General features: G+C 63.6%; 57 protein-coding genes and 3 tRNA genes (1 of these 60 cut by a window edge). 41 read left to right on the top strand and 19 right to left on the bottom strand.

Features of this window, described 5'->3' with window-relative positions; all coding sequences use genetic code 11:
- From NMG10_RS05225 to recX, 14 genes are all read left to right on the top strand, one after another.
- Positions 1-403: the end of a phage tail sheath family protein gene (locus NMG10_RS05225; RefSeq protein WP_232856823.1), read on the top strand. It extends 764 nt beyond the left edge of the window; only the last 403 of its 1,167 coding nucleotides appear in the window; its start codon lies off the left edge, out of view; its stop codon occupies positions 401-403.
- A 13-nt stretch (positions 404-416) separates the two neighbouring features.
- Entirely contained in the window at positions 417-926 is a 510-nt protein-coding gene (locus NMG10_RS05220; protein ID WP_232856824.1) for a phage major tail tube protein, read from the top strand.
- Positions 927-938: 12 nt separating this feature from the next.
- The gene (locus tag NMG10_RS05215) at positions 939-1,241 is read left to right on the top strand and encodes a phage tail assembly protein (RefSeq protein ID WP_232856826.1); all 303 of its coding nucleotides are present in this window, start codon (positions 939-941) and stop codon (positions 1,239-1,241) included.
- Positions 1,242-1,577: 336 nt separating this feature from the next.
- Positions 1,578-3,242, top strand: coding sequence for a hypothetical protein (locus NMG10_RS05210; RefSeq protein WP_232856828.1), 1,665 nt, complete (start codon positions 1,578-1,580; stop codon positions 3,240-3,242).
- An 11-nt stretch (positions 3,243-3,253) separates the two neighbouring features.
- Complete coding sequence (locus tag NMG10_RS05205) at positions 3,254-4,099, top strand: phage tail protein (protein ID WP_232856830.1); 846 nt, start codon at positions 3,254-3,256, stop codon at positions 4,097-4,099.
- Entirely contained in the window at positions 4,074-4,280 is a 207-nt protein-coding gene (locus NMG10_RS05200; protein ID WP_203651200.1) for a tail protein X, read from the top strand. The genes NMG10_RS05205 and NMG10_RS05200 overlap by 26 nt, the downstream gene beginning before the upstream one ends.
- A 218-nt stretch (positions 4,281-4,498) precedes the next feature.
- A complete protein-coding gene (locus NMG10_RS05195; protein WP_254463913.1) occupies positions 4,499-5,533 on the top strand; it encodes a phage late control D family protein in 1,035 nt (344 codons plus the stop codon).
- 217 nt (positions 5,534-5,750) lie between these two features.
- Positions 5,751-6,302: a glycoside hydrolase family 19 protein gene (locus tag NMG10_RS05190; RefSeq protein ID WP_254463912.1), complete on the top strand. Its 552-nt coding sequence runs from the start codon at positions 5,751-5,753 to the stop codon at positions 6,300-6,302.
- A 32-nt stretch (positions 6,303-6,334) separates the two neighbouring features.
- Positions 6,335-6,796 (top strand): lysis system i-spanin subunit Rz, encoded by a 462-nt coding sequence (locus NMG10_RS05185; protein WP_254463944.1) that lies wholly within the window; start codon positions 6,335-6,337, stop codon positions 6,794-6,796.
- 86 nt (positions 6,797-6,882) lie between these two features.
- Complete coding sequence (locus NMG10_RS05180) at positions 6,883-8,148, top strand: colicin-like pore-forming protein (RefSeq protein WP_232856836.1); 1,266 nt, start codon at positions 6,883-6,885, stop codon at positions 8,146-8,148.
- 212 nt (positions 8,149-8,360) lie between these two features.
- Positions 8,361-8,921, top strand: coding sequence for a hypothetical protein (locus NMG10_RS05175; protein ID WP_203651205.1), 561 nt, complete (start codon positions 8,361-8,363; stop codon positions 8,919-8,921).
- A gap of 46 nt (positions 8,922-8,967) precedes the next feature.
- Positions 8,968-9,450 carry a CinA family protein gene (locus NMG10_RS05170; protein ID WP_028690617.1) on the top strand — a complete coding sequence of 161 codons (483 nt, stop codon included), beginning with the start codon at positions 8,968-8,970 and terminating at the stop codon, positions 9,448-9,450.
- 104 nt (positions 9,451-9,554) lie between these two features.
- Positions 9,555-10,631, top strand: a complete 1,077-nt coding sequence (recA, locus tag NMG10_RS05165; RefSeq protein WP_028690616.1) for a recombinase RecA — start codon at positions 9,555-9,557, stop codon at positions 10,629-10,631.
- A gap of 8 nt (positions 10,632-10,639) precedes the next feature.
- The gene (gene recX / locus NMG10_RS05160) at positions 10,640-11,110 is read left to right on the top strand and encodes a recombination regulator RecX (protein WP_028690615.1); all 471 of its coding nucleotides are present in this window, start codon (positions 10,640-10,642) and stop codon (positions 11,108-11,110) included.
- Between the two features lie 52 nt (positions 11,111-11,162).
- Here the strand turns inward: recX and NMG10_RS05155 are convergent, their stop codons facing one another.
- Complete coding sequence (locus NMG10_RS05155; protein WP_232856838.1) at positions 11,163-12,281, bottom strand: LOG family protein; 1,119 nt, start codon at positions 12,279-12,281, stop codon at positions 11,163-11,165.
- 303 nt (positions 12,282-12,584) lie between these two features.
- Between NMG10_RS05155 and NMG10_RS05150 the strand changes: the two genes are divergently transcribed.
- Entirely contained in the window at positions 12,585-12,791 is a 207-nt protein-coding gene (locus NMG10_RS05150; RefSeq protein ID WP_203651207.1) for a hypothetical protein, read from the top strand.
- Position 12,792: 1 nt separating this feature from the next.
- Here NMG10_RS05150 and NMG10_RS05145 read toward each other — a convergent pair whose 3' ends face one another.
- Positions 12,793-13,212 (bottom strand): quorum-sensing-regulated virulence factor family protein, encoded by a 420-nt coding sequence (locus NMG10_RS05145; RefSeq protein WP_254463911.1) that lies wholly within the window; start codon positions 13,210-13,212, stop codon positions 12,793-12,795.
- 214 nt (positions 13,213-13,426) lie between these two features.
- On the opposite strand from NMG10_RS05145, the gene NMG10_RS05140 reads away from it, so the two are divergent.
- The 3 genes from NMG10_RS05140 to NMG10_RS05130 all read left to right on the top strand — a co-directional run bounded on the left by NMG10_RS05140 (position 13,427) and on the right by NMG10_RS05130 (position 15,651).
- Complete coding sequence (locus NMG10_RS05140; RefSeq protein ID WP_254463910.1) at positions 13,427-14,137, top strand: tRNA-uridine aminocarboxypropyltransferase; 711 nt, start codon at positions 13,427-13,429, stop codon at positions 14,135-14,137.
- Positions 14,138-14,394: 257 nt separating this feature from the next.
- Positions 14,395-15,045, top strand: coding sequence for a response regulator transcription factor ErdR (erdR, locus tag NMG10_RS05135; protein ID WP_254463909.1), 651 nt, complete (start codon positions 14,395-14,397; stop codon positions 15,043-15,045).
- Between the two features lie 240 nt (positions 15,046-15,285).
- On the top strand, positions 15,286-15,651 hold the full coding sequence (locus NMG10_RS05130; RefSeq protein WP_254463908.1) for a diacylglycerol kinase: 366 nt from the start codon (positions 15,286-15,288) through the stop codon (positions 15,649-15,651).
- Between the two features lie 4 nt (positions 15,652-15,655).
- Here the strand turns inward: NMG10_RS05130 and finR are convergent, their stop codons facing one another.
- A complete protein-coding gene (gene finR / locus NMG10_RS05125; protein WP_110738445.1) occupies positions 15,656-16,582 on the bottom strand; it encodes a LysR family transcriptional regulator FinR in 927 nt (308 codons plus the stop codon).
- Between the two features lie 120 nt (positions 16,583-16,702).
- Here finR and fpr point away from each other — a divergent pair, with 120 nt between their 5' ends.
- Positions 16,703-17,482 (top strand): ferredoxin-NADP reductase, encoded by a 780-nt coding sequence (gene fpr, locus NMG10_RS05120; protein WP_046856781.1) that lies wholly within the window; start codon positions 16,703-16,705, stop codon positions 17,480-17,482.
- A gap of 171 nt (positions 17,483-17,653) precedes the next feature.
- Here fpr and tsaA read toward each other — a convergent pair whose 3' ends face one another.
- The 5 genes from tsaA to rimO all read right to left on the bottom strand — a co-directional run bounded on the left by tsaA (position 17,654) and on the right by rimO (position 21,903).
- Positions 17,654-18,349 carry a tRNA (N6-threonylcarbamoyladenosine(37)-N6)-methyltransferase TrmO gene (gene tsaA, locus NMG10_RS05115; protein ID WP_110738447.1) on the bottom strand — a complete coding sequence of 232 codons (696 nt, stop codon included), beginning with the start codon at positions 18,347-18,349 and terminating at the stop codon, positions 17,654-17,656.
- A 6-nt stretch (positions 18,350-18,355) separates the two neighbouring features.
- On the bottom strand, positions 18,356-18,817 hold the full coding sequence (locus NMG10_RS05110; RefSeq protein WP_203651209.1) for a DUF1456 family protein: 462 nt from the start codon (positions 18,815-18,817) through the stop codon (positions 18,356-18,358).
- A gap of 192 nt (positions 18,818-19,009) precedes the next feature.
- Entirely contained in the window at positions 19,010-19,720 is a 711-nt protein-coding gene (locus NMG10_RS05105; RefSeq protein WP_232856843.1) for an rRNA pseudouridine synthase, read from the bottom strand.
- Positions 19,721-19,841: 121 nt separating this feature from the next.
- Positions 19,842-20,300, bottom strand: a complete 459-nt coding sequence (locus NMG10_RS05100; RefSeq protein ID WP_232856845.1) for a GNAT family N-acetyltransferase — start codon at positions 20,298-20,300, stop codon at positions 19,842-19,844.
- 271 nt (positions 20,301-20,571) lie between these two features.
- Entirely contained in the window at positions 20,572-21,903 is a 1,332-nt protein-coding gene (gene rimO, locus NMG10_RS05095; RefSeq protein WP_254463907.1) for a 30S ribosomal protein S12 methylthiotransferase RimO, read from the bottom strand.
- 236 nt (positions 21,904-22,139) lie between these two features.
- On the opposite strand from rimO, the gene NMG10_RS05090 reads away from it, so the two are divergent.
- Positions 22,140-24,038 (top strand): potassium transporter Kup, encoded by a 1,899-nt coding sequence (locus tag NMG10_RS05090; protein ID WP_232856849.1) that lies wholly within the window; start codon positions 22,140-22,142, stop codon positions 24,036-24,038.
- 151 nt (positions 24,039-24,189) lie between these two features.
- Here the strand turns inward: NMG10_RS05090 and NMG10_RS05085 are convergent, their stop codons facing one another.
- From NMG10_RS05085 to NMG10_RS05070, 4 genes are all read right to left on the bottom strand, one after another.
- Positions 24,190-25,482 (bottom strand): virulence factor family protein, encoded by a 1,293-nt coding sequence (locus tag NMG10_RS05085; protein WP_254463906.1) that lies wholly within the window; start codon positions 25,480-25,482, stop codon positions 24,190-24,192.
- Complete coding sequence (gene mprF / locus NMG10_RS05080) at positions 25,482-28,124, bottom strand: bifunctional lysylphosphatidylglycerol flippase/synthetase MprF (protein ID WP_254463905.1); 2,643 nt, start codon at positions 28,122-28,124, stop codon at positions 25,482-25,484. Before mprF ends, NMG10_RS05085 begins: the two co-directional genes overlap by 1 nt.
- 255 nt (positions 28,125-28,379) lie before the next feature.
- Positions 28,380-28,456, bottom strand: a tRNA-Met gene (locus NMG10_RS05075).
- Between the two features lie 135 nt (positions 28,457-28,591).
- Positions 28,592-28,668, bottom strand: a tRNA-Met gene (locus tag NMG10_RS05070).
- 210 nt (positions 28,669-28,878) lie between these two features.
- Here NMG10_RS05070 and dinB point away from each other — a divergent pair.
- Positions 28,879-29,937: a DNA polymerase IV gene (dinB, locus tag NMG10_RS05065; protein WP_254463943.1), complete on the top strand. Its 1,059-nt coding sequence runs from the start codon at positions 28,879-28,881 to the stop codon at positions 29,935-29,937.
- Between the two features lie 114 nt (positions 29,938-30,051).
- Here dinB and NMG10_RS05060 read toward each other — a convergent pair whose 3' ends face one another.
- The 3 genes from NMG10_RS05060 to NMG10_RS05050 all read right to left on the bottom strand — a co-directional run bounded on the left by NMG10_RS05060 (position 30,052) and on the right by NMG10_RS05050 (position 34,195).
- On the bottom strand, positions 30,052-31,005 hold the full coding sequence (locus NMG10_RS05060) for a hypothetical protein (RefSeq protein ID WP_203651239.1): 954 nt from the start codon (positions 31,003-31,005) through the stop codon (positions 30,052-30,054).
- 21 nt (positions 31,006-31,026) lie between these two features.
- Positions 31,027-32,742 (bottom strand): proline--tRNA ligase, encoded by a 1,716-nt coding sequence (locus tag NMG10_RS05055; protein WP_203651240.1) that lies wholly within the window; start codon positions 32,740-32,742, stop codon positions 31,027-31,029.
- A 157-nt stretch (positions 32,743-32,899) separates the two neighbouring features.
- Positions 32,900-34,195, bottom strand: a complete 1,296-nt coding sequence (locus NMG10_RS05050) for an OprD family porin (RefSeq protein ID WP_232857158.1) — start codon at positions 34,193-34,195, stop codon at positions 32,900-32,902.
- A 762-nt stretch (positions 34,196-34,957) separates the two neighbouring features.
- On the opposite strand from NMG10_RS05050, the gene NMG10_RS05045 reads away from it, so the two are divergent.
- Both NMG10_RS05045 and NMG10_RS05040 read left to right on the top strand, forming a co-directional pair.
- Positions 34,958-35,377 (top strand): HIT domain-containing protein, encoded by a 420-nt coding sequence (locus NMG10_RS05045; protein ID WP_232857159.1) that lies wholly within the window; start codon positions 34,958-34,960, stop codon positions 35,375-35,377.
- Between the two features lie 2 nt (positions 35,378-35,379).
- Positions 35,380-35,592 (top strand): SlyX family protein, encoded by a 213-nt coding sequence (locus tag NMG10_RS05040; RefSeq protein WP_232857160.1) that lies wholly within the window; start codon positions 35,380-35,382, stop codon positions 35,590-35,592.
- A 19-nt stretch (positions 35,593-35,611) separates the two neighbouring features.
- Here the strand turns inward: NMG10_RS05040 and NMG10_RS25955 are convergent, their stop codons facing one another.
- Positions 35,612-36,205, bottom strand: a complete 594-nt coding sequence (locus NMG10_RS25955; protein WP_269806812.1) for a cold shock domain-containing protein — start codon at positions 36,203-36,205, stop codon at positions 35,612-35,614.
- A gap of 268 nt (positions 36,206-36,473) precedes the next feature.
- On the opposite strand from NMG10_RS25955, the gene NMG10_RS05030 reads away from it, so the two are divergent.
- From NMG10_RS05030 to NMG10_RS04945, 18 genes are all read left to right on the top strand, one after another.
- Entirely contained in the window at positions 36,474-36,947 is a 474-nt protein-coding gene (locus NMG10_RS05030; RefSeq protein ID WP_084854477.1) for a Dps family protein, read from the top strand.
- A 182-nt stretch (positions 36,948-37,129) separates the two neighbouring features.
- Entirely contained in the window at positions 37,130-37,462 is a 333-nt protein-coding gene (locus tag NMG10_RS05025) for a ribbon-helix-helix domain-containing protein (RefSeq protein ID WP_203651244.1), read from the top strand.
- An 89-nt stretch (positions 37,463-37,551) separates the two neighbouring features.
- Positions 37,552-37,773 (top strand): FmdB family zinc ribbon protein, encoded by a 222-nt coding sequence (locus NMG10_RS05020; RefSeq protein ID WP_050704473.1) that lies wholly within the window; start codon positions 37,552-37,554, stop codon positions 37,771-37,773.
- A 94-nt stretch (positions 37,774-37,867) separates the two neighbouring features.
- Positions 37,868-39,643 carry an aspartate--tRNA ligase gene (aspS, locus tag NMG10_RS05015; RefSeq protein WP_203651246.1) on the top strand — a complete coding sequence of 592 codons (1,776 nt, stop codon included), beginning with the start codon at positions 37,868-37,870 and terminating at the stop codon, positions 39,641-39,643.
- 110 nt (positions 39,644-39,753) lie between these two features.
- A complete protein-coding gene (locus NMG10_RS05010; RefSeq protein WP_050704475.1) occupies positions 39,754-40,506 on the top strand; it encodes a YebC/PmpR family DNA-binding transcriptional regulator in 753 nt (250 codons plus the stop codon).
- Between the two features lie 185 nt (positions 40,507-40,691).
- Positions 40,692-41,216 (top strand): crossover junction endodeoxyribonuclease RuvC, encoded by a 525-nt coding sequence (ruvC, locus tag NMG10_RS05005; RefSeq protein ID WP_050704476.1) that lies wholly within the window; start codon positions 40,692-40,694, stop codon positions 41,214-41,216.
- Positions 41,217-41,324: 108 nt separating this feature from the next.
- Positions 41,325-41,942 (top strand): Holliday junction branch migration protein RuvA, encoded by a 618-nt coding sequence (ruvA, locus tag NMG10_RS05000; protein WP_232857161.1) that lies wholly within the window; start codon positions 41,325-41,327, stop codon positions 41,940-41,942.
- Entirely contained in the window at positions 41,939-42,985 is a 1,047-nt protein-coding gene (gene ruvB, locus NMG10_RS04995; RefSeq protein WP_011535158.1) for a Holliday junction branch migration DNA helicase RuvB, read from the top strand. Before ruvA ends, ruvB begins: the two co-directional genes overlap by 4 nt.
- A 125-nt stretch (positions 42,986-43,110) precedes the next feature.
- Complete coding sequence (ybgC, locus tag NMG10_RS04990; protein WP_186733987.1) at positions 43,111-43,563, top strand: tol-pal system-associated acyl-CoA thioesterase; 453 nt, start codon at positions 43,111-43,113, stop codon at positions 43,561-43,563.
- 2 nt (positions 43,564-43,565) lie between these two features.
- Complete coding sequence (gene tolQ, locus NMG10_RS04985; protein ID WP_023628695.1) at positions 43,566-44,261, top strand: protein TolQ; 696 nt, start codon at positions 43,566-43,568, stop codon at positions 44,259-44,261.
- Positions 44,262-44,275: 14 nt separating this feature from the next.
- Entirely contained in the window at positions 44,276-44,728 is a 453-nt protein-coding gene (tolR, locus tag NMG10_RS04980) for a protein TolR (protein ID WP_011535155.1), read from the top strand.
- Positions 44,728-45,792: a cell envelope integrity protein TolA gene (gene tolA / locus NMG10_RS04975; protein WP_203651263.1), complete on the top strand. Its 1,065-nt coding sequence runs from the start codon at positions 44,728-44,730 to the stop codon at positions 45,790-45,792. The genes tolR and tolA overlap by 1 nt, the downstream gene beginning before the upstream one ends.
- 47 nt (positions 45,793-45,839) lie before the next feature.
- Positions 45,840-47,090 (top strand): Tol-Pal system beta propeller repeat protein TolB, encoded by a 1,251-nt coding sequence (gene tolB / locus NMG10_RS04970; RefSeq protein WP_050704479.1) that lies wholly within the window; start codon positions 45,840-45,842, stop codon positions 47,088-47,090.
- A 54-nt stretch (positions 47,091-47,144) separates the two neighbouring features.
- A complete protein-coding gene (gene pal, locus NMG10_RS04965) occupies positions 47,145-47,642 on the top strand; it encodes a peptidoglycan-associated lipoprotein Pal (protein WP_011535152.1) in 498 nt (165 codons plus the stop codon).
- 6 nt (positions 47,643-47,648) lie between these two features.
- Positions 47,649-48,458, top strand: a complete 810-nt coding sequence (gene ybgF / locus NMG10_RS04960) for a tol-pal system protein YbgF (protein WP_050704480.1) — start codon at positions 47,649-47,651, stop codon at positions 48,456-48,458.
- 160 nt (positions 48,459-48,618) lie between these two features.
- Complete coding sequence (queE, locus tag NMG10_RS04955) at positions 48,619-49,266, top strand: 7-carboxy-7-deazaguanine synthase QueE (protein ID WP_254463904.1); 648 nt, start codon at positions 48,619-48,621, stop codon at positions 49,264-49,266.
- Between the two features lie 13 nt (positions 49,267-49,279).
- Positions 49,280-49,954 carry a 7-cyano-7-deazaguanine synthase QueC gene (gene queC, locus NMG10_RS04950; protein ID WP_203651270.1) on the top strand — a complete coding sequence of 225 codons (675 nt, stop codon included), beginning with the start codon at positions 49,280-49,282 and terminating at the stop codon, positions 49,952-49,954.
- Positions 49,955-50,014: 60 nt separating this feature from the next.
- Positions 50,015-50,090, top strand: a tRNA-Lys gene (locus NMG10_RS04945).
- Between the two features lie 71 nt (positions 50,091-50,161).
- Here the strand turns inward: NMG10_RS04945 and NMG10_RS04940 are convergent.
- The 3 genes from NMG10_RS04940 to NMG10_RS04930 all read right to left on the bottom strand — a co-directional run bounded on the left by NMG10_RS04940 (position 50,162) and on the right by NMG10_RS04930 (position 55,312).
- Positions 50,162-51,448: an FAD-binding oxidoreductase gene (locus NMG10_RS04940; protein WP_254463903.1), complete on the bottom strand. Its 1,287-nt coding sequence runs from the start codon at positions 51,446-51,448 to the stop codon at positions 50,162-50,164.
- A 53-nt stretch (positions 51,449-51,501) separates the two neighbouring features.
- Positions 51,502-53,055, bottom strand: a complete 1,554-nt coding sequence (locus NMG10_RS04935; protein ID WP_203651272.1) for an amino acid permease — start codon at positions 53,053-53,055, stop codon at positions 51,502-51,504.
- Positions 53,056-53,542: 487 nt separating this feature from the next.
- Positions 53,543-55,312, bottom strand: coding sequence for a phosphoethanolamine transferase CptA (locus NMG10_RS04930; protein ID WP_254463902.1), 1,770 nt, complete (start codon positions 55,310-55,312; stop codon positions 53,543-53,545).
- Positions 55,313-55,492: the final 180 nt, after the last annotated feature.

The raw sequence follows: 55,492 nt of genomic DNA, 5'->3' as shown, positions 1-55,492 counted from the left end.
CATCGCCACCATCATCCGCGACGACGGCTTCCGCCTGTGGGGCAACCGCACCCTGTCGAGCGACCCGAAATGGGCCTTCGTCACCCGCGTGCGGACCATGGACATCGTCATGGACGCGATCCTCTACGGCCACAAGTGGGCCGTCGACCGCTCCATCACCGCCACCTATGTCAAGGACGTCACCGAGGGCCTGCAGGCCTTCATGCGCGACCTGAAGAACCAGGGCGCGATCATCAACTTCGAAGTCTTCGCCGACCCGGAGCTGAACACCGCCAGCCACCTCGAGCAGGGCAAGGTGTACTGGAACATCCGCTTCACCGACGTCCCGCCTGCCGAAAACCCCAATTTCCGCGTCGAAGTCACCAACCAGTGGCTGACCGAAGTCCTCGATTCCGTCGCTTAAGGAGCGCATCTACATGGCAATGATTCCCGAAACCCTGGCCAACCTGAACCTGTTCGTCGATGGCGTCAGCTTCCAGGGCGATGTACCCAACCTGACCCTGCCCAAGCTCACGCTGAAGATGGAAGAGCACCGCCCCGGCGGCATGGACATGCCGGTCGAGATGGACCAGGGCATGGAAAAACAGGAAGCCGCCTTCACCACCACCGGCGTACGCCGCGAGTCGCTGAAGTTCTTCGGTCTGGCCGACGGCACCGCTTTCAACGGCACCTTCCGCGGCGCCTTCAAGGGCCTGAAGGGCAAGATCAACCCAGTCATCGTCACCCTGCGCGGTTCGCTGAAAGAGATCGACATGGGTGACTGGAAGTCCGGCGACAAGGCCGAGATCAAGCACAGCATCGCCGTCACCTACTACAAGCTCGAAGTCGATGGCCGCCTGGTCTACGAAATCGACGCCCTGGGCATGAAACGGGTGATCGACGGTGTCGACCAACTGGCCGCGCAGCGCGCCGCACTGGGTCTTTAAGGAGAACGCTCGATGGCTCAAACGAAGAAACTGCCGCAATGGCTGACCGTCGACGCCGAGCGCGTGAACGTGCGCCTGTCGCGCCCCAGCGAGGCGAACGGCGTGCAGGTCGACAGCCTGTCGCTTCGCGCACCGACCGTGCGTGACATTCGCAACGCACAGGCCGGTGGCGTGGCTGACGACGAGCAGCGCGAACTGAACTTGTTCGCCTCACTCGCCGAGGTTGGCGTCAAGGACCTCGAGGGCCTGGCCCTGAAGGACTACAGCCGCCTGCAGACGGGCTACTTTCGCCTGGTGCAGGACGACGAGGTTTGACCCTGCCCGGCAGAAGGCCGCCGCCAGGCGGCTGGCCAAGGAGCTGAACTTTTCTGCCAGCGAGATCATGGCCATGTCGTTCAGCGATATGGTCTGGTGGCTGGCGGACTGAAGGGGGAGACACGGATGGCGAACAGATCAACGACAGCGCTGGGCGCAGTCGGTGCCACCGTTCCGGAACTTGCGGGGCCGTTGGAGGGGCTGCGTGGCCGCACGGTACCCATGGGGGCGCTGGGGGGGACCCAGCGGCCTGCCGATGTCGGCGGCGGGGGAAATACTGCCCCGTCCCCGCAAGGGGCGATGGCACTACGGGACAAGGATACGCAGGCCGAGTCCTTGAAAGTACAGCAACAGCAGGTCGGGCTGCTTCAGCAGCACAAGGTACTCCTGGAGCGCTCCCTGGGCGGCAGGCCGGCCCAGTCGGGGCCTGAGTTGCTGCCTCAGGTCGGCCAGGCAGCGCGCGATGTCGCTTCGTCGCTCCTGATCGCGGGCGGTGGTTACCTGGCGGCGAAGGGAATCGCCCAGGGTAGCGCTCCTGGCCGTCCGGGTACCCTGTACCTACCGGCCTTGGTCATTGGCAGCACCGATGGCGCGCCAGGCAGCGAGGATTACCCGCTTGGCGCGGATGCGATGCCGGCCCCGCTGCCTCGCAGCGATGGGCCAGGGCGTTGGGCGCAGGCGCTGCAGGCCGGGAAGTCGGCTACCGGCATGGCCGGGCTGGATGCATTGACGAAGCTTGTCTTTACGGCAACCACGGCTTCCACTGCGCAGCAGAGGGGAGAGGGGGTGGGTGCCGCCGCCGGTGGTTTCTTGGGGGCCGTATCGGGGGCCATGTTGGGCGCAGGCCTCAAACTGGGCGCCCCAGCGGCCTCGATGATGCTCGGCTTTGCCGGCGACAAGGTCGGTGGAGTGCTAGGCAAGGGGCTGATGGCCAGGTCCGACAGTGCTTCTGTGGCGGGCGTTGGCAACGGGCAATCGACGCCGTCAGCAGACGCTGCCCCGCCATCGGCATCGAGTACATTATGGGGCACCTTGGCCAGCGCCCTGGGAATAGGCGCGGGGGCTGCCGCCTACAAGCATCGTGGCCGTTTACGCCGTGCCGGACGTGGGGTTGGGCTGGACGAACCTTATCCGCTAGGGGCGGATGCCGGACCGTCACCCTCCGGCCTCAATCCTTCACCTGGGCGTTGGGCCAGACTGACGGAGGCTTTCAAGGCGGCTGGCAAACTGCCTTGGCTCGAGGCCGGGGTAAAGGGGGCTTACACCTATGCCACGGCCAAGACGCCCGAGGAGAAGGGGGCGGGTTATGGTGGTGCGATTGGCGGAGCAGTGGGCACAGTGCTGGGAGGGATGTTTCTCAGTGGTGTTGTTGGTCCGCCAGTTGCGATGCTGATCGGCAACATGGTTGGCGACAAGGTCGGTGGCGTGATCGGGGGATGGGCTGGAAAAACATTCTTTAGCGCCTCTGACGAGCCTCCCAAGAGTCCCCGTCCAGCAATCTCCCTGAGCGATCCGCGGCAGATCACGCTCGTACCGAAGGGAGAGGTGCTCGATGGGCAGGTCGGCACACGGATGGCCAGGCAGCTACTGTCGCCATCGCAGGTGGCGCTTTCCAAGCCTCGGGCGGCAGTCGATGCGCGCGCCGCTGGTGGTGTCGAGGTACCGCTGGCGATTGGGCCTGGAGCGCCGATCGGTGCGCCTGTGGGCAAGTATTTCTCCGAGCGTGCCGCCGAGTTCAAACCGCAGGAAACGAGCGTACCTGTTGGGCCGCTGGCGTTGCCCGACGCCGGGCCGCGTCCGGCGCAGAGCCAAGGCTTGGCCACGCAGCCCGTCAGCCAGCAGCTCACGTTCACCGCGAACATGCCTATCACCGTGCAGGGTAGCGTGGACTCGCCCAACCAGCTCACCCAGCAACTCGAAGAGGCGGTCCGACGTGTCATGCAGGACCTGCAGAGGCAGGCCTACAACGCACAGCTGGCCGATCATCCCAACCCATTCTGACAGGAGGATCCATGACCTATATGGAGCAGCTGCAAGCCACGCTGCACGCCCTGGTCAAGGCAGGAGAAGCAGGGCGTCGGCATGCCGACGCCATGCTTGATCCGATGAACGACGCGATCGGCCATGTACAGGGTGCGGTCGTCGTGCTGGAGGGGCTGCCAGTGGTCGGCCCGTTCATCGCCGCCAAGCTCCAGCGCACGATGCGCGCGATCACCAATGCCCAGGCTCGGGTCGCCAAGGTAGCGGCCAGGTATGAGCAGACACTGGCCGTGGTACGCCAGGTACGCGATCGCATCGATACCTTCGCCGGGCATATCGCCAAGGCCGGCACCGCCGTAAAACGGTTGGTAAAGACGTTACCCTCGGCCGTCAACGGCGTGTTGTCGACACTGGGCTTCGCGCCCGAGGTGACGCCCGCCGCCGAAGCGATAAAACCGTTCCCGCACCTGCTGGTGCTGCAACCGCTCAAGGCGGGCGCGGCGCCGTACTACTTCAACCTCGACACCGCCGCCTTCGACCAATTGCGTCGGCAGACGCGTTTTCGCTGGGCCGGGCAGGAACGCCTGAGCCGCGAGAGCGCCCAGCAGGCGGTCAGCCTGGGCGAGGAGAGCATCAACATCCGTGGCGCGATCTTCCCCGGGTTCAAGGGCGGCCTCGGCCAGTTGCAGACGCTGCGCAGCATCGGTCGCCAGCTGCTGCCGCTGTCGTTGACCACCGGCTACGGCGAGGTGCTCGGCACCTGGTGCCTGACCAGCATCGAGGAAGAGCAGAGCGTCCTGCTGGCCGGCGGCATTCCGCGCAAACAAGGGTTTTCACTGGAGTTCGTGAGCTATGGCCAAGACCTGCACAACGTCTGAGGGCGACCTGCTCGATACCCTCTGCCAGCACTACTACGGCCATCTTTCCGGCACGGTCGAGGCCGTGCTGGATGCCAACCAGGGCCTGGCGGACGAGGCGCAGCCGTTTCGCGCCGGGGTGAGGATACTGTTGCCGGAACTGCCGATGACGACCAGCACCAGCCTGCAGCTGTGGGATTGACCACTCGCCCCCGCTCCCACGCCCATCCCTTTCAAGGTCTTTGGGCGTTAGGGCTTTAGACCGGATGAGGGCCTCCAGATGTCCGCCGCAAACCTTGCAGCGCCTATAAGATCGAGCGCCGCGCGGGCGGCGCTCGGTCTCAAGAGCGCTGCAACTCTGTCGTCGAACACCTTGAAAGGCCTGTCTCCTCGCTACATCAACACTGCGGAGCTCCAACCATGCAACCTCAATTTCGCATCATCGCGGACGGCCATGACATCACCACGCTGCTTAACGACCGCCTGTTGCTGTTACGCACCACTGATAAGCCAGGTCTGGAATCCGACGAGTTCGAACTGCGCCTCGATGCCCGCGACGGTGCCCTGGCCTTGCCAGCCAGGGGCGCAGTGCTCGAGGTGCACCTGGGTTACACCGGGCAGCCGCTGAACCGCCTGGGCCGCTACACCGTGGACGAGGTCGAGCTGTCCGGCCCGCCGGACACCCTGGAGATTCGCGGCAAGGCCAGTGACCTGCGCGGCAGCGGCAAGACCATTCGCAGTGGCAGTTGGGAGAACGCTACGCTGCAGCGCATCGTCGCCGAGATCGGTGCCCGCAATGGCTGGCAGGCCGTGTGCCCGTTGGCTGTGCAAGTGCCGCGGGTCGACCAGTACAGCGAGTCGGACTTCAACTTCATCACTCGCCTGGCGCGCCAGCACGACTGCACCGCCAAGCTCGCCAACGGCCAGTTGCTGGTGCTACCGCGCCAGGGTGGCCAGAGCGCCAGCGGCAAGCCTCTTGATGTGGTGGGCATTGCCCGCAGCGAGGTCAGCCAGTGGCAGTTTCGCCTGGCTGACAAGAGCACCCACAAGGCCGTCAGGACCCGCCACCAGGACAGCGCCAGCGGGCACCTGCAAGCGGTGGAACTGGACAATGGCGATGCGCCGGACGGCCTGCAGCCGGTCTACACCGACCGCCACCTGTACCCCAACCGCGTGGCGGCGGAACAGGCCGCCCGCGCCCGCCTGGCCAGCTTCAACCGTGACACCGCCAGCGTGCGCCTGGACATGCCCGGGCGCACCGACCTGTTCGCCGAGCGCAGCATCGATGTTCAGGGTTTCCTGGCTGGGCTTGATGGGGACTACTTGATCGAATCGGTCGAGCAGGTGTTCACCAGCAGCGGCTGGCGCACCACCGTGCAGTGCAATGGCGGTCGCCAGGGCAAGGCCAAGGCCAAGGGTTCCGCGCCTCGGCGGACGGGTTCGCTCAAGGCCTGAGACAGGGCGGTGAGGGTTTCCCGATGCCTGCCGGCGGCGGCGCTCCCTATAGTCGCTGTCAGCCGGCCGCATCACCCTGTTTCCGAGCTCCAGATCAGGTGCGGCGGTCGCCACACCGTGACCCCTGTGAAAGCCACGCGCTTCGAGCCATCGCCCATGAGCGAGCCACAGGCGGCACCGGCCGCCTTTCGATCAGACCGCAATGGAGAATGCACCGATGCCGCTCACTGAACAGCAACTCAAACAGATCTACCCGCTCGCCGGCCAACGCATCGCCGCCTTCCTGCCGGCGCTGAACACGGCCATGGCCAACTGGGAGATCGACCACCCCAAGCGCATTGCCGCATTCCTGGCCCAGGTCGGCCATGAGTCCGGCCAGTTGCGCTACGTCAAGGAGCTGGGCAGCGACCGCTACCTGGCCCGCTACGACACCGGCAGCCTGGCCCTGCGCCTGGGCAACACGCCTGAAGCCGACGGTGATGGCCAGCGCTATTGCGGCCGTGGCCTGATCCAGGTGACCGGGCGCAACAACTACCAGGCCTGCAGCCGTGCGCTGTTCGGCGACGAACGCCTGCTGGCGCAACCGCAGATGCTCGAGCAGCCACGCTGGGCCTGCGAATCGGCAGCCTGGTTCTGGCACTCGCGCGGGCTCAACGCCCTGGCCGACCAGGGTGAGTTCAACCGCATCACCCGGCATATCAACGGCGGCCTGAACGGCTTGTCGGAGCGCCTCGAACTGTGGGCGCGGGCGCGGGAGGTGCTGTGCTGAGCCGCCTGCAACTGGCGCTGTGCCTCGGGCTGATGGCGTTGTCCGCGGTGCTGGCCTGGCAGCTGCAAGGCTGGCGCCTCGGGCGTCAGCTGGCCGAGCAGGAGCAGGCGCTGGTGCAGCAGCGCCTGGACCAGGCCGAGGCGCTGTACGGCCTGCTGCTCGCCGAACGCGATCAGCGCCAAGGCCTCGAACAACGCCTGCACGACAGTGAAACGAAGCATTTCCAGGAGCTGACCGATGCCCAACAGACTCAGGCTCGCCTGCGTGACCGCCTTGCTACTGCCGATCTGCGCCTGTCGGTCCTGGTCGAGCGCGACCCCACCTGTGCCCCAGTGCCTGCCGCCGCCGGCACCGGCGGCGTGGATCATGGCCCCGTACGCGCCCGACTTGACCCGGCGCATGCTCGACGAATTGTCGCCATCACCGACGACGGCGACCGTGGACTGATCGCCTTGCGGGCGTGCCAGGCCTATGTGCGTGCGCTGTCGCGCTGATCTGTATTTCTTATCTTTTGTCCATGGCCGGCCTCACTTTCGTGGGGCCGGCCATTTTTCAAGCAAGCCAATTCAAGGAGTAGAGAATGGGCGAAAAGAACATCATCGTGGACCGTGGCATTCCCCCTTCGGGTTCCTCAGGTGGAGGGGGACGCGGTGGAAGTTCAACGGGAGGCATCACTATCCCTTTGGGTGTCAATGGTGAACCCTCCCACCATGCACTCAACGTTGCCGCGCTGATGAACGGCGCAGTACTGGAAGCGGTGCTGGAGGGGCAGGGTTGGCCAAGCCCGGATGCCTACTATGACCTGGGCGTCGATATGTGGGGCATGTTGCCCTATCAGATCTTCGAGATGCGTAATGAACTGAGTGACAGCTACCTCAGAAAGGAGCGTAACCTGCCGGCCAGTCTCAATGCCGAGTTGGCTGCGGCTGAAGCCGCCGCAGGTAGCACTGCGGCGCTGCCGGACTCGAAGAAAGCCGAGCGCTCCATTGGGATCATCAAGTCGATGATGGCCACCCGCGACCAGCAGATCGCATTCAATCGCGGGCGACTGGCCACGGAGCAGGGCGGTCGTTTCGATGACCGCGATATCAAGGAACTGATCGACGAATTGCGCAAGCTGGACGATTACGACGTGCCGGCGGCATTGGATGTCGAGCTTTCCCTCTATACGGCAGCCCTGGCCTTGTATGTCGATCTGAAGGCTCAGGAGCAGTTGCGCGAAAAGCTCGATGCCCTGGAGAAGGCGCGCCGCGATGCGCTGGAGAAAGAGTCCTACAAGGACGCGGCCACCTACGCCAGTGACACTGGCAAGGAAATCGCCAATCGCTTTGGCAACCAGGTGGCGCAGGCCGCCAACGACATGCAGAAGGGCATCGCGGGCAAGCGCATAGGCAGCTACCAGGAGGCCTTGAAGGCCTTCGAAAAGCTGTCGCAAAACCCCGGCTTGCGGCTGAACGCCAAGGACTCGGCGGCGGTTGCCCAGGCACTTGAGGCGCTGGACAAGGCCACGCTTGGCGATAACATGCTGCGTTTGGGCAAGGCCTTCGGTGTGACCGGTGGCGTCATTCAGGCTGCCGGGCTGGTTGACTCGGCAGTGAGCGGTTTCAAGACCGGTGACTGGAAACCCTTTCTTCTGGAACTGGAAAGCGCTGTCGTCGGCAAGGTGGCGGGCAGTCTGGCGGGCGCCATGGCTGGCATCGCCCTGGGCTTGCTGGTTTCCGCCCCCGCTGCCGCAGTAGCGGGAACCGTTGTGGCGGCCGTCTTCATCGGGGCTGCCAGCGCATACTTCGATACCGAGAAGGTCGACCAGATCAATCAGTGGGTCATGGGCGCAGTAGCACCCTGATACCCTTGCACCGGGAGCGCACAACGTTGCTCTCGGTGCTTAGGCTCTGTACGAAATGTATCTGCACTCGCCCATACTGCGTTGAAACGGGGCTCGGAATGCTCATGTACTCCAGTACACTCCGCTTCCTCCCCCGTTTCGCCTTGTCTGGCCTTCGCGCAGACACATTTCGTACAGACCCTAGCAACCTGTCTGTGCAAGGAGTTGTGACGTTGAACGCGAAGCACACGGCCAGTCACTGGCCGTTGTATCTGATCACGGTCTCGAGCCTGGTGCCGGTGTTCCTGCTGGCCTGTTGGGTGCCGACGCTGAGTCAGGAACAAGCCTTGGTCCTGGATCGCCTGCTTGACCAGCATCTGCTGGGGCAGGTGGGTGTCTGGTCGTCCAATTTTGCGCTGATGTCCAAGGCGGTCGCCAACTATGTCGCGATCGCCGCGCCGTTGTGTTCAATCGGCCTGGCGCTGCTGGTATGCCGCCATCATCTACGTCCCTTGGAGCAACTGCCGGTGCTGTCATTGCGCCGCCAGTTGTTTTTCCATGTCGGTTGGGTGGTGGTGGTTGGGGTGCTACTTGCCCAGAACTACTTCGGTTACACAGATTTCGCCCACCATCGTGCGAAGTTTCGCTGGGTGGGCAATCACCCAGGTTTGTATCCCTTTTTTGCCAGCATGATGTTGCTTGCGCTCGAATTCGCGTTCGTCTTCAGCTATGTCGTGCTGGTGCATTACCCATTGCTGCGCCTGGCCCGTCGGCGCAAGGCGAGGCAGGACTGAGCCTGGCTTGAGTGGTAGGGTATGGCGGTCGCAACGAGGAGCCGCCATGGACCCGATCACCGTACTTTCCACTCGCCTGGGCGAACACCTGCGGCGCTTCAACGCCCAGGTGAGCACCGCTGAATCCTGCACCGGCGGCGGCATCGCCGAGGCCATCACCCGTATCCCCGGCAGCTCGGCCTGGTTCGAGGCAGGATACGTCACCTATTCCAATGCCCAGAAAACCCGCCAGTTGGGCGTCCCCGAGGCGTTGTTCGCCCAGGTGGGGGCGGTCAGCCAGGAAGTGGTCGAGGCCATGGTGCGGGGCGCCCAGGCCGCCAGCGGAGCGCGCTTCGCGGTGGCGGTCAGCGGCGTGGCCGGGCCAGACGGCGGTTCACCGGCCAAGCCGGTGGGCACGGTATGGCTGGCCTGGGCCGACGGAACCCACGTGAGCAGCGAGCGCCGGCACTTCGACGGCGACCGCGAAGCGGTGCGCCGACAGACGGTGATCGCCGCGTTAGACGGCTTGTTACAGCTTGGCGCGGAGTAAATCGCCCGACGGGGGTTTGCGGAAACGAATCGCTGTGGAATAATACTGGCTACTTATACAGTTATTCCGGCCGTCAGGGCCAAGTCGAACACGTGAGGATTTCAATGGACGACAACAAGAAGCGCGCCTTGGCTGCGGCCCTGGGTCAAATCGAACGCCAATTCGGCAAGGGCGCGGTCATGCGCATGGGCGACCACGAGCGCCAGGCCATCCCCGCCATCTCCACCGGCTCCCTCGGCCTGGACATCGCCCTGGGCATCGGCGGCCTGCCGAAAGGCCGTATCGTCGAGATCTACGGCCCGGAGTCCTCGGGTAAAACCACGCTGACCTTGTCGGTCATCGCCGAAGCCCAGAAGAACGGCGCCACCTGCGCCTTCGTCGACGCCGAGCACGCCCTCGACCCTGAATACGCCGGCAAGCTGGGCGTCAACGTCGACGACCTGCTGGTCTCGCAGCCGGACACCGGCGAGCAGGCCCTGGAAATCACCGATATGCTGGTGCGCTCCAACGCCGTTGACGTGATCATCGTCGACTCCGTGGCCGCCCTGGTCCCCAAGGCCGAGATCGAAGGCGAGATGGGCGACATGCACGTCGGCCTGCAGGCTCGCCTGATGTCCCAGGCACTGCGCAAGATCACCGGTAACATCAAGAACGCCAACTGCCTGGTCATCTTCATCAACCAGATCCGCATGAAGATCGGCGTAATGTTCGGTAGCCCGGAAACCACCACCGGTGGTAACGCCCTGAAGTTCTACGCCTCGGTGCGCCTGGACATCCGCCGTACCGGCGCGGTCAAGGAAGGCGACGAAGTGGTCGGCAGCGAAACCCGCGTCAAGATCGTCAAGAACAAGGTTTCGCCACCGTTCCGTCAGGCTGAGTTCCAGATCCTCTACGGCAAGGGTATCTACCGCAACGGCGAAATCATCGACCTGGGTGTGTCCCAAGGCCTGGTGGAAAAATCCGGTGCCTGGTACAGCTACCAGGGCAACAAGATCGGTCAGGGCAAGGCCAACGCCGCCAAGTACCTGCAAGAGAACCCGGCCATTGGCAGCGAGATCGAGAAGCAGATTCGCGACAAGCTGCTGACCGCTGGTGCTGCCGCCGCTGCAGCAGCGGCCGCCAAGGCTGGTGCAGCCGAAGCCGATGCCGACGACCTGGCTGACGCCGACGCCGGTTATTGATTGGCCCCATGTCCGTCGTACTCGACACCCCCGTCGCCGTTCGGCGGACAGCCATGGACCTGCTCGCACGCCGCGAGCATGGTCGCGTCGAGCTGACGCGCAAGCTGCGTCAGCGTGGCGCACCGGACGAGCTGATCGAGCCTGCGCTCGATCGGCTGGCCGAAGAAGGGCTGCTCAGTGAAGCCCGCTATCTGGAAAGCTTCATTCGCTACCGGTCCAGTGCCGGCTACGGCCCCGCGCGAATTCGCGAGGAGCTTGGCCAGCGTGGTTTGAACCGTGGCGATATCGACCAGGCCCTGCGCGACAGCGAAGTGGACTGGGCGACGCAACTGCGCGATGTCTGGCAGCGCAAGTTCGCCGGGCAACGCCCGCAAGACCCACGCAGCCGGGCGCAGCAGACGCGTTTTCTCGCCTACCGTGGTTTCCCCATGGACATGATCGGCCGGCTGCTCAGCGGTCGCGACCTGGATGACTATTGATGCCCTGTACGGCTGACGCCCATGCGTGTCAGCTGTACAGGGCATTTTGCGTTCAGCTGACCCGCAAGGCTTCCCGGGCTCGCTGGGTGGTGTGCATCGGCTGGGGCTTGGCCCAGTTTTCCGGCAGGTTGATGAAGTCCACCAGTTCGCGCAGACGGCCCTGGTCGCGCCCGTTGAAGGCGAAGGTCAGGCGTGTCAGGTGGCTGAAGTTGCCTTCCTCGTGTTCGGCGCCACTGTCCGCTTGCTGATGGTACCTGCCGCTCAGGCGCAGGTCGGCGAAGCCTTCCTCCACATCATGCAGGGCTGCCTCGCTCAAGGGGTGGTGCATGCGGATCACGAACTGGTTCTTCAACCAGCGGCTGGAGTGGTAGTTGCTGTAGAACTGGTTGATCTCCTCGACCGCTTCGTCGGCATTGTGCACCAGGCGCACCAGCTTGAGGTCGCTGGGCAGGATGTAGCGGTTCTCTTCTAGCTGGCGACTGATGAAGGCCAGGGCGTCCTGCCAGAAGCTGCCGCCGGGTGAGTCGAGCAGCACCACCGGTACCAGCGGGCTCTTGCCGGTCTGGATCAGCGTCAGCACCTCCAGCGCCTCGTCGAGGGTGCCGAAGCCGCCTGGGCAGAGCACCAGCGCGTCGGCTTCCTTGACGAAGAACAGCTTGCGGATGAAGAAGAAATGGAACGGCAGCAGCTTGTCTGTGCCATTGACCGTGGCATTGGCGTGCTGTTCGAACGGCAGGGTGATGTTGAAACCCAGGCTGTGGTCGGCTCCGGCGCCCTCGTGTGCGGCGGCCATGATGCCGCCGCCGGCGCCGGTGATGACCATCAGGTCCGAACGTGCCAGCGTCGCACCCAACTCCCGGGCCAGCGCGTACATGGGGTGTTCCATTGGTGTGCGCGCCGAACCGAACACGGTGACCTTGCGTCGGCCCTTGTAGTGCTCAAGGGTGCGGAACGAATGGTCGAGTTCGCGCAGGGCCTGCAGGGTGATCTTGGCGTTCCAGCGGTTGCGATCGTCATGGGCCATGCGCAGCACGGTCAGCAGCATGTCGCGGTACAACGGCAGGTTGGGGCTGTTCGGCGCGACCAGTTGCAGTTGCTCATCGATCTTGCTCAGGTCGATGCCGTTGTCCCTGAAATGGTTGAACAGCAGCTCGTTCGATTGGTAAGGCATTCAACGTCTCCTTCTGCAGCAAAACCTCTGACCGGGTCGATGGCGTGTCCCGGCCGCGACACTGCGTGTGTCGCTGGCTGCTGTGGCTCGAGTTTGCCCCCCGAGCGTTGCAGTGGGCCTTCAAGGCCATGTTGCAGTGGCAATTCCATCGCGTTGTCGTTGTTATGGGTACTCGATATCAATCTAGACCCTGGCGCGGTTTCGTGCCGCCACAGACGCGCGCTACCGCCGGTCAGACGGGATACAGGAATGACCGGGCTTTGGTTAACTGGGGGCAGAAGGGTGAGGCAGCGAGGTGGCGGTATGCACCGGCTGGAGATCGAAGTGGATGGGCAACTGTTGCAGTTGCTCGAGCACGAGGCCAAGGTTCATCACCTGAGCCTTGAAGGGGAGTGCCTGCGCCGCCTGCAGGGCGCCGAGGCGCATTCGCGTTACCTGCAGGCGCTGCTGGCCGAATTGCGCGCCGATGATGAGCAACGGCGCGCCAGAAACAGCGATCAGTTGGCCTGAATCACTTCTTCTTGTTGCCGGCCGAGCAGCTGGCTGCGTCGAAGGCCTGGTCCATGACCGGCTGGTTGGTCTTGTAGACAGTGAAGCGGTAGACCATCACGGCGCCCTTGGACATCAGCTGGCGGTAGCCGTTATTACGGCACACGCTGTCGCCCAGCTGGCTGCGGACCTGCGCGGGATTGCCCTGCATGCGCTGGGCATGCTCCTGGCGTACACTCAGGTGATTGACCAGTGCCTTGCCTTCGACGGTGTAGCCCTGGTCGAGAATGTCTTCGTTGATGGCCCGCGGGGTACCGACGCTGCTTTCCTTGGCGACCTTCTGCAGCATCTGGTTCAGCTCGTACTCCTGCTTGGACGCGGCCTGGGCGGCCAGCGGCAGGGCGAGCAGCAGGCTCAGGGTCGGGACGATAAGACGCAGCATGGATCTCTCCTGGTTCGATGACTGGCGCTTTGACCAGCGCCGGCGGGCGGCGTTCCATGAAACCGCAGGGTTTCCAGGCCGCCAGAAACTGCGATTATAAAGGAGCGGCGTCGTTGGCTGCACGGCAAATGACGTGGGCTCTGGTAGACTGGGCACCTTGTTTTCATCGAGTTGTCGCCGTGCCCCTCCCACTTCCCTGCCAAGGCCTGCTGCCATGAGCCACGCGGTAGCGCGCCTGCGCGCCGAGCGCCTGGCGCGCAGCATCAAACCCTTTGTTGCCCGAGGCTCGCGCGCCGAGCGTTGCGCGGATTGCCGGGTGATCGCCACGCACTGCCTGTGCGCCTGGAAACCCCGGGTGCCGGCCGAGTCCGGCATGTGCCTGCTGATGCATGACACCGAGCCATTGAAGCCGACCAACACCGGCTGGCTGATCGCCGACGTGATCGAGGACACCTCGGCCTTCGGCTGGTTGCGCACGTCGGTGGACGAGGGGCTGCTGGCGCTGCTGGACGATCCCCGTTGGCAGCCCTACATCGTCTTTCCGGGCGAGTTCGTCAAGGACGATCGGGTGGTCAGTGAGGTTGTGCGCGAGCCGGGCAAGCGCCCGTTGTTCATCCTGCTCGACGCCACCTGGACCGAGGCGCGCAAGATGTTCCGCAAGAGCCCGTACCTCGATCGCTTCCCGGTACTGAGCCTGCAGCCCGAGCAGATGTCGCGCTACCGCTTGCGCCGTTCCAAGCGTGATGATCACTTCTGCACCGCCGAAGTGGCCGCCATGTGCCTGGAACTGGCCGGCGACGGCCAGGCCTCGCAGGCCCTGGACGCCTACCTGGACGTCTTCAGCCTGCACTATCTGAGCGGCAAGCGGCGCCTGCCGCTGGACGAGCAGGACGAGGTCCACCAGCGTTTGCATACCTTCCTATAGTCCAAGGGGCAGGCGCGACAGTTTGGTTCATACTGTCGGGGCTGGCAGCCAGGGTAGGCGGGTTCGACCGGGCAATTGGCTTGACCACCCGGGGCGTGCTCGGCATCCTTGGCGCCGCTTCGGGCACGACGAAGCTGCTGGTACCTCGGACTTCGCCGTGCCATCCCGGCCGGCGGCCCTGCCGTTCGCGCCATGAGTTGCCCGTCAGGCGTCTCCCGTATCCCCTGCGCCTGGCACAGAACAGGATCCATAGATCGATGGCCACATACGAAATCCTGATTGCCGATGACCACCCATTGTTTCGCAGCGCACTGCGCCAGGCCGTTACCCTCGGCCTGGGCCCGGACGTGCGTCTGGTCGAGGTGGCGAGCATCGCCGAACTGGAAACCAGCCTCACCGAGAAAGCCGACTGGGACCTGGTCCTGCTGGACCTGAACATGCCCGGTGCCTACGGATTCTCCGGCCTGGTCCTGCTGCGCGGCCAGTACCCGCAGATCCCGGTGGTGATGGTATCGGCCCAGGAGGAGGCGGCCGTCGTGGTCAAGTCCCGCGAATTCGGCGCCAGCGGCTTCATTCCCAAGTCCAGCGAGCTGAGCAAGATCCAGGAAGCAGTGCGCAACGTGCTCGACGGCGATGTCTGGTGGCCGCCGCAGGCGTTCGACAAGGTTGATGTGTCGGCCGAGGCCAAGGCCGCCAGCGAAGGCCTGGCCAGTCTCACACCGCAGCAGTTCCGCGTGCTGACCATGGTCTGCGAAGGACTGCTGAACAAGCAGATCGCCTATGAACTGAGTGTTTCCGAGGCGACCATCAAGGCCCACGTGACGGCGATCTTCCGCAAATTGGGGGTACGCACGCGGACCCAGGCGGCGCTGCTGTTGCAACAACTTGAATCGGTTTCGACCAGCTAAGTACCCGTGCATTCACGCTTTTTTGACTCGGACTGGACTAGTGTCCTGTCTCGGAAATAGGCTGTTCACTTTTGGCGGCGTCTTGGGCGCCCGGCCGGCGTTGCCACTCCTCGCCATAGCCCTGCTATGACTCGTCGCGGCGCCTTGGCCGGACACCCAAGCCACTCGCCAAAAGAGAACGTATTTCCGAGACAGGGCACTAGCCTGCCGACCTTATCTCCGGTGAAGTGACGGACACACATGTCGCCATTCAAAGGCCAGACCGGCCTCAAACGTATCGTCAACGCCGCCAGCTATTCGCTGGACGGCCTGCGCACCGCCTTCAAGGGCGAGGCCGCCTTCCGCCAGCTGGTGCTGCTCAACGTGTTGCTGGTGCCGCTGGCCTTCTGGCTGCCGGTCAGCCGCGCTGAGCGGGCGATCCTCATTGCCGTGTGCCTGCTGGGGCTGATCGTCGAACTGCTCAATTCGGCGGTGGAGGCGGCGATCGACCGCATCTCGCTCGACCGCCACCCGCTGTCGAAGAACGCCAAGGACATGGGCAGCGCGGCGCAGCTGGTGGCCATGAGCATGGTCGCGGTGGTCTGGGGCGTGATCCTGCTCGGTTGAGCGCTCAGGCGATCGGCGGCAGCACGATCTCGTCGCTGCGCCGCACGCCGGCGGTGAAGCTGCGGCACAGCTCGAGGAACTCGCGCATGGCCGAGGTCTGGTACTTCTGCTTGTGCCAGATGAAGTAGAACTGCCGCGCCAGATCCAGGGCCGGAGTTTCCACCGGCACCAGGCTGCCGCGGCGGAAGGCATCGCGCAGGGCCAGGCGTGAGATGCAGCCGATGCCCAGGCCCGACTCCACGGCGCGCTTGATCGCTTCGGTGTGTTCCAGCTCCAGGCGGATATTCAGGTTGGCGCGGTGATGGCGCATGGCCTGGTCGAAGGTCAGGCGCGTGCCCGAGCCCTGCTCGCGCAGGATCCAGGCTTCATGGGACAACTGCTCGATACCGGCATGGCCGACCTTGGCCAGGGGATGCTGGGGCGCGCAGAACACCACCAGTTCATCCTCCACCCAGGGCTGCACCTCGAGATCGGGGTGGTTGCAGTCGCCTTCGATTAGACCCAGGTCAATTTCATAGTGGGCGACCTGTTGCACGATATGCGCAGTGTTCTGCACGTGCAGCTTGACCTGGCTTTCCGGGTGCACCTGCATGAAGCTGCCGATCAGCAGGGTGGCTAGGTAGTTGCCGATGGTCAGCGTGGCGCCGACGGCCAGCGAGCCGAAGCCCGACTTGCCGTTGAGCAGGTCTTCGATTTCCTTGGCCTGGTCGAGCAGGGCCACGGCCTGGGGCAGCAACTGGTGGCCCAGAGCGTTGAGGCTCAGGCGCTTGCCGGCACGGTCGAACAGCTGGCAGCTGGACTGGCGCTCCAGTTCGGTGATCGATGTACTTGCCGCAGATTGCGACAAGGCGAGGACGCCGGCGGCCCGCGACACGCTCTGGTGCTGGGCGACGGCGACGAATACCTGGAGCTGACGGAGTGTGAATCGCATATCTATATAACCGATAACACATATCTTGATAATTCAGTTAACAGATATTGTCGCTGCCCCTAAACTATCGCGCAACTGCGCGTCTTGCGCGCGCCGCGTTTTCCTTCAGGAGCCCCATCGATGAGCAACATGAACCACGAACGTGTCCTCAGTGTGCACCACTGGAATGACACCCTGTTCAGCTTCAAGTGCACCCGCGACCCGGGCCTGCGCTTCGAGAACGGTCAGTTCGTGATGATCGGCCTGCAGCAGGACAGCGGCCGTCCGCTCATGCGCGCCTATTCCATCGCCTCGCCGAACTGGGAAGAGCACCTGGAGTTCTTCAGCATCAAGGTGCCGGACGGCCCGCTGACCTCGCAGCTGCAGCACCTGAAGGAAGGCGACGAGATCATCATCAGCAAGAAGCCTACCGGTACCCTGGTGCTCGATGACCTGAACCCGGGCAAGCACCTGTACCTGCTGAGCACCGGCACCGGCCTGGCGCCGTTCATGAGCGTCATCCAGGACCCGGAGACCTACGAGCGCTTCGAGAAAGTGATCCTGGTTCACGGCGTGCGCTACGTCAACGAAGTGGCCTACCGCGAGTTCATTACCGAGCACCTGCCGCAGAACGAGTTCTTCGGTGAGTCCGTACGTGACAAGCTGATCTACTACCCGACCGTGACCCGCGAGCCGTTCGAGAACCAGGGCCGCCTGACCGACCTGATGCGCAGCGGCAAGCTGTTCAGCGATATCGGCCTGCCACCGATCAACCCGCAGGACGACCGCGCGATGATCTGCGGCAGCCCGAGCATGCTCGACGAGACCAGCGAAGTGCTGGACAGCTTCGGCCTGAAGATCTCCGCGCGCATGCGCGAGCCGGGTGACTACCTGATCGAGCGTGCGTTCGTCGAGAAGTAAGGCGAATCGCGGTGACGAAAAACGCAGACCTGGGTCTGCGTTTTTTTATGCCTGCAGGATCTAGGTTGGCGGTGCCGGCCTCTTCGCGGGTAAACCCGCTCCCACAGAGTTTGCGCAACCTGTGGGAGCGGGTTTACCCGCGAAGAGGCCTGGCCTGAAAACGAAAGAGCTTCAGCTTTCCCGCACCACTTCCAGCACCCGGATCCGATCCGGTTGCGGGTAGTGCCACCTGACTTGCACATCCCAGAACTTTACCCCGTAGACCCGCTCCGCAGGCGGTACCTGGTAGGCCGGTCGCGGGTCCTGCGCAAGACACTGTTCGATCAGCTCCACCAGTGGCTGATCCAGGCGCAGTGCATGGTCGCGGGCTTGGGGCAGGGCGCTTTCGCTCCATTCGACGGCAATCGCCTCTGGAGCATCATTGGCCATCAGGTTGCTCGCGCCGGCAATGCTGTCCGCATACGGCACATAAGGCTTGATATCCAGCACCGGGGTGCCGTCCAGCAGGTCGATCCCCGACAGCAGCAGACGCCCCGGCTCGACGCCTTCCAGGCGCACCACCGACTGACCGATGCCATTGGGCCGGTGGGTGGCCCGGGTGGCGAACACTCCCATGCTCTTGTTGCCGCCCAGGCGCGGTGGACGCACTTTCAGGCGTGGCTTGTCTTCCAGTGCCTGGTGGAACAGGAACAGCAGCCACACATGACTGACCTGCTCCAGCCCTTCGACGGCATCGCCCTGGTCAAAGGGCGGCAGCAGCTCCAGCACGCCACGGGCGGCCGGCGCCAGCTGGGGCTGGCGCGGGATGGCGAACTTCTCCTTGAAACAGGAGCGGACAATGCCGACCGGCGAGACGGTATGCTGCATCCTGGCTCAGCCGCGCACGCGAAGGGTCAGGCCCTTGAGGAAGTTGCGCAGCAACTGGTCGCCGCAGGGGCGGTAGTTGTCGTGGCCGACCTTGCGGAACAATGCGCTGAGCTCAGGTTTGGATACCGGGAAGTTGACCGACTTGAGCACCGCGTGCAGGTCGTCTTCCTTCAGCTCGAAGGCCACCCGCAGCTTCTTGAGCACGGTGTTGTTGGTCACCGGCACTTCGATCGGCTGCGCTGGACGGCTGTCGTCACGGCCGCGACGGTGGATTACCAGGCCGTCGAGGAAGTGCGCCATGACCTTCTCCGGGCAGAGCACGAAGCCGGGTTCCTCTTCCTTCTTGACGTAGCCGGCGATGGCCTCGACCGAAACCTCCAGGCCCGAGAGCTTGATGATCTCGGCCAGCTTCTGGTCGTTGGCCTTGAGCATGTAGCGCAGGCTGCGCAGTACATCGTTGTGGTTCATTGCAGCGAATCCTGTTCTGTTGCCGTGTCAGTCATTGCGCGGCGGTAATGCTAGGCTCTGTACGAAATGTATCTGCACTCGCCCATACTGCGTTGAAACGGGGCTCGGAATGCTCATGTACTCCAGTACACTCCGCTTCCTCCCCCCGTTTCGCCTTGTCTGGCCTTCGCGCAGACACATTTCGTACCGACCCTAGAAGCGTTCGGTGGCGGCCACATAGCGCCACTGGCCCACTGGCAGCTTGCCCATCGACACGCCGCCCAGGCGAATGCGGCGCATCGCCAGGACCTTGAGGCCGGCGGTCTCGCACAGTTGTTCGATCAACCCGGGCTGCGGGTTCTTCAGGACCATGCGCAGGTGTTGCTCGTTCTGCCAGCTGGCCTTGGCCTTCGGCAGTTCGACGCCCTTGCGCTCGACACCGCGGGCCAGGCGGTCGAGAGCCCCCGGCTTGGCCTGGCCGCTGACCTGGACAATGTATTCCTGCTCCATGCGGCGCAGGTCGGCGTCGAGCTTGCGGGTCACCCGCCAATCCTGGGTGAACAGTTGCAGGCCGCTGGCGCCGGGCAGTAGCGGAGCGACACAGGCCTGGCGGACGAAGTGCCCGTGCAGCGCGCGCACGCCTTCGCGGTGCGCTTCACTTAGACTGGCCATGCTCATGCCTGCCTGGGCGCTGGCGGTGTCCTGTCCGAGCGGCTGGTTGAGCAGCAGGGTCACCGGCTCCAGCGCTTCGGCACGGGCACCCGGGAGCAGTTCAACGCGTTGCCCGGCGACCTTGAACTGCGGCTGCTCGACGACCTGGCCATCGACCGTGACCCAGCCTCCTTCAATGTACAGTTCGGCCTCTCGGCGAGAGCAGCCAAGCTGTTCGATAAGGTGTTTGGAAAGACGAATGGGTTCGGACATGGACACGGGCATCACGCGGCAGGGAAAGCTTTCATTGTACCTGCCTGCGCAGGTTAGCGGCTGCAAATCGATGTCATTTCCGCCAATTCGGAGCGGGGCGATGGTTTCCTTGGTTCGCGTCCTAGGACGTTGTACGAACAAGCCTCATGTGCAGTAGGGGATAGGGCTGCCCCAGGCCGTCGGTTTCCGAGCGCCCGTACACCTCGAAGCCTTCGTGCAGATAGAAGCCCAGGGCCTGCGGGTTCTGTTCGTTGACGTCCAGGCGTTCGGCATTGAGCTCGCTTACCGCATGCCGCAGCAGGCGCTGGCCGATACCCTGGCCACGGTACTGCGGCGCGACGAAGAGCATGTCGACACGGCCGCTGGCCACGCCGGCGAAGCCGAGGATGCGTCGGCTGGCATCCTTGCAGCAGACCAGCATCACCGCGTCGAGGTACTTGTGCAGCACATGCTCGCGCAGCAGCACGATGTAGCCGTCGGGCAGGAAGTCGTGGGTGGCGCGCACCGACGCCTCCCACACCCGCACCAGTTCGGGGTAGTCGCTCAGGTGGGGCGTTTGCAGCGTGACGGTGGGCGACATCCTGTGATCCTCGGGGTCATTGAGGAAAACATAGATGTAAAAGGCTGCCCCGCCAGTGGGCTAATGCCTGTCAGTTAGCGCTTCATCGCACTTATTGGGGCTGCTTTGCAGCCCTTCGCGGGTAAACCCGCTCCCACAGGATCGCGCAAACGCTGAATCGAGCGCTGTACTTGTGGGAGCGGGTTTACCCGCGAAGGGTCGCGCAGTGACCCCTATTGGCTTAACTGACTGGCATTAGCCAGTAGGCGGGGTATCTTCAGGCGAGCATCGATCAGACGGGCTCGGCCCACATGTCGTACTCGTCGGCATCGACGATGCGGCAGCGGACCTTGTCGCCCGGCTTGAAGCCGTGGTCGCCGTCGATGAACACGCTGCCGTCGATTTCCGGCGCGTCGAAGAAACTGCGGCCGACCGAGCCCTGCTCCTCGACTTCGTCGATCAGCACCTCGATCTCCTTGCCGATGCGCTGCTGCAGGCGCGCGGCGCTGATCGCCTGCTGGTGCGCCATGAAGCGATCCCAGCGCTCCTGCTTGACGTCGTCCGGCACTTCATCGAGGCCCAGGTCGTTGGCCGGGGCGCCTTCGACCGGCGAGTACTGGAAGCAGCCGACGCGGTCGAGCTGGGCTTCGCTCAGCCAGTCGAGCAGGTACTGGAAGTCCTCTTCGGTCTCGCCGGGGAACCCGACGATGAAGGTCGAGCGGATCACCAGCTCAGGGCACTGCTCGCGCCAGCTCTTGATGCGTGCCAGGGTGCGGTCTTCGAAGGCCGGGCGCTTCATCGACTTGAGCACCTTGGGGCTGGCGTGCTGGAACGGGATGTCCAGGTACGGCAGGATCTTGCCGGCGGCCATCAGCGGAATCACGTCGTCGACGTTCGGGTACGGATAGACATAGTGCAGACGCACCCAGGCACCCAGGCTGCTCAGGGCCTCGCACAGCTCGAGCATGCGGGTCTTGACCGGGCGGCCGTTCCAGAAGTCGGTCTTGTACTTGACGTCGACGCCGTAGGCGCTGGTGTCCTGGGAGATCACCAGGATCTCCTTGACGCCGGCCTTGACCAGGCGCTCGGCCTCGCTCAGCACTTCACCGACCGGGCGGCTGACCAGCTTGCCGCGCATCGACGGGATGATGCAGAAGCTACAGCTGTGGTTGCAGCCTTCGGAAATCTTCAGGTAGGCGTAGTGGCGCGGGGTCAGCTTGATGCCCTGGGGCGGCACCAGGTCGATCAGCGGGTTGTGATCCTGGCGTGGCGGTACCACCTCGTGCACGGCGTTGACCACCTGCTCGTACTGCTGGGGGCCGCTGACCGACAGCACACTCGGGTGTACGTCGCGGATATTGCCTTCCTCGACACCCATGCAGCCGGTGACGATGACCTTGCCGTTCTCCTTGATCGCCTCGCCGATCACTTCCAGCGACTCGGCCTTGGCGCTGTCGATGAAGCCGCAGGTGTTGACCACCACCACGTCGGCGCCATCGTAGGTAGGCACGACTTCATAGCCTTCCATGCGCAGCTGGGTCAGGATGCGCTCGGAATCGACCAGGGCCTTTGGGCAACCCAGGGAAACGAAGCCGACCTTTGGGGTGGCGGGAGTGGTGGACATGGCTAACCTCGGTATTGAATACAGGTCGCCCGGCTGGAATCGCGGGCGATCTTGACGGGCGCTTTTTGGCGCCTCTGATCAAAAAGTGCGCAATTCTAGCGAGCGCAAGGTCGCTTTACCAGCAGAAATACGACGAACGCTGCGCTATGCTTCGCGCCGTTGCGCCGGGGCTTCCGGGATGGCCCGGCGCGGGTAGGAATTCAACCGGTCTAGATGGCCGTCTGCGGGAGTGGTCGATGGTTCAGGCAAGCAGTCACGCCGAAGGCGGGCAGGGCGCGGCACGGCCGCTGGGCCTGTTGGTGGCCGCCGTGGGGGTGGTCTATGGCGATATCGGCACCAGCCCGCTGTACACCCTCAAAGAGGTCTTTACCGGTGGTTATGGCGTACAGGTCAACCATGACGGGGTGCTGGGCATCCTGTCGTTGATCCTCTGGTCGCTGCTGTGGGTGGTGTCGTTCAAGTACGTGATGTTCATCCTGCGCGCCGACAACCAGGGCGAGGGCGGCACCATGGCCCTGACCGCGCTGGCGCGGCGGGCCACGGCGCAGTACCCGCGCTTGCGCATGCTGATGGTCGGCTGCGGTCTGGTCGGCGCCTCGCTGTTCTACGGCGACAGCATGATCACCCCGGCGGTGTCGGTGTTGTCGGCGGTTGAGGGCATGGGCCTGGCCTTCGAGGGCATCGACCACTGGGTGGTGCCGATCTCGCTTGTGGTGCTGGTGGCGCTTTTCCTGGTGCAGAAGCACGGTACCGAGAAGATCGGCAAGCTGTTCGGCCCGATCATGGTCACCTGGTTCGTGGTGCTGGGGGCGCTGGGGGTACACGGCATCTCGCAGAGCCCGGAAGTACTCAAGGCCTTCAACCCGGGCTGGGCGCTGAATTTCTTCATCGTTCATCCGGGCATGGGCGTGGCCATTCTCGGTGCCGTGGTGCTGGCGCTGACCGGCGCCGAGGCCCTGTACGCCGATATGGGCCACTTCGGCCGCAAGCCGATCGCCCGCGCCTGGTTCGCCCTGGTGCTGCCAGCGCTGGTGCTCAACTACTTTGGCCAGGGGGCGATACTGCTGCAAAACCCGGAGGCGGCGCGCAATCCGTTCTACTTGCTGGCGCCGAGTTGGGCGCTGCTGCCGCTGGTCGGGCTGGCCACCATGGCCACGGTGATTGCTTCCCAGGCGGTGATCTCGGGGGCCTTCTCCCTGACCCGCCAGGCCATCCAGCTGGGCTACGTGCCGCGTATGCAGATCCAGCACACCTCCAGCGACGAGCAGGGGCAGATCTACATCGGTGCGGTGAACTGGGCGCTGATGGTTGGCGTGGTGCTGCTGGTGATCGGCTTCGAGTCGTCCGGCGCCCTGGCCGCAGCCTATGGCGTGGCGGTGACCGGTACCATGCTGATGACCACCATCTTGGTCTCGGCGGTCATGCTGCTGCTGTGGAAGTGGCCACCGGTGCTGGCGGTACCGCTGCTGGTGGGCTTCCTGTTCGTCGACGGGCTGTTCTTCGCCGCCAACGTGCCGAAGATCGTCCAGGGCGGTGCCTTCCCGGTGTTGGCGGGGATCGTGCTGTTCGTGCTGATGAGCACCTGGAAGCGCGGCAAGCAGATCCTGGTCGAGCGCATCGACGAGGGCGGATTGCCGTTGCCGGTGTTCATCGGCAGCATCCGCGTGCAGCCGCCGCACCGGGTCGAGGGCACCGCGGTGTTCCTCACCGCCCGGCCTGATGCCGTGCCCCATGCGCTGCTGCACAACATGCTGCACAACCAGGTGTTGCACAGCCAGGTGGTGCTGCTGACGGTGGTCAGCGAAGACCGGCCACGAGTGCCGGAGCAGGAGCGGTTCGAGGTGGAGGCCTATGGCGACGGGTTCTTCCGGGTGCTGCTGCACTTTGGCTTCATGGACGAGCCGGACGTGCCGGCGGCGCTGAAACTGTGCCACCTGGACGAACTGGACTTCAGCCCGATGCGCACCACCTACTTCCTCAGTCGGGAAACGGTGATCGCCTCGCGCCTCGAGGGCATGTCGCGCTGGCGCGGGAACCTCTTTGCGTTCCTGCTGAAGAACGCCAACGGCAATCTGCGGTTCTTCAACCTGCCGCTCAATCGGGTGATCGAGTTGGGGACGCAGGTCGAGATTTGAGGGGCACCCCTTTCAAGGTTCTTGCGTTTTTTGGGGGTATGACCGCTCCAGTTCAAGATTGCCGGGGCTGCTTTGCAGCCCATTCGCGGCACAAGGCCGCTCCTACAGAGGGACGAGGTCGCCTGTAGGAGCGGGCTTGTCCCTTTTCCTATCATTTCTCAGCGACGTTGGCCTTTCCCTGGCGGGTCTCGATCTCGCCGATCAGGCGCTTGGCCAGCGCCGGGTAGTTCTCGTCGAAGTGATGGCCGCCCGGCAGCTTCATGCGCTCGCCCACGGCGGTCTTGTCGGTGCAGCCGCTTTCGTCGGTCTCTTCCACACCGTAGATGCACACCACCTTCGCTGCCGGCAACCTGGCCATCTCCGGCCCGGTCGGCGCCTCCTGACCTTCCTTGCCCAACCAGCCTTCCACCTCGATCTCGAAGCTGCCGCTGCGGGCGAAGGCCAGCAGGATCACCGCGTCGATGCGCTTCTGGTCTTCCTCGGAGAGGCGGTTGTAGATGGCCGGCAGCACGTCGGCGCCGAACGAGTAACCGGTCAGCACGAAGCGCTTGGTGCCCCATTTCTGGCGGTAGTGCTGCATCAGTTCAGAGAGGTCGGCGGCGCTCTGTTCCGGAGTCTTGTGCTGCCAGTAGTAGCGCAGGGTGTCGATGCCGACCACCGGGTAGCCGAGTTTGGCCATCTCGCCGGCCACGTCGCGGTCCAGGTCGCGCCAGCCACCGTCGCCGGAAAGGAACAGGGTCACGGTGTCGGTGGTCTGCCCAGCCGGGACTTCCACCACCGGAATCGCCAAGGCGTTGCCGTCGTGGCCGACCAGGGCCTGGGTCAGCTGGGCCTTGAGCACCTGGGGCAGGTGGATGTCGTAGTCGGCGATGCTGGTCTCGGCGTTGGCCTGGTCGCGCACGAAGGCGGCGCTGGCGTCATCCGGGTTGTCGTTCCAGGCCACGTTCCAGTGGCCGTGGGCGGCGGACTTGGGCAGGGCGGCCTGGCAGCCGGGTTGCTCGACGGTGAAGTCCACCGAGATCGCCCGGGCCTTGACGTCGCCCTGCGCGGCCAGCCAGCGCCAGGCCTGGGCTGCGCCCGGGCCGATGCCGGCGACCAGAGTCGGCTTGTCGGCCAGGCGGGTGAGGGCCTGGTCCATCGCCGCCTGCTGCTTGGCGCAGTCGGCGGGCGGCAGGATCACCTGCACCAGCTGGGCCTCGCCGGCCTGGCTCAGGTCGAGCAGCTGCTTGTCGGTCAGGGCCTGGTCCTGGGGCACGCCGATGGCCACCCGGGCCTTGGCATGCACGCCGGGGGTGGCGCGGGTCAGGGCGCTGCCGTCGTCGAGGGTGAGGTGCTCCAGGCGCGCCTCGGGCGCCGGCCGGGTCCACAGCCAGAAGGCCGCGCCGCCGGCCAGCACGGCCAGCAGCAGGGGAATCAGTACGTACAGCCAATAGCGTCGGATCATCAACGTTTCACCAATCCAGTCAGGCCGCCAGCGATCAGGGCGGCGGTGTCAGCCAGTGCCACCAGCGGGTCGAGCCCGGCCGGCACGGCCATGTAGCGGGGTTCCCAGTCCGGCTGGAACTTGTCCTTGAAGCGCCGCAGGCCCTGGAAGTTGTAGAGCTGCTCGCCGCGCTGGAACACCATCGAGCCCAGGCGCTGGGTCAAGGGGGCGCCACGGCGCGGCTGCAGCCCGGAGAGGGGGACCATCCCCAGGCTGAAACGGCCATAGTCATGGCTCTTGTAGTGCAGGATCAGGCCGACCATCATGAATTCCATGGTCAGTTTCGGCGCCTCCGGGTGCGCGCGCATCAGGTCGAGACTGGCCAGCTCGTTGCTGTGGGTTTCCAGCAGGTTGGCGAAGGCCACCGGACGGCCCTGGAAGCGGATCAGCGCGATGCGGAAATGCTGCAGGTATTCGGGGCTGAAGCGGCCAAGGGAGAAACCTTTCTCGCGCACGTTCTTGCCGCCGAGCCAGGCGTCGGAGATTTCCTTGAGCTCGGCCAGTGGCGCCTGGCCGGGTTCATGGATCTCCAGGCTCAGGCCGTCGCGTCCGCCTCGGTTCCAGGTGTAGCGCAGGTCCTTCATCTCCTTGCCCTTGGCATCGATGTCGAAGCGCCGCAGGTCGACCCGGGCCTCTTCGCCGAGCTTGATCGCGGTCAGGCCGATGTCCATGTAGAACGGCAGGTTCTCCGCGCGCACCTGGTAGAACACCGGGCGCGCATGGTGCAGGTCGCACAGGTCGCGGAACTGCCAGATCATCTCGGCGCGCTCCTGGGCCGGGCCGATCGGATCGTACAGGGCCACCAGACTACGACCGCGGCGGGCATACATGAGGAAGGCGTTGTCGTTGGGGTGGAACAGCAGCGCCTTGTCGCCGGTCAGGGCCAGGCCGCCATCGGGCTGGTCGGAGGCCAGCAGGATGCGGTTGGCGCGTTGCAACTCGTCCTCGGTCGGCAGGTGGATGACCGGGCGGGCGGTGCGCAGTAGCCAGGTCAGGGCGACGATCACCAACAGCACGGCGCTGCCGAGGGCGGCACGCAGGCCGCGCGGCGCGTCGGCGTCGAGGGTGAACTGCCACCACAGCTTGTGGGTATAGGGCACGTCCTGGTAGGCGAACAACAGCAACCACACCGAGGCGCCGACCACGCAGGCGCTGGCCACCAGGTACACCGGCGAGAACGGCAGCTCCAGCAGGCGGCTGGGGCGGTAGAACGAGCGGCGGAACAGGGCGAGCAGGGCAGCGGTGAAGCACATCAGGCTGGCTTCTTCCCAGTCGAAGCCCTTGAGCAGCGACAGCACCGCGCCCACCAGCAGCAACACCGTGGTCAGCAGCCAGGCGGCCGACAGGCGCCGACGCAGACCCTGGGCGAGCAGCAGGCAGAGCACGCCGATCAGGCTGGCGCCGAAGTGCGAGGCATCGATCAGGCGGTGCGGAATCAGGAAGCCCATGTGTTCCAGGCGGCTGTCGATTTCCGGGGTGGCGCCGGAGAACAGCAGCACCACGCCGGAGAGGAACACCAGGATCGCCAGCACCGGCGCGGCCAGCCCAGAGGCGGCGCGGATCGCCTGTTGGGTGACCATCAGGCGGCGGGCCTCGTTGGCCAGCAGCAGCACACAGGCCACCAGCAGCGGCATGACCACATAGATCAGCCGGTACAGTAACAGTGCGGCCGCCAGCGGCGCGGCACCCAGCTGGTTGGCGAAGGCTGCCAGCAGGATCGCCTCGAACACGCCGACGCCGCCCGGCACATGGCTGAGCACGCCGGCGGCGAGGGCGAGCAGGTAGACCAGCACGAAGGCGCCGAACGGCGGTGCTTCTGGCAGCAGCAGGTAGAGCACGGTGGCGGCGGCGGCGACATCCAGCGCGGTGATCAGCAGTTGCAGCGCGGTCAGGCGCGCACCCGGCAGGCGCAGGGTGCGTCGGCCGAATTGCACCATCAGGTTGTCGGCCAGTGGTTGTTCAGGCAGGCGCCGGCGATACAGGCCCATCACCAAGGCGGCGGCGGCGACCAGCACGGCGATCGCGATACCGCCCAGCAGCGGAGCGGGCAGACGCAGCGCGGTCGCCGCCGCAGACAGGTCGCTCAACGTGGCCAGTGCCGCCAGGGGCGGGAGCGCGCAGCCCAGCGAGAGGCTGGCGAATACGGTCATGCGCGCGACTTCCGCGGCGCCCAGACCCTGGCGCGCATAGAGGCGATAACGGACCGATCCGCCCGACAGCATCGACAGGCCAATGGCGTTGCCGATGGCGAAGGCGCTGAAGCCGCCCAGCACCAGGGTGCGGGGCGGCAGTTGCACGGCCGCGTAGCGACTGGCGGACCACTCATAGCCCAGCAGGATGACGAAACCGACCACGGTGGCCAGGACCGCGCCGAGCAGTGCATTGGCCGGCACGCTGAGCATGGCATCGTGCAGGGCATAAATGTCCAGTTCGCTGAGCAGGTGGCGACAGGCGATCAGGCCCATGGCGAACAACACCAGGGTCACTGCCAGCCCCAGCGGTTGGCGGTACTTGCTCAGGCGCTCCAGCCAGGGCAGGCGCTGGGCAGCCGTGGGCAGGGCCGCCGTCAGCGGTGCCTGGGTTTCGGGAGTGGGGGCGGTCATGGGGTGCCTCGTGCGGTCAGCGCGAGGTGCAGGCAAGGTACGGCCAAGTGAAAGTCCCTTTGGAAAAACGTATCCGAATATTACTCCGGGCCGACGGCTTAATCTGTTTCAGGATAGTTAAAGATAGTTCATTCAGCCGCAGGGGCGTGGCAAGGGAGGCAGGTAGCGGGGAAGGGGGCAATTGGCTTTTTACGGGGCCGGAATGCAACAAGCCCCGCACTATCTTGCGATAAGCGGGGCTTGTTCTGACGAATATGGTTGCGGGAGCCGGATTTGAACCGACGACCTTCGGGTTATGAGCCCGACGAGCTACCAGGCTGCTCCATCCCGCGCCTGTGGGATCGAATTCTACGGATTTCGTACTGAGTGTCAAGCGTTACTATTTGATTTTTCGAAAGTTTTTACTGATCGAGAATCTAAAGGCAATAAAAAAGGCCACTGTCGAAACAGTGGCCTTTTCTTTAATCTGGTTGCGGGAGCCGGATTTGAACCGACGACCTTCGGGTTATGAGCCCGACGAGCTACCAGGCTGCTCCATCCCGCGCCTGTGAGATCGAATTCTACGGATTTCCTTCGTGGTGTCAAGTATTTAGTTCAAAAAAACCTTTTTTGTTCAAACCCTTAGCGCTTCAGATCGGGGTGCGCCTCAGTCGCGACGGGGCTTTCAGGCCGATCGTCCTGCACAGACTGTTTAGTGGTGGGGGCATGGGATACTATCTGTATGAATTTACAGTAGTGGCTGTCGTCCATGTCCCTGCGCAAGATCATCCATATTGATTGTGACTGTTTCTACGCCGCCATCGAGATGCGTGACGACCCGCGCCTGGTCGGTCGCCCCATGGCGGTGGGTGGCCAGCCGGGGCAGCGCGGGGTGATCGCCACCTGTAACTATGAAGCGCGTGCCTATGGCGTGCGTTCGGCGATGGCGTCCGGACATGCCATGAAATTGTGCCCGGACCTTGAGATCGTCAAGCCGCGCTTCGAGGCCTATCGCGAGGCGTCGCGGGAGATCCACACGATCTTTCGCGATTACACCGAGTTGATCGAGCCGTTGTCCCTGGATGAAGCGTACCTGGATGTCAGTGACAGCCAGTGGTTTGCCGGCAGCGCCACGCGGATTGCCGAGGACATTCGTCGGCGGGTGGCCCAGCAACTGCACATCACGGTGTCCGCCGGGGTGGCGCCGAACAAGTTCCTGGCCAAGATCGCCAGTGACTGGCGTAAACCCAACGGGCTGTTCGTCATCACTCCGGATCAGGTGGAAGAGTTTGTTTCCCACCTGCCGGTGGCGCGCTTGCACGGGGTTGGCAATGTGACGGCGGACAAGCTCTCGCGCCTGGGGATCGACACCTGCCTGTCGCTGCGCGACTGGTCGCGGCTGGCGCTGGTTCGCGAGTTCGGCAGTTTCGGCGAGCGGCTGTGGGGGCTGGCGCGGGGGATCGACGAGCGTGCGGTACAGAACGACAGCCGGCGGCAGTCGGTGAGTGTCGAGAACACTTACGACCAGGACTTGCCTGATCTGAACAGTTGCCTGGAAAAACTGCCGGAGCTACTGGTCAGCCTGAACGAGCGGATAGCGCGGATGGACAGCAGCTATCGGCCCGACAAGCCCTTCGTCAAGGTCAAGTTCCATGACTTCAGCCAGACCACGATGGAGCAGGCGGGGGCGGGAAGGGATCTGGAGAGTTACCGTCAGTTGCTCAGCCAGGCGTTTGCCCGGGGTGGCAAGCCGGTGCGGTTGCTGGGGGTGGGGGTGAGGCTGCGTGATCTGCGCGGGGCGCATGAGCAGTTGGAGTTGTTCGACGATAAATAGAAGAGGGGCCGCCTTGCGGCCCATCGCGGGGCAAGCCCGCTCCTACAAAGCCAACACAGGACCTGTAGGAGCGGGCTCGCCCCGCGATGGGCTGCAAAGCAGCCCCTTTTCTGTTTACTGCACGCCCGGATCGGCTACCAGGCGCCCGGTGGCCTTGGTCAGGGTCTGCAGGAATTCCTGCTGCAGTTCCGGATCGTTGCGGGTCAGCTCGATCAGGCTCTGCTCCAGTTCACTGGCTTCTTCTTCCAGGCCCAGCTCCGACAGGCGCTTGACCCGGTGCACCCACTGGCCGACATCATCGTCCTCGAGATCGTCGAAGATCAGCTCGTGAGCCTCGAGCAGCTTGCCACGCAGGTTGCCACTGACCAGCAGGCTGGCGTCGCCGCGCACCTGGTTTTCCTCGTCGGCCACCTGCAGGTGCAGGGTGCCGATATGGTTGAGGTTCTGCTCGGAGAACGGGCTGTCGAGCAGGTTCAGGCGCAGCACACCGTTCTTGTCGGTGGTCAGCTCGTGGGTCATCTTGCCGGCTTTGACCTCAACCAGGCGCTCGTTCCACGGCAGGCTGATGGACTCCTCGCGCTTGCCCTTCTCGACCTCGTCGATACCGGCCAGGTTCTGCTGGGCGCGACCGTTGGACGGCACGTTCATGAACGGGTTGACGCCTGCCACGCCATAGCTGAGCCAGTCGTGGGTGACGCTGTCCGGCAGGTTGCCCAGGGCGAACACGTTGACCACATTGGCGCCGATACCGGCCACTACCGCTACCGCACCAAGCGGGATCTCGTAGATCTCCCGCCAGGGTTGGTAGGGGGTGTAGCGGTCGTAGCGGCGGGTCACCTCGAACTCGGTGACCTCGAAGCGCTTGAGCTCATGGATGCGCACACGCCGTTGCGGAAGCTCCATCACCTTCGGCTCGCCGACGTCGATCTGCAGGCTGTGCTCGAGCAGCTTGCGCTCGACGCGCTCCTCGTGGTCGCTGCGCTGGGACATCTGGTTGGCGCAGCCGCTGAGGAACAGGGCGCCGCACAGTGCGGCGCCCCCCAGGGTGTAGGTACTTCGCTTGGACATGATCACTCGCGTAACGGGTTATCAGCGGCGGATTTGGGCCTGCAGGAAGGACAGCGCGTCCGCGAGCGGCAGTGCCTGGGCCTCCGATTCGGTGCGGTGCTTGTACTCCAGGTTGCCTTCGGCCAGGCCGCGGTCGCTGACGACAATGCGGTGCGGAATGCCGATCAGCTCCATGTCGGCAAACTTGATGCCGGGGCTGGTCTTCTTGTCGCGGTCGTCCAGCAGCACTTCGAAGCCGGCAGCGGTCAGTTCGGCATACAGCTTGTCGGTGGCTTCGCGGACCACATCGGTTTCGTAGCGCAGCGGTACCAGAGCGATCTGGAACGGTGCCAGGGCGTCGTTCCAGATGATGCCTTTTTCGTCATAGCTCTGCTCGATGGCGGCAGCGACCACGCGGGACACGCCGATGCCGTAGCAGCCCATGGACAGCACGACAGGCTTGCCGTTCTCACCCAGCACCTGGCACTTGAGCGCCTCGCTGTACTTGGTGCCGAGCTGGAAGATATGGCCGACTTCGATGCCGCGCTTGATTACCAGGGTGCCCTGGCCGTCCGGGCTCGGGTCGCCTTCGACCACGTTGCGCAGGTCGGCAACTTGTGGAACCGGCAGGTCGCGCTCCCAGTTCACACCGAAGTAGTGCTTGTCGTCGATGTTGGCGCCGATGCCGAAGTCGCTCATCAGGGCGACCGAGCGGTCGATGATGCACTCCAGCGGCAGGTTCAGCGGGCCGAGGGAGCCTGCGCCGGCACCGATGGCGGCGCGCAGCTCGGCGTCGGACGCCATCACCAGCGGGTCGGCGACCTGCTCCAGCTTGGCGGCCTTGATCTCGTTGAGTTCGTGGTCGCCACGGACGATCAGGGCGACCAGCTTGCCTTCCTCGGCGCCATGCACGATCAGGGTCTTGACTGTCTTCTCGATCGCCAGGCCGAAGTTTTCCACCAGTTCGGCGATGGTCTTGGCATTCGGGGTGTCGACCAGGCGCAGCTCTTCGGTCGGGGCCGGGCGCACGGTTTCACGCGGGATGGCCTCGGCCTTCTCGATGTTGGCGGCGTAGTCGGAGCTGTCGCTGAAGATCACGTCGTCCTCGCCGGAGGAGGCGAGCACGTGGAATTCATGGGAGTAGCTGCCACCGATGGAGCCGGTGTCGGCCTGCACCGGACGGAAGTCCAGGCCCAGGCGGGTGAAGATGTTGGAGTACGCCAGGTGCATGCGGTCGTAGGTTTCCTGCAGGGAAGCCTGGTCGGCATGGAAGGAGTAGGCGTCCTTCATGATGAACTCGCGGCCGCGCATCAGGCCGAAGCGCGGACGGATCTCGTCACGGAACTTGGTCTGGATCTGGTACATGTTCAGCGGCAGCTGCTTGTAGCTGGACAGCTCGTTGCGCGCCAGGTCGGTGATGACCTCTTCATGGGTCGGGCCGACGCAGAAGTCGCGCTGGTGACGGTCTTTCAGGCGCAACAGCTCGGGGCCGTACTGCTCCCAGCGGCCGGATTCCTGCCACAGTTCGGCCGGCTGGATGCTCGGCATCAGCACTTCGAGGGCACCGGCGGCGTTCATTTCCTCGCGGACCACGGCTTCGACCTTGCGCATCACCCGCAGGCCCATCGGCAGCCAGGTGTACAGGCCGGAGGCCAGTTTGCGGATCATGCCGGCACGCAGCATGAGCTGGTGGCTGATGACCACTGCATCGGCCGGGGTTTCTTTCTGGGTGGCGAGCAAATATTGACTGGTGCGCATGGTGGGCCGTGTCGATTGCCTGAATGTGAAATGACCCCGCATTGTACGGGGGCGAAACGAAAGCGTACAGAATGCAGCACTGGCGCGGTTCTGTCAGCCAAGAAAAAGCCCGGCGATTGCCGGGCTTCTTCATTCGCGGAGCGATGCAAGCGCGGGCTTACAGGATGCTCAGCGGGTACTCGACGATCAGGCGCAGTTCGTCGATCGAGCTGGAGCCGTAGTAGACACCATCTGCGGAGCGGTAGGTGGCTTGACGTACGCGGAAGCTCAAGTCTTTGGCCGGGCCTTCCTGCAGGACGTATTTAACGTCGATATCGCGTTCCCATTCCGAGCCGTTATCGGTAGTGCGGGTCTTGGCGTCGGTACCGCGGGCGTAACGGGTCATGAAGGTCAGGCCTGGGATGCCGTACTCGGCAAAGTTCAGGTCGTAGCGTGCCTGCCAGGATTTCTCGTCTTCGGCGTTGAAGTCCGAACGGGCGATGGAGTTGGCCAGGAACACGGTACCGCCGCCGTCTACGCCATAGGCGTAATCGCCGTCGCCGCTGACTTTCTGGAAGGCCAGGGTGAAGGTGTGGGCGCCGATGTTGTACGCGGCCGAAAGGCTGGCGGCAATGTTGTCAAGTTTGTTGGAGCCGTCTGCCTTCTTGACCCAGGCGCCAGTCAGGTTCTGGCCAATGGACTTGGTGTCATAGATGTTGAAGTCAAACACCAGTCCTTGCTTGTCGCTGATCGGCAGTGCCCAGTTGACGTTGCCGTACCATTTACGGAAGTGATCCTCGACGTGCGAGTAGTAGACGCTGGTGCTCAGGCTATCGGTGATGGCGTAGGTGCCGCCCAGGACATCGGCTTCCTTGAGGCGGAAACTGTCACGGTTGGTTTCTGCTTGAGCGGTCAGGCTGGTGAAGCGACCGGCGTGCAGGGTGAGGCCTTTGATCTCATTGCTGGTGATCAGGCCGCCTTGAGCAATTTCGGGCAGCAGGCGGCTGTCATCGGTAGCAAACACCGGCAAGGCGGTGAACTGATCGCCGACCTTCAGCACGGTGTCGGAGATACGGAACTTGGCTGCTGCGCCAGCCTTCGAGTAGTCGTCCTGGGAGCGGCCGTCGAGAGCGGTGGGGAACAGGCCGGTGCCAGCGCGGCCTTTGCCGCTGTCCAGTTTCAGGCCAAGCATGCCGACGGCGTCGAAGCCTACGCCCACAGTGCCCTGGGTAAAGCCGGATTCGTAGGTACCGACAAAGCCCAGGCCGGTCTCTTCGGCGCGGCTCTGACGGTTACCCTCGTCATCCCGGTCGTTGTTGCGGAAGTCACGGCTGAAATACAGCATCCGGGTCTTGACGTTGAGTTTGCTGTCTTCAAGGAAGCCCTTGGACTCATCCTGCGAAGAGGCGACAGCCAGCTGCGAAGTCCCTGCCGCTACGGCCAGGGCGATCATGCTCCACTTCATCACGCGCATCGTGATTTGCTCCTTTGGTTTTTAGGAAGAGTACCGCCGCACCCGGGTATTTTAATTATGGGGCCGGCTCTTTCTTGTTATGTCGGCGAAAATGTATATCACGCGGACTATTCTTGGCGATATGGGCAGAAACAACCTTTCGGTAACTTTATGGCCATGTCGCTGTTGGTTGTCTCCATGTCGCAAATCACGCCTGTCATATAAGGGCGTACAACTCCAGCGCTGTCTCGAAACCGTCATATTTGTATAAATACAAAGTACGGCTTGTGAAACTCCCTGGTTTATCCGATGCCGCTGTTGTTATTTGTCGCGTTCACCCTGCGATGCAGGGGTCGTGCCGACTTGGCGTGAAGCGAATGCAACAAGCGTGCTCAAAATCACGAACGCTTGATGAAATTTTCACATTTGCCTCGAAAAGACCTGGGAAACCTCCGCAAACACGGGCTGCGGCCGGTATGTCGGTGGGGTGCGATCCTCCCTTGCGTTTGCGTGTGAAGCTGCCTTCCAAGTCAAGGTGTTACCGTCGATTGTTTATCCTGGCTGTTTTATGTGAAGGATGTGTGGCGCTGGCCTGACGAGCGGCATCATTTTGGTGCGAAAAGTAGCGCAGTGTTACCGAAGCGGGGCGTTGATGTTGTCATTCGCGTGCCACAAATGCCCTGGGTCGACGTCGACGGGTGTGGCAGCGGTCGAAGCGGAGTATCCTTGCGCGCCTGTGCCCGACCGCTCGGAAGGGCTGAATCGCTTGTAAGGAGGTTTGCCGTGTTTACCCTCGATTCGCGTCTGCAGGAGGATTCCCTGGTGCTGGGCGACCTGCCGCTGTGCCGCCTGCTGCTGAGCAAGGATGCCAACTACCCCTGGTTCATCCTGGTGCCACGTCGCGCCGATATCAGCGAAGTGTTCGAGCTCGAGGACACGGACCAGCAGCAGCTATGGGTCGAGACGACTGCCTTGGCCGAAGCGCTGAAGGATGCCTTCGCCGCCGACAAGATGAATGTCGCGACCCTGGGCAACGTGGTCAGCCAGCTGCACATGCACGTGATTGTGCGTCGCCAGGGCGATGCCGCCTGGCCTGCCCCGGTGTGGGGCAAGGTGCCGGCCATCGGCTACACCCAGGAGCAGATCGACGGTATTCGCCAGCAAGTGCGCGCGCTGCTGGGCGAAAGCTTCAAGGAGGCGTGAGGATGTCGCAGGAGCTGGAAATGCGCATGATCGAGCTGGAGACCCGCCAGGCGTTCCAGGATGACAGCTTGCAGGCGCTCAATGATGTGATTGTCGAGCAGAGCCGGGCGATCGAACGCTTGCAATTGCAGATGGCGGAGCTGATCAAGCGCTACGAGGAGATGGCCGGCCAGCAGGGCGGCGGGGGAGAGGAAGCGCCGCCGCCTCATTATTGAGCACGGCGGCGGCAAAGGGTCAGCGGCGCGCGACGGCGACCACGTCTTCGGCCTGCAGGCCCTTGTCGCGGTGCATCACCGAGAACTCCACGCGCTGGCCTTCGACCAGAACCCGGTGGCCCTCGCCGCGGATGGCGCGAAAGTGCACGAAGATATCGTCACCGGAGTCGCGGGAGATGAAGCCGAAGCCCTTGGACGTGTTGAACCACTTCACGGTGCCGGTATCGCGATTGCCTGCGTCATGCGAGGTGCCCTGGGTGGAGCGGGCCTTTCGCGTGCCGCGAACGAAGCTGGCAATCAGGTGCAGGGCGCAGGCCAGGACAGCACAGGCCAGGGCTGGCAGGTTGCCCAGCTCCGGGCGGGCCAGCAGGGTGAGGGTCTGCAGCACCACGGCCAGCACCAGCAGCAGGCTGGCGGCGTGTTGCAGTTGCTGGCGCAGGCCTTTGTAGTACTGCGGCAGTACCGGGGCGATGACCAGGTTGATGAGCCCGAGCAGCGCCAGGTAGACGGCCTCGGGTTGTTGCAGGAAGGGTGTTGCGTCAGCTTTCAGGCTAGGTATGAGCGATAGCAGCAACGCCGCCAGGCCCGTCACCAGATGGACGATCTTGAACATTGGTTTGGCTCACATTGATAAGGCCGATCACAGGATGAGCTGGTCGCACGGTGCGCGTGAACGAGTAGGCGCGAAAACGTGGCGGGCCAGCCTATGCACCCGGCACTGACAATCCGCACGGGTGGCACAGTGCCTATTTAACAGCAAAGACGCAGGCTTCTCAAACCGGCTGGCACGGGCGGTCCTGTGCCGCATGCGCCAGCCGGAAACTCTTGTTAGAGTGTTTACTGCCCGCTTGATGATCAAGCCTTATGGAAAGGGGAGCTTCATGGCAATCGATATCGGTATCAGTGAAGAAGATCGCAAGTCCATCGTCGATGGGTTGTCCCGCCTGTTGTCGGATACCTACGTGCTGTATCTGAAAACCCATAACTTCCATTGGAACGTCACCGGTCCGTCGTTCCGCACCCTGCACCTGATGTTCGAAGAGCAATACAACGAGCTGGCCCTGGCGGTCGATTCGATTGCCGAGCGCATTCGCGCCCTGGGCTTCCCGGCGCCGGGTTCCTACGCCTTCTATGCCCGCCACTCCTCCATCAAGGAAGAGGAGGGGGTGCCGCCTGCCGATGAAATGATCCGCCAGCTGGTGCAGGGGCAGGAGGCGGTGGTGCGTACCGCGCGCAGCATCTTCCCGGTGGTGGACAAGGTCAGTGACGAGCCGACCGCTGACCTGCTGACCCAGCGCATGCAGGTCCACGAGAAAACGGCGTGGATGCTTCGAGTCCTGCTCGACGGGAACTGATTGCCGGTTGCTTGTCGTTCTACCCAGTGAATCCGGGCCCGATACCGCCAGCGGTATCGGGCCCGCGTGTTTGCGGGGAAGGGTTTGCCGCTGCTATCGGCCTGGCCGGTGGCGCTTCATGACGGTCATGGACCCATTCGGCTGACGAACGGGGTGTGGTTTCGTGACGATGGAGCGGTGCGATGGGCGATCCGATGCGTGGTATCGATGGTAATGCAAGGCAGGGGGGTGGCAACCCTCGTCTCGACCCGTTCAGGCGGGATTTCGACATGGCCCAGGCCGGGCCCGTGTCGCGCTCGGTGCGGCTCAACGGCTTTGCCACCTGCCTGCGCCTGGAGGTGGTCTACTGGCGCATCCTGGAGCGTATCGCCCAGGCCAACCGCTGTTCGGTGAGCGCCGTGTTGTCCTATGTGGATCGCGAGGTGCACCTGCGCCATGGCGGGGTGAGGAATTTCAGCGGCCTGGTCCGGGTGATCTGTGTCACTTGGCTGCAGGAAGCGCGAGACGCGCACTGATCGCCGGGCTGCGCTGCTCTCCTTTACCATATATAATCCCGCTCTTTGCTGCCTTGGGCAGCGTGCGATGTGGTTGACGAGAGACACCCATGCCCCTGTACGACTATCAATGTGCATCCTGCGAACACCAAATGGAGGTGTTGCAGAAGATCAGTGCCGCGCCGCTGACCGATTGCCCGGCGTGCCAGGCGCCGGCATTGAAGAAGCTGCTGTCGGTCCCCGGCTTTCGCCTGAGTGGCAACGGCTGGTACGAGACCGACTTCAAGACCGGGGCGAAAAAGAATCTGGCAGGCGGCGACAAGGCCGACTGAGTTGAATTGCACCCGCCAGGTCTTGCAGTATTAGCCCCTTGGGCGGCCAAGACCTCCACCGAACACACGAATCACGAGAAGCGAAACCACGATCATGATGCGCAGCCATTATTGCGGCCAACTGAACGAGTCCCTGGACGGCCAGGAAGTCACCCTTTGCGGCTGGGTCCATCGTCGCCGCGACCACGGCGGGGTGATTTTCCTCGACATCCGTGACCGCGAAGGCATGGCCCAGGTCGTGTTCGACCCGGATCGCGCCGAAACCTTCGCCGCCGCCGACCGCGTGCGCAGCGAATATGTCGTGCAGATCACCGGCAAGGTACGCAAGCGCCCTGACGGCGCGGTGAACGCCAACATGGCGTCCGGCGCCATCGAGATCCTCGGCTACCAGTTGAAGGTGCTCAACGAAGCGGAAACCCCGCCGTTCCCGCTGAACGAATACTCCGACGTCGGCGAGGAAACCCGCCTGCGCTATCGCTTCATCGACCTGCGTCGTCCGGAAATGGCCGACAAGCTGCGCCTGCGTTCGCGCATCACCAGCAGCATCCGTCGCTTCCTCGACGAGAACGGCTTCCTCGACGTCGAAACGCCGATCCTGACCCGTGCCACCCCTGAGGGCGCGCGTGACTACCTGGTGCCGAGCCGCACCCACGCTGGCAGCTTCTTCGCCCTGCCGCAGTCGCCGCAGCTGTTCAAACAGCTGCTGATGGTCGCCGGCTTCGACCGCTACTACCAGATCGCCAAGTGCTTCCGTGACGAAGACCTGCGCGCCGACCGCCAGCCGGAATTCACCCAGATCGACATCGAGACCAGCTTCCTCGACGAGTCCGAGATCATGGGCCTGACCGAAAGCATGATCCGCAAGCTGTTCAAGGAAGTGCTGGACCTGGAATTCGGTGAGTTCCCGCACATGACCTTCGAAGAGGCCATGCGCCGCTACGGTTCCGACAAGCCGGACCTGCGTATTCCGCTGGAACTGGTCGACGTCGCCGACCAGCTGAAGGATGTCGACTTCAAGGTCTTCGCCGGTCCCGCCAACGATCCGAAGTGCCGCGTCACCGCCCTGCGCCTGCCGGGCGGCGCCAGCATGCCGCGCAGCAAGATCGACGAGTACACCAAGTTCGTCGGTATCTACGGTGCCAAGGGCCTGGCCTACATCAAGGTCAACGAGCGCGCCAAGGGTGTCGAGGGTCTGCAGTCGCCGATCGTCAAGAACATCCCCGAGGCCAACCTCAACAACATCCTCGACCGCGTGGGCGCCGTGGATGGCGACATCGTGTTCTTCGGTGCCGACAAGTTCAAGATTGTCAGCGAGGCCCTGGGCGCGCTGCGTATCCGCCTGGGCCACGACTTCGAGCTGCTGACCTGCGAGTGGGCGCCGATGTGGGTCGTCGACTTCCCGATGTTCGAAGAGAACGAAGACGGCAGCTTCACCGCGCTGCACCACCCGTTCACCGCGCCGAAGTGCACCCCCGAAGAGCTGGAGGCCAACCCGGCCACCGCGCTGTCGCGTGCCTACGACATGGTCCTGAACGGCACCGAGTTGGGTGGCGGTTCGATCCGTATCCACCGTAAAGAGATGCAGCAAGCGGTATTCCGCCTGCTGGGCATCGAGGCGGCGGAACAGGAAGAGAAGTTCGGCTTCCTGCTCGACGCCCTGAAGTTCGGCGCGCCGCCTCACGGTGGCCTGGCCTTCGGCCTGGATCGCCTGGTCATGCTGATGACCGGCGCCCAGTCGATCCGTGAAGTGATCGCCTTCCCGAAAACCCAGAGCGCCGCGTGCGTCATGACTCAGGCCCCAGGCCTGGTCGATGCCAAGGCCCTGCGTGAGCTGCACATCCGTCTGCGCGAGCAGACCAAGGTCGAGTGATCGACCGGGGCGCCTCGGTCACGGGGTGCCCCCGCGCTTGAGGCGCAGGATTCTTCACGTTCCGCCCTTCGGGGCGGAACCTGTTTCTGTTTCAAGGATTCGGAGTCGTTATGGCTGGTCATTCCAAGTGGGCGAACATCAAGCACCGCAAAGAGCGCCAGGATGCCAAGAGAGGCAAGGTCTTCACCAAGTGGATCCGCGAACTGACCGTCGCGGCCAAGCAGGGCGGCCCTGACCCGGCCTCCAACCCGCGCCTGCGCCTGGCGCTGGACAAGGCCCTGGGGGCCAACATGAGCCGCGACATCATCGATCGCGCCGTGGCCCGTGGTGCCGGCACCAACGAAAGCGACAACGTCGAAGAGCTGAGCTACGAGGGCTATGGCCCGGGCGGCGTGGCGATCATGGTCGAGGCCATGACCGACAACCGCAACCGTACCGCCGCCGCCGTGCGTCATGCCTTCACCAAGTGCGGTGGCAACCTGGGCACCGACGGCTCGGTGGCCTACCTGTTCGAGCGCAAGGGGCAGATCAGCTTCGCCGCTGAGCTTGCGGTCGACGAGGACGCACTGATGGAAGCCGCGATGGAGGCCGACGCCGACGACGTGGTGGCCAACGACGACGGCTCCTTCGAGGTGTTCACCTCGTTCAACAGCTTTTATGCCGTGCGCAATGCGCTCGAAGAGGCTGGCTTCAAGGCCTCGGACGCCGAGATCGTGATGCAGCCGACCACCAGTGCCGAGCTGGACAAGGATGGCGCGGAGAAGGTGCTCAAGCTGATCGACATGCTCGAGGACCTGGATGACGTGCAGAACGTCTACTCCAATGCGCAGATCTCCGATGAGATCATGGAAAGCCTCGGCTAAGGTGTTCTGGCGATCCTTGCCGGTTCTTTGAATTTGTCAGCGCCTGTCCCGGCCCTTTCGCGGGTAAACCCGCTCCCACAGGTACTGCACCGACTCTGAACGTGGTGCAGTACCTGTGGGAGCGGGTTTACCCGCGAAGGGGCCGGCACAGTTTGCCGAGATGCATCAATTTTTCCACAGGCACTATGACTCTGATTCTTGGTATCGACCCCGGCTCGCGCATCACCGGCTTCGGCGTGGTCCGCCAGACCGCCCGTGGTTGCGAATATGTGGCCTCGGGCTGTATCCGCACCGGCGGCGGCGAGCTGCCCGAGCGACTGCAGATCGTCTTTCGTGGCGTGAGCGAGATCATCCGTGAGCATGGCCCGGTGACCATGGGCATCGAACGGGTGTTCATGGCGCGCAATGCCGATTCGGCGCTCAAGCTGGGCCAGGCCCGGGGCGCGGCTATCGTTGCCGCGGCCGAGGCGGGCCTGGAGATCGCCGAGTACAGCGCCAGCCAGGTCAAGCAGGCCGTGGCCGGTACCGGCGGGGCCAATAAGGAACAGGTGATGATGATGGTCATGCACCTGCTCAAGCTGACCCAGAAGCCGCAGATCGACGCCTCCGACGCCCTGGCCATCGCCCTGTGCCATGCCCATACCCGTTCCAGCCTGATTCCCCATGGGCTGGCGACGGCGCGGCGGCGCGGCGGGCGCTTGCGTCTGTAACCGCTTCATGCGCTGATACACATTTTGTCCGGGTGGCGCGCGCTCCCGGCGCATTTGCTGATAGGGTGGACCGGTTTTCGACCGGCGCCCGAGAGGAAGGAACGGAACGTGATTGGACGTTTGCGTGGCACCCTGGCGGAAAAACAGCCGCCGCACCTGATTATCGACGTCAACGGCGTGGGCTATGAGCTCGAAGTGCCGATGACCACCCTGTACCGCCTGCCCAAGGTCGGCGAGGCAGTGACCGTGCACACCCACCTGGTGGTACGCGAAGACGCCCACCTGCTCTATGGTTTCGCGGAAAAGCGCGAGCGCGAGCTGTTCCGCGAGCTTATCCGCCTGAACGGCGTAGGGCCGAAGCTGGCGCTGGCGCTGATGTCCGGCCTGGAAGTGGACGAGCTGGTGCGCTGCGTGCAGGCCCAGGATGCATCGGTCCTGGTGCGTGTGCCCGGTGTCGGCAAGAAAACCGCCGAACGCCTGCTGGTCGAGCTCAAGGACCGCTTCAAGGCGTGGGAAACCTCCCCGGCGATGTTCACCCTGGTCTCCGACGGCCCGCTGCCGGCGGCCAGTGAGTCCTCGGCCGAGGCCGACGCGGTCAGTGCCCTGGTCTCCCTGGGCTACAAACCACAGGAAGCGAGCAAGGCGATTGCCGCGATCAAGGACAAAGCCGGCCTGAGCAGCGAGGAATTGATCCGTCGCAGCCTTAAAGGGATGATTACCAAGTGATCGAGACCGACCGCCTGATTGCCGCCTCCGGACGTGACCGCGAAGAGGTCCAGGACCGTGCGATCCGCCCGCTGCGCCTGGACGAGTACATCGGCCAGCCGGTGGTGCGCGAGCAGATGGCGCTGTTCATCCAGGCCGCGCGCGGGCGCAACGAGTCTCTCGACCATACGCTGATCTTCGGCCCGCCCGGCCTGGGCAAGACCACCCTGGCCAACATCATTGCCCAGGAGATGGGCGTGTCGGTCAAGAGCACCTCGGGCCCGATCCTCGAGCGCCCGGGCGACCTCGCGGCAATGCTGACCAACCTCGAACCCCATGACGTGCTGTTCATCGACGAGATCCACAGGTTGTCGCCAGTGGTCGAGGAAGTGCTCTATCCGGCGATGGAAGACTTCCAGCTGGACATCATGATCGGCGAAGGCCCGGCCGCGCGCTCGATCAAGCTCGATCTGCCGCCGTTCACCCTGGTCGGCGCCACCACCCGTGCCGGCATGCTGACCAATCCGTTGCGTGACCGCTTCGGTATCGTCCAGCGCCTGGAGTTCTACAGCAACAAGGACCTGGCAACCATCGTCAGCCGTTCGGCTGGTATTCTCGGGCTGCCGATGGACGACAAGGGTGCCTTCGAGATCGCCCGTCGGGCGCGGGGCACGCCGCGGATCGCCAACCGCCTGCTGCGGCGGGTGCGCGACTTTGCCGAAGTGCGTGGCAAGGGCGAGATCACCAAAGCCGTGGCGGACATGGCGCTGAACCTGCTGGATGTCGACGAGCGTGGCTTCGATCACTCCGACCGGCGTCTGCTGCTGACCATGATCGAGAAGTTCGACGGCGGTCCGGTGGGGCTCGACAACATTGCTGCGGCGATCGGCGAAGAGCGCCACACCATCGAGGACGTGCTCGAGCCCTATCTGATCCAGCAGGGCTACATCATGCGTACCCCGCGAGGCCGCGTGGTGACCCGACACGCCTACCTGCATTTCGGCCTGAACATCCCCGGGCGCTTCTGCGAAGGTGGCGAATATGCCGCCCAGGACGACGAATGACAGATCGAATCGGGAATTTCGTGGTCCTAGCGCTGGCACGCCGCAGGCTCGCTGGCAATAGGACATTATTGATGAAAAAACAGTTACCGCGGCGGATTGGCAAGTTCAGGAGTAACCACTAGAGTATGCGCGCGCAAAATGGGCTGGAACCGTTCGCACACCGCTGTCGCGTCTATTACGAGGATACCGACGCCGGTGGCGTGGTGTATTACGTCAACTACCTGAAATTCATGGAGCGCGCCCGCACCGAGCGGCTGCGTCACCTGGGGTTCTCCCAGGCCCAGCTGGCGCAAGACAACCTGCTGTTCGTGGTCCATTCCAGCGAGGCGCGCTACCACGCGCCGGCCCGCCTGGACGATGAGCTGCGGGTGACCGCGCAAGTGCTTGAACTGAATCGTGCCAGCCTGCGCTTCGTGCAGCAGGTGTGGCGAACACAGGATGAAGTGCTGCTCTGCGAGGGGCAGTTCCTGGTGGCCGCCGTGCGCGCCGACACTTTCAAACCCCGGGCCATTCCCCCAGAACTGCGCGACGCATTCCTGGCGGACGGCGCGGGTACTCAATCGAACGCAGGAGAATAAGCGTGGAAGCAAACGTCGTCGACCATACCTCCATGTGGAGCCTGGTCGCCAATGCCAGTGTCGTGGTTCAGCTGGTAATGCTGACCCTCGTGGCAGCCTCGGTGACCTCTTGGATCATGATCTTCCAGCGCAGCACCATGCTGCGCGCCGGTCGTCGTGCACTGGACGCTTTCGAAGAGCGCTTCTGGTCGGGCATCGACCTGTCCAAGCTGTACCGCCAGGCAGGTAGCAACCCCGATCCGGACTCGGGTGTCGAGCAGGTGTTCCGCGCCGGCTTCAAGGAATTCTCGCGTCTGCGCCAGCAGCCGGGTGTTGATCCGGACGCGGTCATGGAAGGTGTCGGTCGCGCCATGCGCGTGGCGATCTCCCGTGAGGAAGAAAAGCTCGAGCAGAGCCTGCCGTTCCTGGCCACCGTCGGTTCCACCAGCCCGTACATCGGCCTGTTCGGTACCGTGTGGGGCATCATGAACTCGTTCCGCGGCCTGGCCAGCGCCCAACAGGCGACCCTGGCCACCGTGGCTCCCGGTATCGCCGAGGCCCTGATCGCCACCGCGATCGGCCTGTTCGCCGCGATCCCGGCCGTTATCGCCTACAACCGTTTTGCCGCGCGCAGTGAAGTGCTGATTGGCCGCTACTACACCTTCGCCGACGAGTTCCAGGCGATCCTGCACCGCAAAGTACATACCAGCGAAGAGTGATCAGGTAGAAACCCATGGCCCGAGTTCGCCACAAACGCAAGCCGGTCGCCGAGATGAACGTGGTGCCCTACATCGACGTGATGCTGGTACTGCTGGTCATCTTCATGGTGACCGCCCCCATGCTCAACCAGGGCGTGAAGGTGGATCTGCCCAAGGTTTCCAGCGAAGCCCTGCCGCAGGACAACAACGTCCAGGTCCTGACCATCTCGATCAAGGCCGACAAGACCTACTACTGGAACCTTGGTAGCGAAGTAGACACCGACAAGCAGATGGACAAGGCCATGACCTTGCCGGAAATGACCGGTGCGGTGACCAAGATCATCGCCGCCGGCCGTGACCAGGGCAAACAGACCCAGGTCTTCATCCGTGGCGACAAGGCCGTCGACTACGGCGCGGTCATGGGCGCCATGGGCGGGTTGCAGAAGGCCGGTGTCGGTAACGTTGGCCTGATTACCGAGGCGCCCTGATGCAGCAGCGAGAGCCATCCGCCTCGGAAAGCTACTTCTGGCCCAGTGTCTGGGCCATCGGCCTGCATGTGCTGGTGTTCGGCATGCTGTTCGTCAGCTTTGCCATGACCCCCGAGCTGCCGCCGTCCAAGCCCATCGTCCAGGCCACGCTCTACCAGCTCAAGTCCAAGAGCCAGGCGACCACCCAGACCAATCAGAAGATTGCCGGGGAGGCGAAGAAAACCGCCTCGCGCCAGACCGAGGTCGAGCAGCTGGAGCAGAAGAAGGTCGAGCAGGAGGCCGTGAAGGCCGCGGAACAAAAGAAAGCCGACGCCGCTCAAAAAGCCGAGGAAGCTCGCGAAGCCGCCGAGGCGAAGAAGGCTGAGGCCGCCGAGCAGAAGAAAGCCGCCGAGGCCAAGAAAGCCGAGGAAGCGAAAAAGGCCGCTGAAAAGCAACAGGCTGACATCGCCAAGAAGAAGGCTGAGGAAGAGGCCAAGAAACAGGCCGACGAAGAAGCCAAGAAACAAGCTGCGGAAGAGGCGAAGAAGAAAGCCGCCGAAGACGCGAAGAAAAAAGCTGCCGAGGACGCCAAGAAGAAAGCGGCGGCCGAGGACGCGAAGAAGAAGGCAGCTGAAGAGGCCAAGAAAAAGGCCGCGGCAGACGCCCAGAAGAAAAAGGCACAGGAAGCGGCCCGCAAGGCGGCGGAAGACAAGAAGGCCCAGGCGCTCGCCGAGCTGTTGTCCGACACCACCGAGCGGCAGCAGGCGCTGGCCGACGAGCAGGGTGACCAGGTGGCCGGCGACTTCGACGACCTGATCCGCATGCGCGCGGCCGAAGGTTGGGCGCGTCCGCCATCTGCGCGCAAGGGCATGACGGTAGTTCTGCAGATCAACATGCTGCCGGACGGCACCATCACCAACGTGAGTGTGGCCAAGTCCAGCGGTGACGGTCCGTTCGACAGCTCGGCCGTGGCCGCGGTGAAGAACATTGGTCGGTTGACCGAAATGCAGGGCTTGAAGCCGAGCGATTTCAATCCGTATCGTTCATTCAAGATGACATTTACACCTGAGGATCTAGCGTTGTGATTAAACGTCTGAGAGGACTCCTGGTCTTGCTCTGCTGCGTGGCAGGCATGGCCATGGCAGAGGAAAAGAACATCCTGGTCACCAGCGGTAGCGACCGGGCAACCCCCATTGCGGTAGTACCGTTCGGCGTGCAGGGCGGCAGCGTGCTGCCCGAGGACATGGCCGACATCATCAGCAACGACCTGCGCAACTCCGGCTACTATGGGCCGATCCCGCGGCAGAACATGATCAGCTTGCCGACCCAGGCCAGCGAAGTGATCTTCCGTGACTGGAAAGCCCTGGGCGCCCAGTACGTCATGGTTGGTAGCATCGTCCCGGCAGGCGGCCGCCTGCAGGTGAGCTACGCGCTGTTCAACGTCGCCACCGAGCAGCAAGTGCTGACCGGCAGCGTTGCCGGCGGCGTCGACCAGTTGCGCGACATGGCCCACTACATCGCCGACCAGTCGTTCGAGAAGCTCACCGGTATCAAGGGTGCGTTCTCGACCCGCATGCTGTATGTGACTGCCGAGCGTTTCTCGACCAACAACACCCGCTACACCCTGCAGCGTTCGGACTACGACGGTGCCCGTGCAGTGACCCTGTTGCAGTCGCGTGAACCGATCCTGTCGCCGCGTTTCGCGCCGGATGGCAAGCGTATCGCCTATGTCTCGTTCGAGCAGAAGCGTCCGCGCATCTTCATCCAGCACATCGACACCGGTCGTCGCGAGCAGATCACCAACTTCGAAGGCCTGAACGGCGCTCCGGCCTGGTCGCCTGACGGCACCCGCCTGGCGTTCGTGCTGTCCAAGGACGGCAACCCGGACATCTACGTGATGAATGTGGCCTCGCGCCAGATCACTCGTGTGACCGCAGGCCCTGGCATCAATACCGAGCCGTTCTGGGGCAAGGATGGCAACACCCTGTACTTCACCTCCGACCGTGGCGGCAAGCCGCAGATCTACAAGCAGTCGGTTGGTGGCGGTGGCGCCGAGCGCGTGACATTCGTGGGTAACTACAACGCCAACCCGAAATTGTCGGCGGACGAGAAGACCCTGGTGATGATCCATCGCCAGCAGGGTTTCACCAACTTCAAGGTGGCCGCTCAGGACCTGCAACGTGGAAGTGTAAAGATTCTCACCGAGACCAGTCTTGATGAGTCTCCCACTGTTGCGCCAAACGGCACCATGCTAATCTACGCCACCCGCCAGCAGGGCCGGGGAGTCTTGATGCTCGTGTCGCTTAACGGCCGCGTGAGGCTCCCACTTCCTACCGCTCAAGGCGAAGTCAGAGAACCGTCCTGGTCCCCTTACCTGAACTGATTGCGGCGTAACACGTTTTGCTTAACACACTGGGGTTTCATTAGGAGTTTCACGATGGAAATGCTGAAGTTTGGTAAATTCGCTGCGCTGGCTCTGGCCATGGCTGTAGCTGTAGGTTGCTCCTCGAAAGGCGGTGACAACGCTGGTGAAGGCGCTGTTGACCCGAACGCTGGCTACGGTGCCAACACTGGCGCTGTTGACGGCTCCCTGAGCGAAGAAGCCGCCCTGCGCGCAATCACCACCTTCTACTTCGAATACGACAGCTCGGACCTGAAGCCAGAAGCCATGCGCTCCCTGGACGTTCACGCCAAGGACCTGAAGTCCAACGGCAACCGCGTTGTCCTGGAAGGCAATACCGACGAGCGCGGCACCCGCGAGTACAACATGGCTCTGGGTGAGCGTCGTGCCAAGGCCGTTCAGCGCTACCTGGTTCTGCAGGGCGTTTCCCCTGCTCAGCTGGAACTGGTTTCCTACGGCGAAGAGCGTCCAGTTGCCACCGGCAACGACGAGCAGTCCTGGGCTCAAAACCGTCGCGTAGAACTGCGTAAGTAAGTTCTTATGCGTATGTGCCGTCGTGCTGTAACCGTCCTCGCACTCAGCCTGCCCCTTTCGGCGTGGGCTGCGGTTCCCGTAGTAGATGACAACGCGGGTGGCTATCCACCTGCGGGTTATGGCACGAGCGGCGCCTATGCCGGAGCAGGGGCTTCGGCCCCTGCTTCTGCAAATGGCCAGCTGTTCATGCAGCTGCAGCAGATGCAGGACCAGATTTCCCGCCAGCAAGGCATCATCGAAGAGTTGCAGAACGATGTGTCGCGCATGAAGCAGGAAAACCTCGAACGCTACCAGGATCTCGACCGCCGCCTCAGCAGCGGTGCCGCGCCTGCCGCGACTCCAGACAATTCCTCCACCGGTGGCGCGAACAACGCAGCCACGGGTGCCGCTGCCGGCGCCAGCGCCGCGCAGCCACCGGCCGCCAGCAGCGAGCCGGGTGATCCGGCGAAAGAGAAGCTGTATTACGACGCCGCTTTCGACCTGATCAAGCAGAAGGACTTCGACAAGGCCAGCCAGGCCTTCAACGCCTTCCTGCGCAAGTACCCCAACAGCCAGTACGCCGGCAATGCCCAGTACTGGCTTGGCGAGGTCAACCTGGCCAAGGGCGACCTGCAAGGCGCCAGCCAGGCCTTCGCCGAGGTCGGCCAGAAGTACCCGAAACACAGCAAGGTGCCGGATTCGCTGTACAAGCTGGCCGATGTCGAGCGCCGCATGGGCCACACCGACAAGGTCAAGGGCATCCTGCAGCAGGTCATCACCCAGTACCCCGGCACCTCCGCCGCGCAACTGGCCCAGCGCGACCTGCAGAAGCTCTGAGCGACCCGTTGATGAAGAAACCCGCGCCTATCGCGGGTTTTTTCGTTAGAATCACTGCCCTTTTTTCTTAAACACGCTGCCGCGGATAACGCCATGTCGAGTCCGCGACAGTGCCTGACGGAGGCGGACAGCCTGTTCAGCTGTCACGCCCGTGGCGATCATGCAAGACACATTACGCATCACCGAAGTGTTTTACTCGTTGCAGGGTGAAACGCGAACGGCCGGGCTGCCCACGGTTTTCGTGCGCCTGACCGGTTGCCCCCTGCGCTGCCAGTACTGCGACAGTGCCTACGCCTTCAGTGGCGGCACTATTCGCACCCTCGACTCGATCCTCGAGCAGATCGCCGGCTTCAGGCCGCGCTACGTCTGCGTGACCGGCGGCGAGCCGCTGGCCCAGCCCAACGCGCTGCCGTTGCTGCAGCGCCTGTGCGATGCCGGTTACGACGTGTCGCTGGAAACCAGCGGCGCCCTCGATATCAGTGGTGTCGACACCCGGGTCAGCCGCGTGGTCGACCTCAAGACCCCGGGCTCGGAAGAATCCCATCGCAATCGCTACGAGAACATCGAGCTGCTGACCGGCAATGACCAGGTCAAGTTCGTCATCTGTTCCCGCGAGGACTACGATTGGGCGGTTTCCAAGCTGATTCAGTACAACCTGGCCGAGCGCGCCGGGGAAGTGCTGTTCTCGCCCAGCTACCATCAGGTGAGCGCCACCGACCTGGCCGACTGGATCGTCGCCGACAACCTGCCCGTGCGTTTCCAGCTGCAGCTGCACAAGCTGCTGTGGAACGACGAACCCGGACGTTGAGGAGAAAAAAGACATGACTGACAAACGCGCGGTAATCCTGCTGTCCGGTGGCCTGGACTCGGCCACCGTGGTGGCCATGGCCAAGGCCGACGGCTACCAGTGCTACACCATGAGCTTCGACTACGGCCAGCGCCACCGCGCCGAGCTCAATGCCGCAGCGCGGGTGGCCCGTGACCTGGGCGTGATCGAACACAAGGTGATCGGCCTGAACCTCGACGGCATCGGTGGCTCGGCCCTGACCGACAGCAGCATCGATGTGCCCGAGGCGCCGAGCGAGGGGATTCCGGTCACCTACGTGCCGGCTCGCAACACCGTGTTCCTGTCCCTGGCCCTGGGCTGGGCGGAGGTGCTCGAAGCCCGTGACATCTTCATTGGTGTCAACGCCGTGGACTACTCCGGTTATCCGGACTGCCGCCCGGAATTCGTCGAGGCCTTCGAGCGCATGGCCAACCTGGCCACCAAGGCCGGTGTGGAAGGGCAGGGCTTCCGTATCCAGGCGCCGTTGCAGAACCTGAGCAAGGCGCAGATCGTCCAGGCGGGCATCGCCCGTGGCGTGGACTACAGCCTGACCGTTTCCTGCTACCAGGCTGATGACGACGGGCGTGCCTGCGGCAAGTGCGACAGCTGCCGTCTGCGTGCCGACGGCTTCAAGGCGGCCGGCATAAAGGACCCCACCCGGTATTTTTGAATTTTTTGCGATGGGGTGTTGATTTCCTCTGAGAAATCAGTAATATACGCGCCATCCAACGGGTCGTTAGCTCAGTTGGTAGAGCAGTTGGCTTTTAACCAATTGGTCGTAGGTTCGAATCCTACACGACCCACCATATGCAGTACGAAAGAGCCCGCCTTCATGGCGGGCTTTTTCATGCCTGTCGAAAAGTGCCCTGGCCCACTGTCAACGATTCAACCGCCGCGCATCGAAGGCATCACGCGCCTGGTAGGCAGTGTAGGTGGCCTGCGCGGCCACCAGGCCGGCCAGGCCGAAGGTACGTTCGAGGCCGAACTGGCTGAAACCGCTCGGGATCGGCAGGCGACGGGCGATGGCGTCCGCCAGCACTTCGCCGGCGACCGTGGTCGGGGCCATGCCGTGGCCGCCGAAGCCAACCGCGTGCCAGATGCCATTGTCGTCCTGGCCGATCTGCGCCATCTGGTGGCGTCCGTAGCTCATCAGGCCGCCCCAGGAATACTCCAATTCCACGTCCTCGAGTTGCGGGTAGACGCTTGCCAGGTCGGCCTTGAGCAGCCTGGCGATGGCCTGCGGCCCGCGATCGAGAATGGAGATGCGTCCCCCCCAGAGAATTCGGGTGTCTTTCAGCGGGCGGTAGTAATCGAAGGCGAAGCGTGTGTCGTAGATGGCTGACTGGCAGTTGATGGCGTCCGACAGGCGATCGCCCAGTGGTGGGGTGGTCACCACGTAGGTGGCGATCGGCAGAACGGCGCGTTCGATTGGGGCGTAGACGCCGCGGGCATAGCCCCCTGCGCTGAACACCACCTCCTCGGCATGGACTTCGCCCTGGCCGGTGCGCACGATGTAGCCGCCGGCCTTCTTCTCGATGCCGGTCACCGGCGACTGCTCAAAGATCGTCACCCCGGCCTGGGACGCGGCCTGGGCGAGGCCGCAGACGTACTTGAGCGGGTGGAAGTGGAAGGCGTTGCGCTCCAGCAACCCGCCGTAATAGCGCTCGGTCCTGAGCTGTTCCTTCAGGTCTCCGGGTGCGATGTATTCCCAGTCGACGCCATAGGCCTGCTTCATCAGCTGGCGCGGTTTCTCCAGGCGCGACGGGTCGTTGAACCAGTTGGCGAGGATCACGCCCTGGTCGACCAGGTCGCAGTCGATGGTGTAGCGGCGGGTGCGTTCGCGGATCAGGTCGACGGCGTCGAGTGTCAGCCGATACAGCTTGCGGGCCTCGTTGGCGCCCAGCGCCGACAGCAGGTCGGCGTTGCCGAGGCTGTAGCCGCCGAAGACAAAGCCGCCGTTGCGTCCCGAGGCGCCATGGCCGACACGTTGCGACTCAAGGAGTGTCACATCGCTCACCCCGCGCTCGGCAAGCCCGATCGCGGTCGACAGGCCGGCCAGGCCGCCACCGAGGATGCATACGCGGGTATCGGTGCGGCCGCTTTGGGCGGGGTAGAAGGTTCTGCTGGCGGTGGCTTCGTAGTAGGAGTCGAAGGTGCTGTTCATCAGGGTCCCGGAGCAGTGATGGGCGGACCGGAGCGGGTCCGCCAATGGAGTGTTCAGGCGGGCTGCTGGCTGGCTGCGAGCGCATCGCCGGCGGGCTCTGCCTTGCTGCGTTCGGCCTTGCGCATCTCGATGCTGGAGAAGTCCATTTCCCTGTAGCGCACCACCCTGGAACCTGTCATCAGCTTGTGCCCGAACCAGACCACCACGAACAGCACCAGACCGACGTAGGTGGCGAAGGCGCCGATCCAGTCGATCTGCCCGCCGATGAATGCCTGGTAGTTCTGTCCGAGCATCACCACCATGCACAGGCCGAAGGCGAACAGTGGGCCGAACGGGAAGTACTTCGACACATACGGCAGTTTCGCCAGGTCGTTGCCATGGAACAGGTAGCCGCGGCGGAAGCGGTAATGGCTGATCGCGATACCCAGCCAGGCGATGAAGCCAAGCATGCCGGAGGTGTTCAGTAGCCACAGGTAGAGCTTGCCGGGGCTGAACAGGAAGCTCAGCAGGCACAGGCCGGCGACTGCGGCGGTGGCCAGCAGCGCCCAGACCGGCGTGCCGCTGCGAGTTACCCTGGCGAAGATGGCCGGCGCCTTGCGCTCCAGCGCCAGGCTGTAGAGCATGCGCGAGGAGGCGTACATGCCCGAGTTGCCGGCGGACAGCACCGAGGTCAGGATCACCGCGTTCATCACGGCGGCGGCGGCAAGCATGTCGGCCTTGGTGAAGATCAGGGTGAACGGGCTAATGGTGACGTCCGACAGTCCGTCCTTGAGCAGCCGTGGGTCGGTGTAGGGGATCAGCAGGCCGATCACGACGATGGTCAGCACGTAGAACAGCAGGATGCGCCAGAAGATCTGGCGTACGGCCTTGGGAATATTGCGCCCCGGGTTTTCCGTTTCGCCGGCGGCGATGCCCACGAACTCGGTGCCCTGGAACGAGAAGCCGACGATCATCGCCACGCCGATCAGCGCTGGCAGGCCGCCGGCGATGGGCGCGTCGCCGATCTGCCAGAGATGGGCGCCGCCGTCCTGGCCGCCTTCGAGGATGCCCAGCAGCATCAGCACGCCCACGGCGATGAAGATGATGATGGTGATGACCTTGATCAGGGCGAACCAGAACTCGGCCTCGCCGAAGAAGCGCACCGAGGCGACGTTGAGGGCGAACAGCAGTACCAGGAAGGCCGCGCTCCAGATCACCCCGGGGGTGTCCGGGAACCAGTAGAGCATGATGATCTGCACGGCCACCAGGTCCACGGCGATGGTCACGGCCCAGGAGTACCAGTAGTTCCAGCCCAGGGCGAAGCCGAAGCTTTCTTCGACGTAGCGCGAGGCATAGGTGGAGAACGAGCCGCTGACCGGCATGCACGCGGCCATTTCGCCGAGGCTGGTCATCAGGAAGTAGACCATCAGGCCGATCACCGCGAAGGCCAGCAGCGCGCCGCCGGGGCCGGATTGGGCGATGGTGGCGCCGGAGGAGACGAACAGGCCGGTGCCGATGGAGCCGCCGATGGCGATCATGTTCAGGTGGCGGCTGGTGAGCGTGCGTTTGAGGTGTCCGGAAGGCGGGGTTGCGGCAGTCAAACTTGCGTTGTTGTTCGAATGGGTCATGGGCAACCTATTGGATCTGCATTCGGGTGAGTTGTTGTTTTTGTTGTGATCTGACCACTTCCAGTTGCAGTTGACGGGCGCGGTTTGGGCGCCGGTCGGCCGGCGGCTTCTCCAGTGCCGCGGCGGTCGCGATTGCATTGATTGAAATCAGTATTGGCGTTGAAAGGTGTTCGCAACAAACGACAATTATTTGCTACATCATTCCGTTTTGGAATGTTTGATTTCGTCGTTTTGATGATGTGCCAATGCGGGTGTTTGCACGTACTCATTTGAATTGCCCATGATTACTGGGGTGTATTGACGTCATTGTGGAGTGGAATATTGTCGTTTTGTAATTGTCATGAAATGTACGAAACAATATGGCAGAAATTTATTCATCATTGATGCAGCAAAAAACCGATACCTGGGGGGCCAGATATCGGTTCTTGGGGGGGCGTGTCCCTTCAAGCGGAGGGACTGGTGTGAGGGGCGGCCTTGTCGCGGGCTGTCAGCCTTCGTCAGGGCGAACCGTGCTGCTGCTGGCGGTCCGCTGTTGCTGTTTCGCCCGGGTGTCGGGCAGGTTGTCGAACGCGTGCAGCCCGTTTTTCGCGTACGGGTCGCCGATCCAGCGTGGGCTGGCGGTGAACGCTTCGTTGACCAGGCTCTTGGCCGGCTCGTAGCGGTCGTAGCTCAGGCCCGCCAGGTCGGACAGGGTGTGGATCAGGTGTGCGCTGCTATAGGGGCGGTTGGTCATCGACTGCAGGTCGCGCGGGTGCCCCGCCTGCCAGCTGGGCGAGGTCCAGAGCAGGAAGGGGATGGTGTACATCGGCCGGGTCGGGGCGGCCTCGTTGCGGCCGAGGCGATCATGATTGCCGGAGCTGTAGACGTCCTCGCCATGGTCGGAGAGGTACAGCAGGAAGCCGTTCGGTGTGCTGGCCGAATAGCGCTTGATCAGGTCGGACACGACGAAGTCGTTGTAGCGCACGGCGTTGTCATAGAAGTTGTAGGTTCGTACCTGGTCGGGGGACAGCGCCGCCGGCGCGCCGGTGTTGTCCTTGAAGTGGTCGAAACCGGCCGGATAGCGGTAGCGGTAATCCATGTGCGTGCCGAGCAGGTGGACGATGATCAGCTTCTTGCCGGCCGGGTCCTGCAGGGCTTTTTCGAAGGGCTCCAGCACCACGCTGTCGTACTGGCTGGCGTTCTGGTTGCGCTGGTTGTTCAGGTAGACCGGCACGTCCGTCTGCTGCGAGAAGGTGGTGAGCATGGTGTTGCGCTTGGTCATCGTCTGCTGGTTGGTGATCCAGAAGGTCTTGTAGCCGGCCTGTTTCATCAGGTTGATCAGCGATGGATCGGTGAGGAAGCGGTCGGGGTGCTGTTGATCGCCGAAGGTGAGGATCTGCTGCATCACCTCGATGGTGTACGGGCGTGGCGAGACGACGTTGCGGAACACGGTGAGGCCCTTGTCGCGGGCGGCCAGGGCATCGAGGTTCGGTGTGGTGTCGCGGTTGTAGCCGTACAGGTGCATGTGTTCGCGGGTGGTGGACTCGCCCAGTACCAGCACCAGGGTGCGCGGCGCGTCGCCGCTGTTGTCCTTGAGGTCCTGCAGCGGCGGCAGGGCGGCATTCTGTTCCAGCAGGGCCTGCATGTTGTCGAGCTGCTGGCGGTACTGCCGGTAGCCGACCACCAGTTGCCAGGGCACCGCGGCCGCCATGCGCTGTTCGACCTTTTCCTGGGCGTCGGCGAAGCTGCGTTGCTGGGAGACCATCTGTTTGTAGAACGGGTAGCCCAGGGTCGCTGTCAGCAACAGGACGACCACCGGCAGGCGGCTGTACCGTGGCAGGGTGACCGGGCGTATGCGTCGCCACAGCAGCACGGCGATCGCGCTGTAGAGCAGCAGCCCCAGGCACAGCCAGATACTGAAGTACTGGCTGAAGTATTCCCCGGCTTCGGCGGTGTTGGACTCGAACATCACGAAGATGACGCTTTGCGAGAACTCCTGGCGGTAGATGCCGAAATAGCTCAGGCCGACCAGCGAGCTGGCCCACAACACCAGCCCGATCAGCGCGGCGAGGGGGCGGGTCAGGCGTGGCAGCAGCAGTACTGGGGCCAGCCACAGGCTGCTGAGGAACAAGGCGTCGCGAAAGCCGGCAAAGCCGGTGGTGCCGCTGAACAGCAGCAGGGCCTGGGTGACGCCGGAGAAGTACCAGAAGAACAGCAGGAGCCAGCCGAGGCCAGACCAGTCGATGGATTTGCTAGCGGGGGGAGTTGTACGGGACACGTGTGCCTCAGAGAGCGGTTGCCTGCCGGATCGGTTGGCAGGCGACGCTAAAGGGGGGAGCGTGAAAAGATCGTCAACAATTCATGAAAGTCCCGGAGAGACCGACGAGTGAGATACAAGTAACTTGCTCTTGTTATTCGCTCTTGTAGTTGCTGTTTGCTTTTGCTTCTAAGCGCGCGA

It is taken from the genome of Pseudomonas sp. DVZ6 (assembly GCF_024259445.1).
GTDB classification, from domain to species: Bacteria; Pseudomonadota; Gammaproteobacteria; order Pseudomonadales; family Pseudomonadaceae; genus Aquipseudomonas; species Aquipseudomonas peradeniyensis.
Note: the sequence above shows the minus strand (reverse complement) of the source record. Positions and strands in the feature narration are given on the sequence as shown.

Coding starts and splice junctions, on each gene's coding strand:
- NMG10_RS05040 (WP_232857160.1), top strand. CDS start 35,380: ATGTCGCAGGAGCTGGAAATGCGCATGATCGAGCTGGAGACCCGCCAG.
- rimO (WP_254463907.1), bottom strand. CDS start 21,903: ATGTCCACCACTCCCGCCACCCCAAAGGTCGGCTTCGTTTCCCTGGGT.
- NMG10_RS05180 (WP_232856836.1), top strand. CDS start 6,883: ATGGGCGAAAAGAACATCATCGTGGACCGTGGCATTCCCCCTTCGGGT.
- tolB (WP_050704479.1), top strand. CDS start 45,840: ATGGCCATGGCAGAGGAAAAGAACATCCTGGTCACCAGCGGTAGCGAC.
- queC (WP_203651270.1), top strand. CDS start 49,280: ATGACTGACAAACGCGCGGTAATCCTGCTGTCCGGTGGCCTGGACTCG.
- aspS (WP_203651246.1), top strand. CDS start 37,868: ATGATGCGCAGCCATTATTGCGGCCAACTGAACGAGTCCCTGGACGGC.
- ruvC (WP_050704476.1), top strand. CDS start 40,692: ATGACTCTGATTCTTGGTATCGACCCCGGCTCGCGCATCACCGGCTTC.
- NMG10_RS05185 (WP_254463944.1), top strand. CDS start 6,335: ATGGCGTTGTCCGCGGTGCTGGCCTGGCAGCTGCAAGGCTGGCGCCTC.
- tolA (WP_203651263.1), top strand. CDS start 44,728: ATGCAGCAGCGAGAGCCATCCGCCTCGGAAAGCTACTTCTGGCCCAGT.
- NMG10_RS05105 (WP_232856843.1), bottom strand. CDS start 19,720: ATGTCCGAACCCATTCGTCTTTCCAAACACCTTATCGAACAGCTTGGC.
- ybgF (WP_050704480.1), top strand. CDS start 47,649: ATGCGTATGTGCCGTCGTGCTGTAACCGTCCTCGCACTCAGCCTGCCC.
- NMG10_RS05130 (WP_254463908.1), top strand. CDS start 15,286: ATGTCGCCATTCAAAGGCCAGACCGGCCTCAAACGTATCGTCAACGCC.
- NMG10_RS05220 (WP_232856824.1), top strand. CDS start 417: ATGGCAATGATTCCCGAAACCCTGGCCAACCTGAACCTGTTCGTCGAT.
- NMG10_RS05010 (WP_050704475.1), top strand. CDS start 39,754: ATGGCTGGTCATTCCAAGTGGGCGAACATCAAGCACCGCAAAGAGCGC.
- NMG10_RS05215 (WP_232856826.1), top strand. CDS start 939: ATGGCTCAAACGAAGAAACTGCCGCAATGGCTGACCGTCGACGCCGAG.
- tsaA (WP_110738447.1), bottom strand. CDS start 18,349: ATGCAGCATACCGTCTCGCCGGTCGGCATTGTCCGCTCCTGTTTCAAG.
- NMG10_RS05140 (WP_254463910.1), top strand. CDS start 13,427: ATGAGCCACGCGGTAGCGCGCCTGCGCGCCGAGCGCCTGGCGCGCAGC.
- NMG10_RS05110 (WP_203651209.1), bottom strand. CDS start 18,817: ATGAACCACAACGATGTACTGCGCAGCCTGCGCTACATGCTCAAGGCC.
- fpr (WP_046856781.1), top strand. CDS start 16,703: ATGAGCAACATGAACCACGAACGTGTCCTCAGTGTGCACCACTGGAAT.
- pal (WP_011535152.1), top strand. CDS start 47,145: ATGGAAATGCTGAAGTTTGGTAAATTCGCTGCGCTGGCTCTGGCCATG.
- NMG10_RS25955 (WP_269806812.1), bottom strand. CDS start 36,205: ATGTTCAAGATCGTCCATCTGGTGACGGGCCTGGCGGCGTTGCTGCTA.
- ybgC (WP_186733987.1), top strand. CDS start 43,111: ATGCGCGCGCAAAATGGGCTGGAACCGTTCGCACACCGCTGTCGCGTC.
- NMG10_RS05050 (WP_232857158.1), bottom strand. CDS start 34,195: ATGCGCGTGATGAAGTGGAGCATGATCGCCCTGGCCGTAGCGGCAGGG.
- tolR (WP_011535155.1), top strand. CDS start 44,276: ATGGCCCGAGTTCGCCACAAACGCAAGCCGGTCGCCGAGATGAACGTG.
- recX (WP_028690615.1), top strand. CDS start 10,640: ATGTCCGTCGTACTCGACACCCCCGTCGCCGTTCGGCGGACAGCCATG.
- finR (WP_110738445.1), bottom strand. CDS start 16,582: ATGCGATTCACACTCCGTCAGCTCCAGGTATTCGTCGCCGTCGCCCAG.
- mprF (WP_254463905.1), bottom strand. CDS start 28,124: ATGACCGCCCCCACTCCCGAAACCCAGGCACCGCTGACGGCGGCCCTG.
- NMG10_RS05085 (WP_254463906.1), bottom strand. CDS start 25,482: ATGATCCGACGCTATTGGCTGTACGTACTGATTCCCCTGCTGCTGGCC.
- NMG10_RS05190 (WP_254463912.1), top strand. CDS start 5,751: ATGCCGCTCACTGAACAGCAACTCAAACAGATCTACCCGCTCGCCGGC.
- NMG10_RS04935 (WP_203651272.1), bottom strand. CDS start 53,055: ATGACCCATTCGAACAACAACGCAAGTTTGACTGCCGCAACCCCGCCT.
- NMG10_RS05200 (WP_203651200.1), top strand. CDS start 4,074: ATGGCCAAGACCTGCACAACGTCTGAGGGCGACCTGCTCGATACCCTC.
- NMG10_RS05195 (WP_254463913.1), top strand. CDS start 4,499: ATGCAACCTCAATTTCGCATCATCGCGGACGGCCATGACATCACCACG.
- NMG10_RS05055 (WP_203651240.1), bottom strand. CDS start 32,742: ATGCGCACCAGTCAATATTTGCTCGCCACCCAGAAAGAAACCCCGGCC.
- recA (WP_028690616.1), top strand. CDS start 9,555: ATGGACGACAACAAGAAGCGCGCCTTGGCTGCGGCCCTGGGTCAAATC.
- NMG10_RS05100 (WP_232856845.1), bottom strand. CDS start 20,300: ATGTCGCCCACCGTCACGCTGCAAACGCCCCACCTGAGCGACTACCCC.
- queE (WP_254463904.1), top strand. CDS start 48,619: ATGCAAGACACATTACGCATCACCGAAGTGTTTTACTCGTTGCAGGGT.
- NMG10_RS04940 (WP_254463903.1), bottom strand. CDS start 51,448: ATGAACAGCACCTTCGACTCCTACTACGAAGCCACCGCCAGCAGAACC.
- NMG10_RS05145 (WP_254463911.1), bottom strand. CDS start 13,212: ATGCTGCGTCTTATCGTCCCGACCCTGAGCCTGCTGCTCGCCCTGCCG.
- NMG10_RS05025 (WP_203651244.1), top strand. CDS start 37,130: ATGGGCGATCCGATGCGTGGTATCGATGGTAATGCAAGGCAGGGGGGT.
- NMG10_RS05150 (WP_203651207.1), top strand. CDS start 12,585: ATGCACCGGCTGGAGATCGAAGTGGATGGGCAACTGTTGCAGTTGCTC.
- erdR (WP_254463909.1), top strand. CDS start 14,395: ATGGCCACATACGAAATCCTGATTGCCGATGACCACCCATTGTTTCGC.
- NMG10_RS05170 (WP_028690617.1), top strand. CDS start 8,968: ATGGACCCGATCACCGTACTTTCCACTCGCCTGGGCGAACACCTGCGG.
- NMG10_RS05155 (WP_232856838.1), bottom strand. CDS start 12,281: ATGCCTTACCAATCGAACGAGCTGCTGTTCAACCATTTCAGGGACAAC.
- NMG10_RS05020 (WP_050704473.1), top strand. CDS start 37,552: ATGCCCCTGTACGACTATCAATGTGCATCCTGCGAACACCAAATGGAG.
- NMG10_RS05060 (WP_203651239.1), bottom strand. CDS start 31,005: ATGTCCAAGCGAAGTACCTACACCCTGGGGGGCGCCGCACTGTGCGGC.
- NMG10_RS05030 (WP_084854477.1), top strand. CDS start 36,474: ATGGCAATCGATATCGGTATCAGTGAAGAAGATCGCAAGTCCATCGTC.
- NMG10_RS05090 (WP_232856849.1), top strand. CDS start 22,140: ATGGTTCAGGCAAGCAGTCACGCCGAAGGCGGGCAGGGCGCGGCACGG.
- NMG10_RS05205 (WP_232856830.1), top strand. CDS start 3,254: ATGACCTATATGGAGCAGCTGCAAGCCACGCTGCACGCCCTGGTCAAG.